We start from the raw sequence: 49,129 nt of genomic DNA, 5'->3' as shown, positions 1-49,129 counted from the left end.
GTGAAACCCCTATCTAATCCATTTTTAAATTTAAAACGTCTCTCGACCGCCTGAGCGGGTCGCCATTCTAACCAAGTTATCCACATCTGTCATGACAAAATCAGCAAAATCGCTCAAAAAAGGAATCATCAAACCTGAATTTAAATTTAAAACGCAGTGTGGATAAGTTTATCCGCAAGGTGTGGATAAAATATAGCATAAAGTTATCCACAAAGTATTAAAATTATAGAAACATAGATATCCACAATTCAAAAATTTGTTTTATAAAAGAAAAAGTGAGTTCTCAACAGAAAAATGCGTCTCTAATAATAATAAATTTAAATTTATAAATTTGAATTTATTTATAAGATGCGTTGCAACTGTGGATAATTCAATCTGAGTTTAAATTTAAATTCAAAACCGAAAATTTTAAAATTAAACAGAATAGCTTGTGGATAATTATGTGAATAATACTGTTAATAACTTATTAGTCAAGCATAAACAATCATTTATCTTGTGTATACTTTAATTTATATGATCAACCAGTCAATTGAGCGAAAACTTGTTAAAAAGAAAAAATTTAGGCTTATTTTACAAGAAACCGTGTTTTTCATTGACAGCTCAAGCAATGAACACTAAAATCGCGGACCTTTATAGAAAGATCATTTTTGGAGTTTCGATATGAAACGTACATTTCAACCATCTGAATTAAAGCGTAAGCGCGTTCATGGTTTCCGTGCTCGTATGGCTACTAAAGCTGGTCGTCAAGTATTGGCTCGCCGTCGTGCAAAAGGTCGTCACAGCTTAACTGTTTAATACAGTCACGCTGAAGCGACTCTTGGGTGTTATGACAACACTTTATGGCTTCAGCACAGAGTTGAGATTACGCTGTGCTGCCGATTATAAAGGTGTGTTTGATGGTGCGCTTTTTAAAGTGCATCAACCCCATTTCTTATTTCTTGCAAAACATTCCGAACTGCCGAATAGCCGTTTGGGTCTTGTCGTTGCAAAAAAGAAAGTGCGTCGTGCACACGAACGAAATCGAGTAAAACGACTTGCTCGCGAAAGTTTTCGCTTACACCAACAGCAATTAAATGACTTAGATATTGTGGTAATGCCCAAAGTTGGGGTAGATACAGTATCTAATGCGGAATTGCATCAGCAATTACAATTTGCTTGGCAGAAGTTACAACGTCTAGCCAAAAAGCATTCAAAAATAGCTCCCTCCCCACAAAAGTAGAGATGGCCAATGGTACGTTTACTGCATTGGTTGATACGTTTCTATCAGATCGCGATTAGTCCTTTATTTGGACCGCGCTGTCGCTATATTCCAACATGTTCTCATTATTCTTTGGAAGCAGTGCATACGCATGGTGCTGTTCGTGGTGTGTGGCTGGCTACAAAACGTATTTGTCGTTGTCATCCGTGGGGTGGTTCGGGCTATGATCCAGTCCCGCCAAAAGTCATTCGTTTTATTTCATTTCAGCAAATAGATTTTCAAACGCATCACATTACTGTACCCTTTCGTGATCGTTTATTGAACCAAAATCACTCTAACCACTTGGGGTAATAGATATGCAACAATGGGCCAGGTTTGCAATTCTCGGGGCCATGTTTGTCGTCGCATATTTGCTCATTTTGGCGTGGCAAAAAGATTATGGAAATGCTGAAACAGCACCGCAGCAAAAAACTGCCGTTGTTTCTCATGAAGTATCTGCAGATTTGCCGAATGGCCAAACGGCTACAGCAGCTTCTGATGTACCGCAAGCAAATATTCCTGCACAGCAAACAACCGATGCCACAGCACCTGTAAGTCAGCAGCTTATTTCAGTACAAACTGACCTTTATCATCTTTGGATCAATCCGAAAGGTGGTGATATTGTTCGTGTTGAATTACTCAATCATGACAAAAATAAAGACAGTGACGATCCTTTCGTCATGCTGGAAAGCGATGCTAAGCGCACCTATGTCGCGCAATCTGGGTTAATCGGGCTGAATGGTCCAGACAGTAGCCGTAATGGCCGCCCAAGCTATGAAATTGAAAAATCGACTTATAGCTTAGCCGATGCCAAAGAAAGCAAAAATAAAGCGGGTGAAACAGTTAAAACGTTAACTGTCCCAATGGTATATAAAACTGCCGATGGTGTAGAAATCATCAAAACCTTTAGTTTTACTGAAGGTGAATATCCTGTGGTGGTGAATCACAAAGTGATTAACCGCAGCAGTCAAAACTGGCAAGGTCAGATGTTTGGTCAGCTGAAACGGGATAATTCAGACGATCCTGGCAAGTCAGATCAAGGTATTTTTACCTTGGGTACTTTCCTTGGCGGCGCATGGGGGACACCTGAAGAACACTACAACAAGTTGAAATTTGACAATTTTAATGATGAAAAATTGAATGTTGAAGCAACTGGCGGTTGGGTGGCAATGGTTCAGCATTATTTCGTGAGTGCTTGGGTTCCAGGGCAGTTAAAATTGACTCAGGCCGATGGTCAACCGTATGCAGCGAAGTTGGAATCACGTAAATCTAGCGATGAAATGAACATCATTGGCTTTACCTCACCAACCATTAATGTGCCTGCAGGTACCGTGGCAGAAGTTGATGCGACTTTCTACTCGGGTCCAAAAATTCAATCTGAATTGAAAGACTTGGCGACAGGTTTGAACCAAACTGTGGATTATGGCTGGTTATGGCCAATTGCAAAATTACTGTTTATTGGTTTGCAATTCTTCCATGGCTTAGTGGGTAACTGGGGTTGGTCAATCATCTTATTAACCGTTCTTGTCAAACTGATTCTTTGGCCGTTATCGTCTAAGAGCTATCGTTCTATGGCGAAAATGCGTGTGATTGCGCCAGAAATGCAGCGCATGAAAGAAGAATTTGGCGAAGACCGTATGCGTTTCTCGCAAGAAATGATGGCACTTTACAAACGTGAACAAGTGAATCCACTGTCAGGTTGTCTGCCATTGTTACTGCAAATGCCAATTTTCCTTGCCTTGTACTGGGTATTGATGGAATCGGTTGAGTTACGCCATGCACCGTGGTTAGGTTGGATTCAAGACTTATCGGCAATGGACCCTTGGTTTATCTTGCCATTGTTGATGGGTGTGACCATGTATGTCCAACAAATGTTGAACCCACAGCCAACAGATCCAATGCAGGCTAAAATCTTCCGCATTATGCCTGTGGTATTTACCGTATTCTTATTGTTCTTCCCTGCAGGTCTAGTCCTGTACTGGATTGTCAACAACTTGATTACGATTCTGCAGCAAAGCTTGATCAACAAAAGTGTTGAAAAAGACCGCGCTAAACGAGAAGAAGCAACTCCAGCCAATTAAGTATGGCTGAGCTGCTGAATAAATCCGCTTAAGATGGTAATCTTAGGCGGATTTTTCTTTGCATATATTTTGAAAGTTTTAGGTGAATTTTATGTATAACCGCAGCACCATTGCCGCAATCGCGACTCCACCTGGCCGTGGTGGTGTGGGGGTGATTCGCCTGTCGGGACCCAAAGCCTATGCAATTGCCGCAGCCTTGACCCAAAAAGACTTGCCCAAAGCGCGTTATGCAGGTTTTCGCCAGTTTTACGATGCTGCCAATGAAGTCATGGATGAAGGGTTGGTGATTTGTTTCCCAAATCCTCATTCATTTACTGGCGAAGATGTGGTGGAATTACAAGGGCATGGCGGCCCAGTGATTCAAAATGCCTTATTGGCTCGTTTACTGGAACTCGGTGCAACGGCTGCCAAAGCAGGTGAATTTTCGATGCGCGCCTTTGAAAATGGCAAGCTAGATTTGGTACAGGCCGAAGCCATTGCCGATTTAATTGATGCCACCTCACAAGCCGCTGCGCGTTCTGCTGTACGTTCCCTGCAAGGAGCTTTTTCCACTAAAGTAAATACTGTGTTAGAGCAGTTAATTCACTTACGTTTGCATGTTGAAGCTGCCATTGATTTTCCTGAAGAAGAAATTGACTTTTTGGCCGATGGTAAAATCCTCAATTTACTGGATGAAGTGGCTGCTTCGGTGACTGCTGTGCAACAATCTGCACGTCAGGGACAATTGTTACGTGAAGGTCTACAGGTGGTGATTGCGGGCAAACCCAATGCAGGAAAATCTTCCCTACTCAATGCCTTGGCGGGCATTGAACGTGCGATTGTGACCGATATTGCAGGGACAACCCGTGACGTATTGCATGAAAAAATCACCCTAAATGGATTACCAATTACCCTGACCGATACTGCAGGTTTACGTGAAACAGGTGATATTGTGGAGCAGGAAGGGATTCGCCGCGCGATCAAAGAAATTGAACAAGCAGATTTATTGTTATTGGTCTATGACTTGAGCCAAAACGAAGATCCGTTGCAATTGGCACAGCATTATTTTGCTGAATATATTGAGCCGAAGCGCTTAATGTTGATTGGCAATAAATGTGATTTAACTGGTGTGCAAGCTGCAATTTCAGATTTTAATGGTTTTAGACATATTACGGTGTCGGCTAAACAAGAAACAGGTGTTCAATCGCTCATAGAAGCGATTACAGCGCATGCAGGCTTTCAGCCTGAAGAAGATACCTTTATTGCACGTACTCGTCATTTAGACGCAATGAAGCGCACGCAGCAGTATTTGGCTGAGGCACGTGAGCAATTGGTGGTCTATCATGCGGGGGAATTGGTGGCCGAGTCGTTACGTCTTGCGCAGAATGCTTTGGGTGAAATCACTGGCGACTTCTCTGCAGATGATTTGTTGGGCAAGATTTTTGGATCGTTTTGTATCGGGAAATGATTTTTAGCGATTACTTCCTCATTTGATATGAAAATAGCATTAAGTTTTAATAACTTAGTGCTTTTTTATTATCCTATTTTAGGTTGGTCAGCTGATAAAAATCAGCCTATTTGATAATGTTTAGTGTCTCTTTTGTTACAAACCCGATTTAACCCATGTCATGTTTAAACATTTCAATTTACCTTTATGAAAACCCATCAATAATCACTCAAGACTTTTTAAACCGCAGAATTTAAAGCTATGATGAGAAAATAATCAAAGATTGGCGCTCAATACAATCCTAAACGCATGAGATGAAATCTCTGATGGAGGTTTTTTGGATATCTGAACTGGCTTTTTTACGTGAAATACTCATTTCTTTGGTTCATTTTCTGCAATTATCACTTGAAGCCATTTCTGTGATTTGTGTGATGATTGGTCTACTTAAAACTTTATTGGTGTTGGTTCAGTTAAAATCAGAGCGTACTGCACGTTATTGTTTTGGGGATTGGCTTGCGACGGCGCTTGAATTTCATTTGGCTGCAGACATTTTAGCCACCACAGTAGATCCAGATTTAGATAGCCTAATTAAATTGGCGATCATTGCCGTGATTAGAACCTTTTTGAATTACTTCCTGACTAAAGAGTTAGAGCATCAAGCCCTTAATGAAAAATAATGGCTGTTGAGTTTGAGATCAAAACAGAAGACATAGTCTCAGTCATCTATAAGGTTTGAATAAACTCAGCTGATTCAAACCTTGTCCTGATTTTAACTTTTAGTTTAGGTAAAACCTCATCCTAAAACAGGTTTGTTCTGCAACTGTCGATACCAAATAATGATGTAGCCACACAATAAGCAGATGGCTGTACAAAAGCTAAGTACAGCAGTGGTTAAACCAAAATGATCGGCCAGATAACCCACTGCAATAATTGGCAGAATTGTGCCTAAATAGCCCACAAATAAATACGTTGACATCACTGCAGCGCGATTCTGTAGATTGGTCATGGCATGGATTAAGCCAAAAGCGCCAATCAATGCCAACCCGTGTCCTATTCCTAGCAGTAGATCACTGACAAAAAATAGAAAACTCCAGTGTAAATACATACATAAACCGAGTACCAATAAACTGAATAACAGTAAATACAGCCCAAAATTTAGACATTTTTGTGCAGGAATGGCTTTGGAAAAATACTGTACTAATGCTGAAATTAGCAAAATACAGGTTATAGCCAAACCACTGACCAAAGGCCCGTGCCATGGAATAATCATTTGCACAAAAGATGGAGAGAGTGAAGCAAATAAGCTAAATGCAGCAAAAACACAGAATGCGGTTAAACCCGTAATATAAAATTCTGCATGAAAGCGTGGTTCTGGGCGTTCTAATTTTGGGGCAAACGAGAAGGCTTGTGGCGTAAATTCAGGTGGTGCTAAACCTAACAATCCAATAAAACATAGTACTGCACCCAAAATGACTGGAATATATGGACTAAACAAAGGCGCTGCTGAAAATTGTGCCAAACCACCACCGAGCAAAGGACCTAAGCCAAATCCGATTGCGGTAATGACTGAACTGAGCTGTGGTGCATGCGCTTTATGTGATTTAGGGATACTCCACATTAAGCCAATTAACGCCGATGTGGTCATTAGACCTGAAGCAATCCCAATCACAAAACGCCCCAAAGCAAGCCAAAGCGGATTGGTGGCAAACATCGACAGAATCAGTCCGAGAGTGATGATTATTAAACCCAGTTCTAGGGTTTTTAAGAAGCCGATACTGTTGCTGGTACGCCCTAAAAAGAGCAAGGTGGCCAAACAACCGAGCATATAAGACACAAAAATAAAGGTGATATGGCTTGGTAAAAGCTGCCAGACTTCCTGATAAATTGGATACAGGGGGCTTGCAAGTGCTGTGCCCATGGTGCCAATAATCAGAGCAAGACTGATCATCACAAAAGGATGCCAAGGATGAGAATGAGTCATAAAAAACTCGATTGTGGCTAAACTGTTGAGCTTAGCTCTCAAAAAGTGAGAAATATGACTCAGTGTAAAGACAAGTCTTGAATGTGGTCAAGCCTATTTGTGGTTAAGCATAGCGTTTTAGCAGTTTCATAAACTCTTCCAGTTCATGTTCATCAATCGCGCATTGATCACCAATCACATGATGACGCAAATGCGATTCGATTAACTCATTCATCAAACCATTGACCGCACCTTTAATAGCTGCGACTTGTTGTAAAACTTCAATACAGCCATGATCAGGATTGTGAAGTGCTTGTTCCACTGCCCCAATTTGCCCTTGTAGACGTTTGATGCGATTTAAAATTTTCTTATCTGTATGTAAATGACCCAACACATCACCTCAATTTCTATATACTCTAGGAGAGTATATTTAACAATGATTTCCCATTATGCGTCAGCAACACTCTCATCGTATCCATCCACATCAATTCGATCAAGGCAATCCGCTGGCGCAGAAAAAAATATTATATGCGGCTTTGCTGACGGCTGTCATGATGTTCTTGGAAATCTTGGGTGGTTGGATTTTTCATTCCATGGCTTTGCTAGCGGATGGCTGGCACATGAGCTCACACATGCTGGCGCTAGGCTTGGCTTATTTTGCCTATCGGGCAGCACGTCATTATGCAGCAGATACACGGTTTAGTTTTGGTACATGGAAAATTGAAATTTTAGCTGGCTATAGCAGCGCCATTTTATTGTTGGTGGTGGCTGCATTTATGGCAATTCACTCTATCGAGCGTTTATTTTTTCCTGTCGATATTCAGTATAACCAAGCCATCCCAATTGCAATTTTAGGGTTATTGGTCAATTTGATTTGTGCATGGTTATTACATGAAGATGATCACCATCACCATCACCATCACCATCACCATCACCATCACCATCATGAGCATACGCATGACAGCCATGACCTGAATCAAAAAGCCGCCTTTATGCATGTGGTGGCAGATGCGGTGACTTCAATTTTTGCGATTATTGCTTTAATTGCGGGTAAATATTGGGGCTGGGATTTTCTAGATGCACTGTTAGGTATTGTTGGTTCAATTTTAGTGGCGCGTTGGGCGATAGGTTTGATGCAGGAAACAGGGAAAACATTGCTGGATGCAGAAATGGATCATCCTGTGGTGGATGAAATTCGTGAAGTGATTGCAGAGTTACCAGGCAGTGTGATGATTACAGACTTGCATGTTTGGAAAGTCGGACAGGGTAAATTTTCCTGTATTTTGGCATTGGAAACTGCAGATGATTTAGACGCAGATCGAGTCCGTACTGCTCTCGCTATTCATGAAGAAATTGTACAAATTTCAGTAAAAATTAATCCACCATCAGGCTTGAATGTTCCATGTGAAACTTAAAGCGTTGCATAGCAAAAACGAGTTGTAGCAATTGGGTAATTCTGGCTTAAAAATACTGAATTCTGTACAACTTTCAGCTTAGAATCAGGCTAAATTTACTTTATTTAGATGAAACACATGATTAAACAATTGAGTTTAGCTGCCTTAATGGGATTATGCAGCGCCGTGAGCATGGCCGATGTTGCAACGGTTAGTAAAAATGTCAAACAACAGCATCCGCAACTGAAATTAGACAATATTCAAGCCACAGAAATGAAAGGTATTTACAGTGCCTCTATGGATGGTCAAGTGGTGTATTTGAATGAAGATGCACAACATATTTTGGCGGGTTCAATGATTCGTTTAAAGGATCAGCATAACTTAACCAAAGATTTATTGATCCAACAAAACAGTGTCGATTGGAAAAAGTTACCGTTACAAGATGCAATCAAAAGTGTGCGAGGTACGGGAAAACGTCAGATTGCGATCTTTTCTGACCCAAATTGCCCATATTGTAAACAGCTTGAGGCTGAACTGAAAAAGCTGGACAACATTACAATCTATACCTTTATTTTGCCGTTAAAAGCGCAATCTGTTGCGCCATCTAAACAGGTGTATTGTGAGAAAAACCCTGCTCTTGCTTGGGAAAACCTGATCACAAAAGCACAATTGCCTACAAGTCAAAGCAGTTGTGCCAACCCTGTGGAGCGCAACATTGTTTTAGCGCATCGTTTAGGTGTAAACGGTACGCCTGCGATTATTTTCTCGAATGGCTTTAAAGTTATGGGAGCATATCCTGCGGCACAAATTGAACAGATTTTTAAAGAATTTGGTCTTTAAGAACGGCTAATTTTTTATCTGATATTGGCAACTAAAATTGTGTAGTGTGTATCGGAGCAAACCTGAAATTTGTGATTGCGAAGTAGATATAAAAAAACCGCCTCAATTTTAAGGCGGTTTTTTTATTGAGAGAGAAGATGTTTGACTGAAAAATTACAGTCGTTAATACAGGATTTAAGCACGCGATTTTTTCATGAACGTATTATAAATAAATAGAATAATCAGCGCACCAATGATGGAGGCAATAAAGCCTGCGGCAGAACCATCACCGTACAATCCCATCATACGCCCTGCATAGGTTGCCAATAAAGACCCTGCAATCCCAAGTAAGGTGGTGACAATAAACCCTGCTTTATCATCTCCAGGATGAATCGCGCGGGCGATTAGACCTGCAATAAAACCCACCACAATTGCGACAATTAATGACCACATGAGCAGCTCCTTGTTATCTTTGTTTATGTTTTACATCATGTTTCAGACTTATCTTTGCCGAAAAATCCCAAGGAAAATAGTCGAATAATGCTACAGCATGTAGTGTTTTTGTCCTGTTAGATAGATGAAATGCAAATTTCAGCCATAAAAAAAAGTGATCTGAAACGATCACTTTTTTAAAGCGAGGCGTATTTGTTTTATAAGCCAATTTCGCCAATAAACGGAATATGACGATATTTTTGGTCATAATCCAAGCCATAACCGACAATAAACTTATCTTCAATTTCAAAGCCCATAAATTTAACTTCAAGTTCAATTTCACGGCGTGATGGCTTGCTAATTAAGGTACACAGCTCAATTGAATTTGGCTCACGGGTTTGCAAAATTTCCATCACTTTATTTAGGGTGTTGCCCGAGTCGATAATATCTTCAACTACCAAGACATCTTTACCGCGAATTTCACCATCCAAATCTTTTAAAATTTTCACATCACGCGATGACACCGTGCCCCCGCCGTAGCTGGATACAGTCATAAAATCAAGTTCATGCGGCTTTTGAATGGTGCGGCATAAATCTGCCATGAACAATACAGAACCACGTAATAAGCCAATTAAAACCAACTCTTTGTCGCTATTGGCATAGTGAGCATTAATTTTTTGACCAAGTTCCTGAACTTTTGTTTGGATTTCTTCTGCAGAAATCAAAACCTGCATTTCAACTGTCATGGGTAGATACCTAAAAAGCAAAAATAAAAAAGGTGTTGACCTGCAACACCCCAAAATATGCGCTAATTTTAATATATCTTGCGCGATGTTGCACGTGCTTGCATGGTTAAAATAGCATCATTTTTGTGCTGAGTGAGAATCTGAGCGTAACAACAAAGCACAACCGAGTATCAGCATTGCCCATCCTATAGCTTTCATATACGTGGGTTGTACAGGTTTAGCCACCTGTTGCTGAGTTTTGATTGGGTTGGTAGTAGGCACGTTGTCCATAAATATAGGTCGCATGAATATTACGGTCATCTGCTAAAGTAATGAGGGCAAATAGTGCATCTTTAATATGTTTGGCACGTTGTTGTCGTAAGCGTTGTAAAGCTGTGGCATTTAAATCCATCACCACAAAATCGGCTTCTTTGCCTACTTTAAAATTACCTAGTTTATCGTCTAAGTCCAAAGCTTTGGCAGCGCCTAATGTGGCGTGATACAACGCTTCAAAAGCTGAGAGTTTTGCCCCTTGCAGTTGTTGCACTTTATAGGCTTCATTGAGGATATGCAGTACATTAAAAGTAGTGCCTGCGCCAATATCTGTACCTAAGCCGACCTTCACCTGTCGCTCCCAAGTTTTATGTAGCGGAAATAAACCGCTGCCTAAAAATAAATTGGAGCTTGGGCAAAAGGCAATTGCAGAATCGGTATGATGCAAACATTGCCACTCATGCTCTTCTAAATGCACACAATGCGCAAAAACCGAACGTGAGCCTGTTAAACCATAGTGATGATAAACATCTAAATATCCATTTTGCTCTGGATATAATTGTTTCACCCATGCAATTTCATTGTGATTTTCACTTAAATGGGTATGCACATAAACATCGGGATATTCGGCTTTAAGTTGCCCTGCCCGTGCCAGTTGTTCAGGGCTAGAAGTTGGTGCAAAACGTGGGGTAATCGCGTAGAGGTTACGTCCTTTTCCATGCCATTTTTCAATCAACGCTTTAGAGTCTGTATAGCCTGTGTCTGCGCTATCACACAATGCTTCAGGCGCATGCCGATCCATCAGCACTTTGCCTGCAATTAAGCGCATTTGATGTTGTGCTGCCGCCTCGAATAACGCATCTACAGATTCAGGATGTACCGTACAAAACACCAAGGCTGTGGTGGTGCCATTTTTAAGTAACTCCTGCACAAAAAATTGTGCAATCTGATCTGCATAGGCTTTATCTGCAAATTGCAGTTCAGTCGGAAAAGTATAAGTATTCAACCATTCCAGTAATTGTTCACCATACGCACCTATCATTTCGGTCTGTGGAAAATGAATATGGGTGTCGATAAAGCCAGGCACAATGAGATGGTCAGGATAATGATGGAACTCTGTGTTGGCGTTTAGCTGTGCCTGCCCTTCTTGCCATGAACCCAACCACTGAATTTTGCCTTGTTCACAAATTAACAAGCCATCCTCTATATAACGGACTTGTTCTGAAATTTGATCGGCTTGGCTGGTACAGTTTTTGAAATCAAGAAAGCGACCACGAATTGCGGTGCGTTGTACAGGAGATGGCATAAACAACCTACATTTTTCATTCTTTCAAGAGATTGTACCTTAAATGTAGCTTGCAGCAGTACGATAAAATTTATCGTACGGTAAATTAAAACTTGGTGAAATGAATACAAAAAGCCTTCTCGAAAGAAGGCTTGCAACGATGATGAGGAATATTAAATTTTATAATGTGGTTTCATGGTGTTTACGACTATGTCGAATTGATAACCACGCAGTGATTGTCAGTACAAGTACAATAAAGCCGAGTGAAATCCAGATAGGCATGTGGAACACATCTAACATCAGCATTTTAAAGCCAATAAATAGCAGAATTAAACCCAGTCCATACGGCAAATAATGCATTTTAGTCGCTGCTCCTGAGAGCAAGAAAAACATGGCACGTAAGCCCAAAATAGCCATAAGATTTGCGGTGAGTACAATAAACGGATCGGTAGTCACCGCAAAAATTGCAGGGATAGAATCCACGGCAAAAATAACGTCAGATGCTTCGACCAAAATTAAAACTAAAAATAATGGCGTTGCCCAAAGTACACCATTTTGGCGAACAAAAAACTGATCTTTTTCCAGTGTTGGGGTGATCCGCATGTGTTTGCGTAACCATTTCAACAACGCCATATCTTCAATATTGTTGGCTTCTTGTTCTGGGCCTTTTAAGAATTTAAAGCCTGTATAAACCAAAAATGCGCCAAAAATATACAAAATCCAAGAGAATTCTTGTACGAACCAAGCCCCAATAAAAATAAAAATGGTTCTGAGAATAATTGCGCCCAGTACGCCGTACAGTAAAATTTTACGCTGTAAGCCCGGTGGAATGGCGAATGCGGCGAAGATCATCATCCACACGAATACATTATCGATCGCCAGTGATTTTTCCAGTAAATAACCCGCAAAGTATTCCATGACTTTGGTATTGGCGACTTCTAGCCCAACGCTGTGTTTAAGATACAGCCATAAACCGCCACCAAATAAAGCTGCCACACTGACCCAGGCGATACTCCAATACGCAGCGGTTTTGACTTTGACCGATTCGCCTGCTTTTTGTTTAAAGCCTAAGAGGTCGATAGCGAGCATGACTGCAACAATTGCAAAAAAGACCAGGTATAGCCATAAATTGCCGATAGATTCCATACAATCTCCACATCCGACAATTGGCCATAAAAAAACCTTGACCCGTTGTCAGATGATTTCAAACATCTGTAACAACATGATCAAGGTCTTGCCTACATAGAGCGCACTTGAATCAACAAGTATGTCACTATGCTCAGCGTCCGACTTTTTGCAAAGTGTAATGACGAAACGCTGACACGTTAAAATTATATTTTAACGCTTGGAGGAGGCTACTCCCCTTGTTCAACATAATTTGGGATTAGGACGTTGCCTAAATCTGCGCAAAGCATTACATAATTTTAAAAGTTGTGCAATTTATTTCACGGTAAATCACTTTAATTTGTATTGTACAAATTCAGCACAATACTTCGTCAAGATTGTGGCAAATTAAAAAAATAGATTTAGTTTGATAGGTGGACTTATGCAAATTCAACATCAACAAAGCCCACGTGGTGGCGAGTTTTTTATTGAGCGAGATGGTCGGCATATCGCTGAAATTACTTATCAATATCAAGATGATCACACTATTTTAGCAGATCACACTTTGGTCGATTCGACATTACGTGGTCAAGGGGTTGCCCGTCAACTATTAGATATTTTGGTCGCCTTTGCACGTGAAAAGCAGCTAAAAATTGTGCCTGTTTGCTCTTATGTTAAGACGGCATTTGAAACGGATACACAATATGCCGATGTTGTGGCTTAAAAAAATTATTTTTTAATCGCTATGGTTGAACTGACCTGTTTTTCTACAAACACTTTTTTAAAGTAGATCAAAAGGTAAGGTATTGCATACACTCCAATCAGCATGCTGAATAAGAAGAATTTGAGCATCACCGAATCATTCAGTGCAATACATAAACCACTGATAAGCGCAATACAAAACCAGTGGAAAAAAAATGAGCTCACCCACTGCTTTAAACTTAGCCCTAATACAAAAGATGAAATGAGTATATTTGTTTCTTCATTCAGACCTAAACGGTGAAAGCCAATCAGCATGCAAAAATAAACAATTAATAAAAATGATGTGGTAAGCACGTCTTTGAGCATGACTTTCTCCAAACTAAACCTAAACCGTACTTTCAATGCAATGTATGTTAAAAGATGCTACACATACACCATAGTGGTAAACGTACGGTTGAATTGTCAGTCATAAATTACAATTGATTAAAAAATAATCAAAACCACAAAATAATGAGTGATTATTTGAGTCTATTATCTTAATTTCATGACTACTTTTACATTAACAAGAGTGTGATATGTTAATCAGGTTGTGTTACGCGAGTACCCGAGCGGAGCATCAAAATGATTTACTCCAAGAAATCAGTGATATTTTGGCAACAGCTCGTCAATTTAATGCTGCACAACACATTAATGGGGTACTTTATTATGCTGAGGGTCATTTTTTTCAATGTTTAGAAGGTGAACAACAGCAGCTCGAGCAATTATTTGAGCGTATTCAACAGGACCCGCGCCACCGTGATGTCTTTCGCTTCCCTGACCAAATACTTGAGCATGTCCATTTTTCAGAATGGTCTATGAAATATGTGCATAGACATAGTCAAATTTCGAGTTTATTTAAAAAGCTCGGCTTTGATGTTTTTCTACCACATCGTTTGGATGAAAAGACGGTACAGCAATTTTTAGCTTTACTTTTGGATTTAGAACAAACCATCTTGCCTGAAAAATCTCAACGGGGTTATAAAAATAGAGGTTATTCAAACTTTTTCTGAATTTAGTTTGTAGGGCATTAGGGTCATTTGCCTCTATCTATTGAAAACGGTTTAAATGTTAAAAAGCCAATCTACAGCATGCAGATGGCTTTTTTATCATGCATAAAGTCAAGATTATTTGTCATTAATTATCACTTTCAGGGCTTTTTCATCAGAAGTATGTTTAAACATATCATAGGCTTTTTCAAATTCAGAGAATTTAAAATGGTGCGTTGCCAGTTTTTCTAAAGGCAATTTGCCTGAACAGCAGGTTTTTAGCAGCATGGCTGTCGTATTGGCATTCACCTAACCCGTGGTGATGGTCAGGATTTTAATCCAGAGTTTGTTTAACTCAAAATTTACCGACTTGCCATGTACGCCCACATTGGCAATATGTCCGCCCTCTTTGACGACATTTTGGCAAATATTCCAAGTTGTTTCGGCACCTATAGCTTCCATGGCGCAGTCTACTCCACGACCACCTGTAATCTCTAAAATACGTTGTACAGCATCTTCTTTGGCAGAGTTAATAGTATGGGTTGCCCCCAATTCTTTTGCCATCGCCAAGCGGTTATCATCCATATCAACTGCAATAATTTGTGCAGGAGAATAGAACTGTGCGGTAAGCAGACAACCCATGCCAATTGGACCTGTACCCACAATTGCAATGGTATCACCAGGTTTAACATTGCCGTATTGCACACCAATTTCATGTGAAGTTGGCAATACATCAGACAAGAAAACCGCAACTTCTTCATTTAAACCTTCAGGCAGCAAATATAAAGAAGTGTCTGCAAATGGAGTACGGACATATTCAGCATGAGTACCATCAATCTTATATCCCATGATCTATCCGCCTTCATTTTGGCAGTGTGCATAGAGGTGTTTTAGACAGTTTTCACATGTACTACAACGGCTGACACAAGAAATAATCACCTTGTCGCCTTTTTTGAAATTTTTGACTGCCGAATCGACTTCTTCAACAATCCCGATACCTTCGTGACCTAAAATACGGCCATCAAATAGCCCTGTCTTGGCAACTGCAGTGTCTTGAATTTCTGGGTTTTTACCTTTCCAAATACCTAAGTCAGTACCGCAAATGGTAGTTTTGGTGAGACGAATCACGGCATCTGTTGGTTGTAAAATTTCTGGACGTGGGCGTTCTTCAAAACGAATATCATTGGCGCCGTGGTAGACCATGGCTTTCATTGTTTTTGACATTGTGACCATCCTTCTTAGTAATAATGATGAAAGACATCCAGCAGCCAACCTGTAGCAACCGTCATGCTCGCAGGATGTAATCTTTTTAAAGTAACAGGTCAAGATGACAAGTTCATGAGCAGTATTGTTGTTTTTAATAATTATAATATATAAGTTTATAATTAATATAGAAACCCCCTAATTTTTGCTAAAAACAGGGGATTTTTTTTGAAAGAGTTTTAAATCAGTTTAAGCGACTTTAAGCCGTGTGTTGCAAAGCCTGAATGAGTTTTTGATGTAACCCACCAAAACCACCATTTGACATAATGACCACAGCATCACCCTCACCTGCTTGGCTAACGATGTTTTGAATGATTTCGTCCAACGTATTGGCCACCACTGCATGATTACGAGCAGCTGCAACGACAGGCTGTAAATCCCAGTCTAAACCTTCGGGTTGATACCAAATTACAGCATCGGCCAAACGTGCTGAATCTGCCAAGCCCTCTTTATGACTGCCCATGCGCATGGTGTTGGAACGTGGTTCAATAATCGCCCAAAGCTTACGTTCACCCAAACGCTTACGTGCACCGTCCAGTGTAGTTTCAATTGCGGTTGGATGGTGGGCAAAGTCATCATAGACTTCAATGCCGCGTATGGTGCCTAATAACTCCATACGGCGTTTCACCCCACCAAAATTGGACAGTGCAGTACATGCAGTTTCAATTGCAACCCCAACATGCTCTGCTGCGGCGATGGTTGCTAAGGCATTGGCGACACTGTGCTGTCCGGTCATATTCCAGCGCACTTCACCTTGAAGCACACCATTTTTCAGGACTTTAAAATGTGAGCCATCTGCTGCAAGTTGTTCTGCATACAGTTCCGCTTGTGAATCTGCATTGAGTGAAGTACGTAGTACAGGTGTCCAGCAACCCATTTCTAACACTTCATCAATATGGGTTTCTGTAATTGGGGCAATGATGCGCCCTTCACTTGGGATGGTACGCACCAAATGATGGAATTGTTTTTGAATTGCGGCCAAATCATCAAAAATATCGGCATGGTCAAATTCAAGGTTATTTAAAATGGCGGTTTTAGGGTGGTAATGTACGAACTTAGAGCGTTTATCAAAAAATGCAGAGTCGTATTCATCGGCTTCGACACAGAAATACTTGCCTGCACCCAAACGTGCACTTTCACTAAAGCCTAAAGGAACGCCACCAATTAAAAAGCCTGGTTCCAAGCCTGCCTGATCCAAGACCCACGCCAACATGGTGGTGGTGGTGGTTTTGCCATGCGTACCTGCAACGCCCAGTACGTGCTTGCCTTGCAAGACATGATCGGCCAAAAATTGTGGACCAGAAATATACGGTAAACCTGCATTCAGCATATATTCAACCGCGTCTATTCCACGTTTCATGGCATTGCCCACAATCACCAAATCTGGATGCGGCTGTAAATGGCTGCGGTCATAACCCTGCATTAAGGTAATGCCTGCATTTTCCAGTTGAGTCGACATTGGTGGATAGACGTTTTGGTCTGAACCTGTGACGGTATGTCCTAAATCGCGGGCCAAAAGTGCCAAAGAGCCCATAAATGTGCCACAAATACCCAAAATATGCAGATGCATTCCGCCTTACTCCACTGCTTTTATAGACACATCACGTATTTTTGTGCTGTTGTCGTAATTAACTTGATTTGAAGCAACGATAGCAAGGGTTTTGGCGAAAAGATAGTGATTCTTGTATCTCATTTCAGAGATTTTTCAGTGCTGAATTTGCGCCAATCGATGTAAAAAATTACTGCTCTTACATTATTCATGGCAAATAGCTCGTAAAATAAAGCTGAATTTTTAAGATAGTACGACACAATGTCTTCAGCACTTTTACTTTTGGTGATTGCAAACTGTTTTATGACCTTGGCGTGGTATGGTCATCTCAAGTTTTTACCGCATGATGCGCCGCTGTGGCAGGCAATTTTATTCAGTTGGGTGATCGCCCTGTTTGAATACAGTTTGATGATTCCAGCTACCCGTTTGCTGTCGCAGCATGGCTGGGCAGTTGGTCAAATGAAAATTACCCAAGAAGTTGTGACTTTATTGGTGTTTGTACCGTTTATGATTTTTCTATTTAAGCAACCTTTTAAACTGGATTATTTATGGGCAGCTTTATGTTTATGTGGTTGCGTGTATTTTGTGTTTCGTGCACCTTAAAATGGTGCTTTTGCATGGCTTAAACAGCTCGCGTAGCTGCAATGGTGTGAGCCTGTGGTTAATTATTAGAAAATAACCTGATAAAAATAATCAAAAAAGTCGCTTGAGTCGCCGTGTTCAATTTTAACAAGTCGAAAAATCAGTCTATAATGTGGAGTTCTTATTCAAGCTTGGCTTTCTCGCCTGAATTTCTCTTTCCTTAATTTCGTTTCTGGAATATCTGTAATGAACGCGGCCGCTGCACAAGACGCTCCTCTCGTTGGAATTATCATGGGTTCTCAATCGGATTGGGCAACTCTCGAACACACTGCCAATATGCTGAAGCAGCTTGGTGTCCCATTTGAAGCGGAAGTTGTTTCTGCACACCGTACCCCAGATCGCTTATTTGAATATGCTGAACAAGCGCGTGATCGAGGCATTCAGGTGATTATTGCAGGTGCAGGTGGTGCCGCACACTTACCAGGGATGTGTGCGGCCAAAACTGATTTACCTGTTTTGGGTGTGCCAGTGAAATCTTCAATTTTAAATGGTGTCGATTCATTACTTTCGATTGTACAAATGCCTGCAGGGATTGCCGTAGGTACATTGGCCATAGGTCCTGCGGGAGCAACCAATGCGGCAATTATGGCTGCCCAAATTTTAGGTTTAACCCGTCCCGAGATTGCACAAAATGTTGCCAATTTCCGTGCCGCGCAAACTGAGAAAGTTTCAAGCAACAATATTCCAGGTCAGGCTTAAGCGGGACAATTACTATGGATAAGACCATCGGTATTTTTGGTGGCGGTCAATTGGGTCGCATGATGGCACAAGCGGCTTTACCCTTAAATATTCAATGTACCTTTTTTGAAGCCAGTCCAGATTGCCCAGCGGCAACCTTGGGTCAGGTTTTTGCCAGCAAAAGCGAAAATAGCCTACAAGATTTTATACACAGTGCCGATGTATTCAGCCTTGAGTTTGAAAATACTCCGTTGGCTGATGTTGATGTATTGATTAAGCACAAAGACTTGCATCCACCACGTCAGGCTTTGGCAATTGCCCAAAACCGCTTGCTGGAAAAAGGCTTATTTGATGAATTGGCGATTCCTGTTGCGCCGTATAAAGCGGTCAACTCGCTAGAAAGTTTACAGGCTGCTGTCGCTGAACTCGGTCTGCCAATTGTGCTCAAAACCGCAACAGGCGGCTATGATGGCAAAGGTCAGTTTGTCTTGCGCAGTGCCGATCAGATTGAACAAGCATGGGTGGAACTTGGCCCTGCAGGCAGCTTGATTGCAGAAAGTTTTGTAACTTTTTCACGTGAAGTATCTATTATTGCGGTGCGTGGTCAAAATGGTGAAGTTAAAACTTGGCCCTTGGCAGAAAACCATCATCACAACGGTATTTTATCGCACTCGATTGTACCTGCACCAAACAGCGCAGACTTACAGCCTGTGGCGCAAGACTACATCACTCGCCTACTTAATCACTTGAATTATGTTGGTGTGTTGACGCTAGAGCTATTTGTGACCGACAAGGGCTTGTATGCCAATGAAATGGCACCTCGTGTACATAACTCAGGTCATTGGTCTATTGAAGGTGCAGTGTGTTCGCAGTTTGAAAACCATATACGTGCTGTAGCGGGTTTACCGTTAGGCTCAACTGAAGTGGTACGTCCAACGGTGATGGTCAATATTATTGGTCAGCATCCAAAAACTGAAGATGTGTTGGCATTGAATGGCGCACATTTGCACTTGTACAATAAAACTGAGCGTGAAGGCCGTAAAATTGGGCATATTACTTTAATGCCGAATGATGCTGCTGAATTGACAGATTTATGCCGCCAATTGGCAAAAATTTTGCCAAATCCATTGGCGCTCAGTGCTGATATGAGCTTGTAAATTTAAAAATGATGCCAAAGCGCTCATCGTGATGAGCGCTTTTTTATGCGCTCACGTTTTTTATTCTGTCTATTTTTAAGGTGTTCTACCATTGATCTGTCTTGGATTGACGCTGCAATTTTAGGTTGATTAAGATAGATCAGGTTGAATAAGCGATTATCACCGTAGCAAAGCAATACTTAAAATAAAAATGCGCACAAGTCTGATGGGAAACAGATGATAATTATGAATTCAAAACTTTAAATTCAAATAGCGCGTTTTAAATTTAAAGCGTTGCTTCAACTTTGAATTTAAATATCAGATATGAATTTAAAGATAGATCTGCAGTTTTGAATTTAAATAAAGTAGCGGATCTTTTGATCTTTAAATTTAAAAAGCTACTTTTAAATTCAAAGTAATACATCGTAAATATGCAGTGAATGTCGTGTTTTGTGGATAACTTGGATTGGTTTAGTTTGAATTTAAACTTTTAAATTTAAAAGTCTTATTATGTGTTGTGTTTTTGAATTTAAAAATGTGAGATGTTGTGCTTATGGATAAGTATTTTAAATTTAAAACGAGAAAATGAATTTAAAACTGTGTAAATGAATTTAAAGTTACAGATTTTCATCTGATCTATATGGCTGAAGATGTTATGGTAAAGCCAAGATTTAAATTCAAAACACATCAAAGGGTATTATGCATCGTTTCGCTGTGATTTTTGCGACAGCTGCCATGGCAGCTACTCAGGTTCAAGCAGAACTGATTATCAATGGAAAATCTGTCACCGTAACACCAACGGTCAGTACATCTACAAATTTTCAACCACAAAACCATTTTCAAAGTTGTTTGGCCAATTTACGCAGCCAAGCCATTGCCAAAGGGGTGAGTGGAAGCAGTTATGATCGCTATACTCAAAATCTTAGTCCAGATTATTCAGTCATCGAGCGTTTAAATTACCAACCTGAATTTTCCACGCCAATTTGGGACTACCTTTCAGGCTTGGTGGATGATGAGCGCGTGCAGGCGGGGCAGCAGAAATTGGCACAGCACCGTGATGTGCTTAATCGTGTTGCAGCAGCCTATGGCATACCTGCAGAAACTGTAGTGGCGGTTTGGGGTGTAGAAAGTAACTTTGGTGCGATTTCAGGATCATATCCATTATTACAAGCGCTAGGAACCTTGAGCTGTGAAGGACGCCGTCAAAGTTATTTCCGTGGTGAGTTTTTTACCACCATGCGTTTATTACAACGTGGTGATGTCACTGAATCACAATTAAAAGGCTCATGGGCAGGAGCGTTTGGGCATACCCAATTTATGCCATCGACCTATGATGAATTGGCGGTCGATTTTGATGGTGATGGTCGCCGTGACTTGGTGTCTAGTATTCCAGATGCTTTGGCTTCCACCGCTAACTTTTTAAAACGTCGTGGCTGGCAAACAGGGCAGCCGTGGGGTTTTGAAGTCAAAGTACCCGCAGGCATGTCTTTGAGTGGTGAAGGGCGACGCAATAAAAAATCCCTCAGTAGTTGGGTCAATCGTGGGTTGACCCGCGCAGATGGTTCGGCATTGATTCAGGGCAATTTATCGGATAGTAGTCAGGCAGGCTTGATGGCGCCTGCGGGTGCGAATGGCCCTATATTCTTAGTGTTTAGAAACTTCGATGCCATTTATAGCTATAACGCAGCAGAAAGTTATGCCTTAGCGATTGCGCATTTATCAGATCGTTTAATGGGACAGTCTGCATTTCGTACCGCTTGGCCAACCGATGATGCAGGTACATCCCGCGCAGAACGTCGTGAAATTCAACGCTTTTTGTTAAGTCGTGGTTATGACATTGGTGAAGTGGATGGTTTAATTGGCGACAAAACCCGTCAAGCGATTCGTCAGGAACAGATGCGACTCGGTTTGGCTGCAACAGGTCGGGCAGGGCAGCAAATTTTAAGAGCGTTTCGAAATGAATCGGCCAAACAAATGATGCAATAAGTGGTTGCGATTGCATAAAAAAGGTCTGCGAATATGCAGACCTTTTTAATTTCTGTCTTAAAACAGGTGTTTAAGGTTCAATTTTCACTGCTTCAAGTAAATCAAAAATCACAGTTGTGACATCTTGGCTTAATTCTTTGTTATTAAAAATTTCATAAGCTGAAATGGTGATATCAGTATCACTTGGCAGCAAACGCTGTTCTTCTTCAATCAGGTGTTCAATTGGTAATAAGGTCTGTCTAACCTCAAGATGCAAAATATCTTTGTATTCAATATTTTCATCTTCAAGTTCAATTACTTGCTCATTCAAATACGGCAATAAAATAGAGTGGAGACAAGGTTGAAGCTCAACAATATCAAAAATTTCGATATCACGGCTTTGTTCAATCGTGCTGATGTGGTCATTTACTTCAATCAGGATATGGTAGTAACTCACATGAATCTCCACAGATCGTTCAGGGTTATACAGAGCCTTCACAATAACATGAAATGAGTAAATTTGCTGCCTTTGCGCGTGTAAGGGATATGCAACTATCGTACAGGGTGAGGGCAGTATTGTGTTTTAGTCACTTCAGTTTGTCAAATTGCTTAATGCCGTGCATGGAGTAAATCGAGATCCGCAGGGCGCAGTTGGAAATTCTGTAACTGCTGATCTTTTAGCATTGGATACATTAAGGCATAAGGGTCATTATGGTGTGCTAAACCCAAAGCATGCCCGAATTCATGCGCCAAAGTTAAGCGTAAATCATCTTTAGATTGAAACTCGTAAATCCGAATGGCCTGACCATCAAAGTTGCCTTTATCAAATAAACGTGGTTGAAAACGTGCATTAAATTGCTGGATGGATACATCAATGTCTTGATTAAGTTGATTGAGGGCATCGACTTGTTGATTGAGCTGGTTAATTTGCTGATTAAATTGCGCTATTTCGTGTTCTAAACTCCACATGTGTTGCTGGATTTCTTGTTTTTTGGCTGCAAAAACTTCCTGTTGCGAAGGATGTAGCCCACCACTTTGGTTAATTTGCTGTACTTGACGATTGTATTGTTCAAGTTGTTGTTCAAATAGCATTTTTTTGGCATCAAGCTGTTGATTTTTATCTTTAATTTCTTGTTTTAGTGCTTGAACATTTTGGTTTTGATTGTTCCAGTATTGTTGGCGTTGTTGAATGACTGTAAGTTGCTGTTGTCGTTGGTTTGATTCATCTTGACGATGATCATAAATCAAGTGAATGGCGAGCTTGGCATTTGGATCATATACAAAATAATCTTGTTCCGTCCCTTGTTTCCAAATATGGGTGGCTTCCTGACTCAGTTGTAGTAAATCGGCATGGCTTAAGCCAAAACGCGGATCGACTTCAGCAATACGATAACGTAAGCGAGTATCTAAAGGATGTTTTAAATGATCTAGTGCAGTATTGTGTCGTGTATTAGGATGTTGAATATTTTGATAAATCAGCAAGATAGAAAACAGTATGATTGCACCCAATAGAAACAAACGCATTGCCAAGCAACTTCCTTTTTTGACTTACTGTAGCCGAAAGTAGGGCAGAAACTCAATCGATTTGCGGTTGGCGCATCATTTTATCTATTGTACTCGGTTGAGCGTCCAATTGTCTGTGCTCTTTCATTTAAATCTTGAAGTCAGTGTATGGATATCGAAAAGAAAAACCGCGCTGCAATTGCTTGCAGCGCGGTTTCTGATGTGCGTTAAAGCGACAAATTATTTTTTGTCATCTTTGACTTCTGTGAATTCAGCATCTACAACGCCATCATCGGCTTTTTGTTGACCTGCGTCACCGCCAAAGGCATTCGGATCAAAACCTTGTGCACCGCCTTGACCTTGTGCAGCTTCATACGCACGTTGCGTAATTGGCATGATGATGTTTTGCAATGCTTCAGTTTTCGCTTTGATTGCATCTACATCATTTTCTTTGGTTGTCGCTTCAAGCTCAGTGACTGCAGTTTCAATCGCAGTTTTCTCATCAGCAGTCACTTGTTCACCAAGATCTTTGACTGCTTTTTGAGCAGAAGAAACTAAAGCATCCGCTTCGTTACGTGCTTTTGCAAGTTCTTCAAACTTACGATCTTCTTCAGCATTCGCTTCAGCATCTTTAATCATCGCTTCAATTTCGGCATCGCTCAAACCAGAGTTTGCTTTAATTTGAATTGATTGTTCTTTGCCTGTGCTCTTGTCTTTAGCAGACACTTTCAAGATACCGTCAGCGTTAATGTCGAACGAAACTTCAATTTGTGGCACACCGCGTGGCGCAGGTGGAATGTCACCTAATTGGAAGTTACCCAACAATTTGTTTTGTTGAGCCATTTTACGCTCACCTTGGTAAACTGAAATGTCTACCGCAGGCTGGTTGTCTGCCGCTGTTGAGAACACTTGAGATTTCTTCGCAGGAATCGTCGTGTTTTTCTCAATGATTGGCGTCAACACACCGCCCATGGTTTCAATACCAAGAGTTAATGGCGTTACGTCTAAAAGTAATACGTCAGTTTTGTCACCAGACAATACCGCACCCTGAATTGCTGCACCAATCGCAACAGCTTCATCTGGGTTTACGTCTTTACGTGGCTCTTTACCAAAGAATTCTTGTACTTTTTGTTGTACAAGTGGCATACGTGATTGACCACCCACCAAAATTACGTCAGAGATGTCAGAAGTTGAAAGTCCTGCATCTTGTAGCGCAATTTTACATGGCTCAATGGTACGAGCGACTAAATCAGCAACCAAACCTTCAAGTTTGGCACGAGTCACGTTCATTACCAAGTGCTTCGGACCTGTTGCATCTGCAGTGATGTACGGTAAGTTAATTTCAGTCGCGTTAGAAGAAGAAAGCTCGATTTTTGCTTTCTCAGCTGCTTCTTTTAGACGTTGTAGTGCCAATGGATCTTGTTTTAAGTTGAAGTTTTGCTCTTTTTTGAACTCTTCAACCAAGTATTCGATCAAGGCATTGTCAAAGTCTTCACCACCAAGGAAGGTATCACCGTTGGTGGATAGCACTTCAATTTGTTGGTCGCCATCAAGGTCTGCAATTTCAATGATCGATACGTCAAAAGTACCACCACCCAAGTCATATACAGCAACTTTACGGTCGCCTTCTTTCTTGTCCATACCAAATGCAAGTGCAGCAGCAGTTGGCTCGTTGATGATACGTTTAACTTCTAAGCCTGCAATTTTACCCGCATCTTTGGTTGCTTGACGCTGCGCATCGTTAAAGTACGCAGGTACAGTAATAACAGCTTCAGTAACTGTTTCGCCCAAATAATCTTCGGCAGTCTTTTTCATCTTTTTCAAAATTTCAGCAGAAATTTGCTGTGGCGCAAGTTTCTTGTCATTCACTTCAACCCAAGCATCACCATTGTCTGCTTTGATGATTTTGTAAGGTACAAGACCAATGTCTTTTTGTACCGCTTGGTCTTCATAACGACGACCAATCAAACGCTTAATTGCGAATAATGTGTTTTTCGGGTTAGTTACAGCCTGACGTTTTGCAGATTGACCTACAAGAATTTCGCCATCTTTGTAAGCAATAATAGATGGAGTTGTACGTGCACCTTCTGCGTTTTCAATTACTTTAACTTTGTCGCCTTCAAGTACCGCTACACATGAGTTAGTTGTACCTAAGTCAATTCCAATAATTTTAGCCATTTGGATGTTTCCTCAAAAATTCTTTTTCAATGTTTTCACTTGTTATTCGATATGAGAGCCAATCAAAATTTTTCAAGTTGTTTGGATGAAAATTTTTTATCAACTCTCGATTTTATAAGGCTTAAGCGCCAACCATCACCATTGCAGGGCGTAGTAAGCGACCATGTAAGGTGTAGCCTTTTTGTAATACGTTGCCAATTTCATTGGCTTTTGCATTTGGATCAATCCCCACAGCTTGATGCAGGTCTGCATTGAAACCATTGGCTGTATCAATCACCACTACACCAAACTTTTCTAAAGTGGTCAGTAGGGATTTTAGGGTCAGCTCCACACCTTCAGACAAAGCCGTTTTTTCATCACCATTGGCGGCAATAGCACGCTCAAGGTTGTCTACAGAATCCAACAATTCTTTAGCAAACTTTTCTAAAGCAAACTTTTTAGCGGTATCTGCTTCACGTTCTAAACGCTCTTTGGTTTTTTCTGCTTCGTAAACTGCATTGGCAGTACGTGCTTTTTCCAATTTTAGGTTTTCTTCAAGTTCGCTCAGTTGTTCTTGTAAAGACTCAACGGAAACTTCTGCTTGCTCAGTATCTTGCGCTGTTTGTTGTTCCGTTTGCGCTTGCTCAAGGTCTTGAGTTTGCTCGTTCTGCTCAGTTGCCATTGATTTACTCCGTTTAAATGGGTTTTTAAACATGTACAGTCCTTTGGCGTCAGTGCTAATGCAAACTGCGTTATTGCTGAACTGCCATGGTTTGAGAAGTTCGTAATTAGCTAAGAAATCGGGGCAGGGCAGGCAAAATTCAAGCGTGCCAGTAGATTAATTTTCATTGCCATGAAATTTGGTCAAAACAATACATTTTGAATCAAGATGTCGGCGGATGAATGAAGCAAATTAAACTTTGAAACTTATAATATTTTTTTGTTTAAAAAAGTATGGTAATAGGGAGCTGATTATTCAGCTAAACCAGTGCTTTTATTACGGAGATAGCTAAAAACACTGTTTTATCAACAGGATTCGACTGGGTGTTTGTTCACTATATTGTGCATGCGTATGATTAGAGTTTTTAAGTTTTGGTTGATTAATCGCTAAAACAACTTAATCGAGAGTAATTATATATTTTACACAAAACCTAACACTGCTTATTCTTTGTGCATAGATGCTTTATCGCTGTAGATTCTAGTGTATTGTTAAATGTGTTTTCGGGGCTTATCTAACTTCTGGATAAGCCCTTTTTTTACCTCATTTGTTTAGCTTTACTGCAAGACTCAATCACGATCACGTCTTTGTTCACGGTCTCTGCGGTTTTCCTGCCAGCGCTTTTGTTGAGCATCGCGTTGTTTTTGCCAGCGTTTACGTGCTTCCTCACGCTTTTTTTGTTCAGCTTCAAGTTGATGCTTACGCTTTTGCTCTAGTTGTTTGCGCTGCTGTTCCGATAAGCGTTTACGCTGCTGTTCCGCTAAGCGTTTACGTTGTTCCGCTAAGCGTTTTCGCTCTTGTTCATAGCGTTGTTGCTGTAATTGCTGTTGTCGTTTTTGTTCCCATTCACGACGCTCTATTTCACGCTTACGACGTTCTAATTCCACCCGATTTTTACCTTGTTGATATTCCCAACGCTGACGATCATTGTCATAACGTCGATCATCATAATCATGGCGACGTTCATAACGAGGATCATAACGGCCATCGTAGTAACCTTCGTCAGGCACGACCACGCAACCTACGGCTAAAATGGCAGTTGCGCACGAAAGTAAGATTAATTTTTTAGTCATGCTCTGCCTCCTGAGCTAATTAGGTGAATTTGTCTGAAACATCAAACATAGACAGCAAGAGTGTCAATGACAATGTCATAAAAGCAGGGTAGCGTATAGCTAATGTGTATGTGTATAACGATTGAAGCACTTGTATAACAAAATGGTCACTGTGCTGTTGATCATGAAGAAATTATGAAGCGTTTAGGTAAATTATGCAGATATATAAAAAGGAATAGGCATGCAAATTTTGAATACTTCTCTCAAAAATAAATTGCACAAAGGACAAGGTGCTGCTGCACGTGCATTAAATAAGTTACCAAGTCGAGTACATCATACTTTGGCTCAAGCCTTGGGTTATCCGTATCATTACCCAGACCTTGATCCATTTATTAAATGCATGATGGCAGCACAATTAAAACAAGGGAAAATAGGTTTTATTGGTGCTGACCCTGTGCAGTCTAGACAGGCATTTGATCGACAAATGCAATCTATTCTGAGCACTCCAACTGCGGTCAAACGAGTTGAAGAAATCCGTTTAAACTTGGCCAGTGGCAATATCGCAGCACGGTATTATCATCCTGCACCCCATAAAAAACTACCCTTAATCGTGTTTTATCATGGTGGTGGGTTTGTAGTGGGTGGTTTAGACAGCCATGACGAATTTTGTCGCTTAATGGCGGTACATGCCCATGCACAAGTGTTGAGTGTTGAATATCCACTCGCGCCTGAAGCCAGCCCACAGCAGATTATTCAAGTCTGTGAAGATGCTTTGGCATGGGCATATCAACATCGTCGCGAAATGAAAATTTTAAAAAATCGCATAGCGGTGGCAGGCGATAGCGCAGGTGGCAATATTGCTGCGGTAGTTGCACAGCGTAGTGCTCAATCAGCTTATGCACCTAACGCCCAATTTTTAATTTATCCAGCCTTGGATTTTAAGAGCCGCCATCCTTCATTCTTTGCTTATAAAGATGGTTTAGTATTGACGGGACAAGATATTGATTTTGTCACCCAGCACTATGCCACACAGCATCAGGTCGCTTTGGATGATCCAATCATTTCGCCAACTTTTGGCAAATTGAAAAAACTGGCACCTGCTTTTGTGGTCACAGCAGGACATGATGTTTTGCATGATGAAGCAGAAATTTATGCGCATAAATTGCGTCAAAATGCTGTCACGGTTAAATATTTAGAATATTTAGATCAAACACATGGTTTTATTAGTATGACCTTTGTTTCGCGTCGTGCCAAAAAAATCAGCATTGAATTGTGTAAAAATTTTAGAAAATTTTGGGATCGACCACGTAGTTAAAACTTGGGTTGGTTTTGTTAATCTGTTTCACGTGGAACAATTAAACGAGAGTAGAGATTTCGGCTTCAGGAAAAGTTAGTTCGAACTCGGGCACCTAAAAACCGTTGATGAAGCGTGCCTGATTAAAATCAGGAAACAAATTTGGATTCGATTGCCAAGATGTGTATTTGAGTGGAATTAATCTGCCGCGAAAAGAAGGATTAAATTGATAAGATTTCCCTTGCCATATTTGCTAAATTTTTAAAAGTGCAGCAGGGATGTAACGACTATCAATATCAAAGCCGTGTAACTTATTACATTTTTTAAGTTGAATGGCGAGTTGTAAATCTACGTGTTGTATTTTGCAACTCATCTGTCGATTTTGAATATCCCAATCAAAGCTTACCAGTTGTTTAGGAATGTCCTAAAGTTGTTGTCCGTGTTGCACAGAAGACTCGGTTGAAACGAAAATTTTAGGAATAGTAGATAAACGACGCTGCGTAAATAAAGGATGATTCTAAAATCAGCAGCTCACCATAAGCACCAATAGGGCGAGCGTGATAACGCACCCACATGACTTAAACAAAACGTCCTAAAAAAGAAGGTGTCAAGCCAAAAGGTAGAGCTTGTTTTAAAAATTGTGGGCTGAGCCAATAATTTAAAATATAGGCTTCACCTTGAGGTTGCCAAGGTGCTGAACATAGTCGGATCTGATCAGAATTATTTTTTACATAAGTTTTCCAGCATGATAGAAAATAACCACTGATTTATTCGCATAATCTTATTAATATAGATGCAATGCAAATACAACACAGATGGATTGGTCAGCAAATGTTAAAACAAAGTGTGTTTACCATGGCAGCAATGCTTATCAGTTTCAATGCGATGGCAGCCAACACTGTGGTAGAAATGACAACCAGCATGGGCAATATTGAAATCGAACTGTTTAATGATAAAGCCCCAATTTCTGCAAAGAATTTTGAAAACTATGCTAAGTCAAACTTCTATAACGGTACAATCTTCCATCGTGTCATCCCGGGCTTTATGGTGCAAGGCGGTGGTATGGATGCCAATATGCAAGAAAAGCCAACCAAAGCAACCATTCGTAATGAATCAAGCAATGGTTTGAAAAATACCCGTGGTACCTTGGCGATGGCACGTATGAATCATCCTGACTCTGCCAGCAGCCAATTCTTTATTAATGTGGTAGATAACGATTTCTTAAATCGAAGTCCACGTAACGCAGGTTATGCGGTATTTGGTCAAGTCACTAAAGGGATGGATGTTGTCGATAAAATTGTGAAAGTACCCACTGGAAACTATGGCATGCACCAGAATGTACCTAAACAAGCGGTAAAAATACTCAGTGTGAAAGTAAAAGAGACTGCCCCAACAAAATAAGCGGATTTAGATTACAAAAATATGAAAAACATATTTTTAATTTAAAATTATAGGGTTAGTGCGATTTTTGAGTATTTTTGAACCAAAATGGTGCGTAAAAATCCAACACTCGTGAAAACAAGCAGTTAAAAGCGCTTGCACGTGTAGGAAATTGCCCTATAATGCACTCATCCCGACGCGAAACAGCCTACGAACTTAGCTTACAGGGTTAAGTTGTTAGAAGTGTTTTGCGTTAAAATTTCTGCTGACGAGGCAGAAATTAAGATCATTAAGAGATTATGAAGAACAACTTGTGTGGATTTTTACTGATTGATTAATCGAACATATTTCATTGATTGATTGGTTTAAATTACTCGAAGTTTATTTGAGCGAATTTAAGTCAGAAAATTGATGAGCCAGATTTGGAAGTTTAGATTAAAACTTCAAAATGATTTTAACTGAAGAGTTTGATCATGGCTCAGATTGAACGCTGGCGGCAGGCTTAACACATGCAAGTCGAGCGGGCGAGGTTGCTTCGGTAACTGAGCTAGCGGCGGACGGGTGAGTAATGCTTAGGAATCTGCCTATTAGTGGGGGACAACATTCCGAAAGGGATGCTAATACCGCATACGTCCTACGGGAGAAAGCAGGGGATCTTTATGACCTTGCGCTAATAGATGAGCCTAAGTCGGATTAGCTAGTTGGTGGGGTAAAGGCCTACCAAGGCGACGATCTGTAGCGGGTCTGAGAGGATGATCCGCCACACTGGGACTGAGACACGGCCCAGACTCCTACGGGAGGCAGCAGTGGGGAATATTGGACAATGGGGGGAACCCTGATCCAGCCATGCCGCGTGTGTGAAGAAGGCCTTTTGGTTGTAAAGCACTTTAAGTGGGGAGGAGGCTTACCTGGTTAATACCTGGGCTAAGTGGACGTTACCCACAGAATAAGCACCGGCTAACTCTGTGCCAGCAGCCGCGGTAATACAGAGGGTGCGAGCGTTAATCGGATTTACTGGGCGTAAAGCGCGCGTAGGTGGTTAATTAAGTCAAATGTGAAATCCCCGAGCTTAACTTGGGAATTGCATTCGATACTGGTTAGCTAGAGTATGGGAGAGGATGGTAGAATTCCAGGTGTAGCGGTGAAATGCGTAGAGATCTGGAGGAATACCGATGGCGAAGGCAGCCATCTGGCCTAATACTGACACTGAGGTGCGAAAGCATGGGGAGCAAACAGGATTAGATACCCTGGTAGTCCATGCCGTAAACGATGTCTACTAGCCGTTGGAGGATTTGATCCTTTAGTGGCGCAGCTAACGCGATAAGTAGACCGCCTGGGGAGTACGGTCGCAAGACTAAAACTCAAATGAATTGACGGGGGCCCGCACAAGCGGTGGAGCATGTGGTTTAATTCGATGCAACGCGAAGAACCTTACCTGGCCTTGACATAGTAGAGACTTTCCAGAGATGGATTGGTGCCTTCGGGAATCTACATACAGGTGCTGCATGGCTGTCGTCAGCTCGTGTCGTGAGATGTTGGGTTAAGTCCCGCAACGAGCGCAACCCTTTTCCTTACTTGCCAGCATTTCGGATGGGAACTTTAAGGATACTGCCAGTGACAAACTGGAGGAAGGCGGGGACGACGTCAAGTCATCATGGCCCTTACGGCCAGGGCTACACACGTGCTACAATGGTCGGTACAAAGGGTTGCTACACAGCGATGTGATGCTAATCTCAAAAAGCCGATCGTAGTCCGGATCGCAGTCTGCAACTCGACTGCGTGAAGTCGGAATCGCTAGTAATCGCGGATCAGAATGCCGCGGTGAATACGTTCCCGGGCCTTGTACACACCGCCCGTCACACCATGGGAGTTTGTTGCACCAGAAGTAGGTAGTCTAACCGTAAGGAGGACGCTTACCACGGTGTGGCCGATGACTGGGGTGAAGTCGTAACAAGGTAGCCGTAGGGGAACCTGCGGCTGGATCACCTCCTTAACGAAAGATTGACGATTGGTAAGAATCCACAACAAGTTGTTCTTCATTGATGTATCTGAGGGTCTGTAGCTCAGTTGGTTAGAGCACACGCTTGATAAGCGTGGGGTCACAAGTTCAAGTCTTGTCAGACCCACCACTACTGACGAAGCAATTATGCAGAAGAAGATACATCGAATCACAGATGATAAGCTGGGGACTTAGCTTAGTTGGTAGAGCGCCTGCTTTGCACGCAGGAGGTCAGGAGTTCGACTCTCCTAGTCTCCACCAAATTTCAAGATTAGAAAACTTAAAGCACTGCTTTAAGGCTTTTCCTTGAAATTTAAGCAAACAGCTATGCTGTGCGCAGGCACACATATACTGGAGCTTTAAGCTAAAGATTGCAGAACTTAATAAAAGATCGAAAGAATCGAGTGATTAGATTTGATGGTTTATTAAGTTCTGTGATTTAAATATCACAGTATTTACTGCAGTCCGACGAGGATGCATTAATTCATTAACAGATTGGCAAAATTGAGTCTGAAATAAATTGTTCAACTCATTTAATTCAAGATTGACAGTAATGCTTCGGTGTTACGGTTTAATTACGAATTGAAATGAGAACTAGCAAATTAACTGAATCAAGCGTTTTGGTATATGAATTTAGATTGAAGCTGTACAGTGCTTAAGTGCACAAAGCAACAAACTGTGGGCGCAAGCCTGTTGTTACACTCACTTGTAAGTGTTAACGACTGTTTGGGGTTGTATAGTCAAGTAATTAAGTGCATGTGGTGGATGCCTTGGCAGTCAGAGGCGAAGAAAGACGTGATAGCCTGCGAAAAGCTCCGGGGAGGCGGCAAATATCCTTTGATCCGGAGATTTCTGAATGGGGAAACCCACCTACCTTAAGGTAGGTATCGTATGATGAATACATAGTCATACGAAGCGAACGCGGGGAAGTGAAACATCTCAGTACCCGTAGGAAAAGAAATCAATTGAGATTCCCTCAGTAGCGGCGAGCGAAAGGGGAAAAGCCCATTAAGTTATGTGTGTTTTAGTGGAATGCTCTGGGAAGTGCAACCATAGTGGGTGATAGTCCTGTACACGAAAGGGCACACATAATGATGACGAGTAGGGCGAGGCACGTGAAACCTTGTCTGAATATGGGGGGACCATCCTCCAAGGCTAAATACTCCTGACTGACCGATAGTGAACCAGTACCGTGAGGGAAAGGCGAAAAGAACCCCTGTGAGGGGAGTGAAATAGATCCTGAAACCGCATGCATACAAGCAGTGGGAGCCAACTTGTTTGGTGACTGCGTACCTTTTGTATAATGGGTCAGCGACTTATATTCAGTAGCGAGGTTAACCGAATAGGGGAGCCGTAGAGAAATCGAGTCTTAATAGGGCGTCTAGTTGCTGGGTATAGACCCGAAACCGGGTGATCTATCCATGAGCAGGTTGAAGGTTGGGTAACACTAACTGGAGGACCGAACCCACTGTCGTTGAAAAGCCAGGGGATGACTTGTGGATAGGGGTGAAAGGCTAATCAAACTCGGTGATAGCTGGTTCTCCCCGAAAGCTATTTAGGTAGCGCCTCGGACGAATACCATTGGGGGTAGAGCACTGTTTCGGCTAGGGGGTCATCCCGACTTACCAAACCGATGCAAACTCCGAATACCAATGAGTACTATCCGGGAGACAGACTGCGGGTGCTAACGTCCGTAGTCAAGAGGAAAACAATCCAGACCGCCAGCTAAGGCCCCAAAATCATAGTTAAGTGGGAAACGATGTGGGAAGGCATAGACAGCTAGGAGGTTGGCTTAGAAGCAGCCACCCTTTAAAGAAAGCGTAATAGCTCACTAGTCGAGTCGGCCTGCGCGGAAGATGTAACGGGGCTAAAACTATGTGCCGAAGCTGCGGATGCATAATTTATTATGCGTGGTAGGGGAGCGTTCTGTAAGCCGAAGAAGGTGGATTGAGAAGTCTGCTGGAGGTATCAGAAGTGCGAATGCTGACGTGAGTAACGACAAAACGGGTGAAAAACCCGTTCGCTGAAAGACCAAGGGTTCCAGTCCAACGTTAATCGGGGCTGGGTGAGTCGACCCCTAAGGCGAGGCCGAGAGGCGTAGTCGATGGGAAATTGGTTAATATTCCAATACTTCAGTGTAATGCGATGAGAGGACGGAGAAGGTTAAGTCAGCCTGGCGTTGGTTGTCCAGGTGAAAGGAAGTAGGCATGCATCTTAGGCAAATCCGGGGTGCTCTATGCTGAGATCTGATAGCAAGCTGTACTTGTACAGTGAAGTGGCTGATACCCTGCTTCCAGGAAAAGTCTCTAAGCTTCAGTTACACTGGAATCGTACCCGAAACCGACACAGGTGGTCAGGTCGAGTAGACCAAAGCGCTTGAGAGAACTCTGCTGAAGGAACTAGGCAAAATGGTACCGTAACTTCGGGAGAAGGTACGCTGTTGATGGTGATAGGACTCGCTCCTTGAGCTGTCGACAGCCTCAGAAACCAGGCCGCTGCAACTGTTTATTAAAAACATAGCACTCTGCAAACACGAAAGTGGACGTATAGGGTGTGATGCCTGCCCGGTGCTGGAAGGTTAATTGATGGGGTTAGCGTAAGCGAAGCTCTTGATCGAAGCCCCAGTAAACGGCGGCCGTAACTATAACGGTCCTAAGGTAGCGAAATTCCTTGTCGGGTAAGTTCCGACCTGCACGAATGGCATAATGATGGCGGCGCTGTCTCCAGCAGAGGCTCAGTGAAATCGAATTCGCCGTGAAGATGCGGTGTACCCGCGGCTAGACGGAAAGACCCCGTGAACCTTTACTGCAGCTTGACATTGAACTTTGACCTTACTTGTGTAGGATAGGTGGGAGGCTTTGAAACTTGGACGCTAGTCCGAGTGGAGCCGTCCTTGAAATACCACCCTGGTAATGTTGAGGTTCTAACTCTGTCCCGTTATCCGGGACGAGGACCATGTCTGGTGGGTAGTTTGACTGGGGCGGTCTCCTCCTAAAGAGTAACGGAGGAGTACGAAGGTGCGCTCAGCGTGGTCGGAAATCACGCGTAGAGTATAAAGGCAAAAGCGCGCTTAACTGCGAGACCCACAAGTCGAGCAGGTACGAAAGTAGGTCTTAGTGATCCGGTGGTTCTGTATGGAAGGGCCATCGCTCAACGGATAAAAGGTACTCTGGGGATAACAGGCTGATACCGCCCAAGAGTTCATATCGACGGCGGTGTTTGGCACCTCGATGTCGGCTCATCTCATCCTGGGGCTGAAGCAGGTCCCAAGGGTATGGCTGTTCGCCATTTAAAGAGGTACGCGAGCTGGGTTTAGAACGTCGTGAGACAGTTCGGTCCCTATCTACCGTGGGCGCTGGAAATTTGAGAGGATCTGCTCCTAGTACGAGAGGACCAGAGTGGACGAACCTCTGGTGTACCGGTTGTGACGCCAGTCGCATCGCCGGGTAGCTATGTTCGGAAGGGATAACCGCTGAAAGCATCTAAGCGGGAAGCCTACCTCAAGATAAGATTTCCCCGAGGCTTTATGCCTCCTAAAGAGCCGTTGAAGACTACGACGTTGATAGGTTGGATGTGGAAGCATAGCGATATGTGAAGCTGACCAATACTAATTGCTCGTGAGGCTTGACTATACAACACCCAAACAGTTGGCGTTGTATGCTCAATCGATTCAAATCCAATCAGTCAATTCAGACTGATCTTGATTTAGTTAACGCTAAACAATAAAATTCAGACCCAATACAGCCCAATCTGTTACAGATTCGGAAAACGCAGTGCATCACAGTCGTGAGTAAGACCAATGCAAGTCTCCGTAAACAGTTGTGCTGGCGACCATAGCAAGAGTGAACCACCTGATCCCTTCCCGAACTCAGAAGTGAAACCTCTTCGCGCTGATGGTAGTGTGGGGTTACCCATGTGAGAGTAAGTCATCGCCAGCTCATTATTCAAAGCCCCCTTGACATAAACGTCAAGGGGGCTTTTTTATACGGAAAGGAAAATATTAAGAAGAAAAGTAGAAGAAAGAAGTTTAAAACAATATATTTACAATAATAAATTATGTGAAAAATATAGCATATATCAAAATATCATAAATTACTGCAAGTCTATTTGGTCGAATTTATCTACAACTTTAGTCTAGGTTTTTAAGAAAATTAACCAGAGTTAAGTTTTTGCTGTAGACAAAAAGTGAATATTGATTCATTTTATATACAAAAGTGAATAACCATTCATTTTTTTATAAAATAAAAAGCTCACAATTGGAGGTGAGGGAAAAATGACAGCAACAACAATGAATGTGAATGCTGTAGTGGATCAAGCTAAGTTTAAACCTTTTCATTTAAAAATTGTACTTTGGTGCGTATTTGTCGTTATTTTTGACGGTTATGATTTGGCGATTAACGGTGTGGCTTTACCACTACTGATGCAAGAATGGAATATGACGGCTGTACAGGCAGGTATGCTTGCGAGTACGGCACTGGCAGGCATGATGTTTGGCGCCATGCTGTTTGGCATGTTGGCAGACAAAATTGGCCGTAAAAATGTCATATTAATTTGTGTGACGTTATTTAGTGGCTTTACTTTTTGGGGCGGCTTTGCATCCAACCCAACAGAGTTTGGTATTTTACGTTTTATTGCAGGTTTAGGGATTGGCGGGGTATTGCCTAACCTCGTGGCTTTAACCTCTGAATATGCACCACAAAAAATGCGTAGTACCTTAGTTACCACCATGTTCAGCGGCTATGCCGTGGGCGGCATTATGGCAGCCTTACTTGGTGCATGGTTGACGCCTAGCTTTGGCTGGGAAGTGATGTTCTATATTGCGGGATTACCGTTACTTATTTTGCCTTTATTGTGGTTTTTCTTACCAGAATCTTTAACTTTTTTGGTGAAAAAACAGCAACATGAAAAAGCGCGTCACATCGTCCAGCAAATTAGCCCACAAGAAAATATCAGCCCACAAACACAATTTGTATTAAATGAAGTACAAACCGCAGATGCCTCAATTGCAGCCTTATTTCAAAATAACCGTGGCATGAGTACTTTGCTGTTTTGGTGCTGCTTCTTTATGTGTTTGTTGATGGTTTATGCTTTGGGCAGTTGGTTGCCAAAACTGATGATGGCAGCAGGTTATTCGCTGGGTAACAGTTTAATGTTCTTAATGGCGATGAACATTGGTGCTGTGATCGGAACCATCAGTGGCGGGATTTTAGCAGACCGTTTCCACTTAAAACCTGTGATTATTGGCATGTTTTTATTGGGCGCATTCTCTCTAGTGGGTCTAGGCTTTAATTCACCACAGCCTGTGATTTATTTATTGGTGGGCTTAGCAGGTGCTTCTGCCATTGGCAGCAGTATTTTATTGTATAGCTTTGTTGCTCAGTATTATCCACTTACGATTCGTTCTACAGGTATCGGCTGTGCTTCTGCAGTGGGGCGTGTCGGTGCGATTGTAGGCCCTATTATTATTGGCGTACTTTTGGGCATGGATTTACCACATAAAATGAACTTTTTGGCGGTGGCGATTCCTGCAGTGATTGGTGCAATTGCAGTAGCACTGATTCGTTTACAAAGTACATCACAGGTGGTGAGTGAGCCAAGCGTGGTTAAAAAAGCCAGCCGATCTTATATTTAATTGATCGTTAGTGTTTTGGGACTTTGAAATTAAGGAGCATTGCTCCTTAATTTTTTGCCTATTCATTTTGTAGAAGATTTAAGTAAGAAAGTGTGTATCGCTACATTTCTACTGTGCACGAGGTACATTTCATTGATTATGATGTCTTGATTAGCACAAGCAAAGATTGAATGAATAGAGGAGCAATTAGGATGCTCAAGATAAATCGGCAATACTATGGATTTATATGTCTAGTTGTATTGGGTTTAACTACAGGGTGTAATGCGCAAGTTGAGCCGAAACAGAACACGGCTGCTTTAGAGTCAAAATCAACTTCTGCACAAAATTTACAACGCTATCAAATACAGCCAATTGCAGATTTTAATGAGCCGTGGGCATTGGCAGAATTACCCGATGGACGCCTATTAATTACAGAAAAAGCGGGGAAATTAAAACTTTTTGATCCAAAAACAGGTCAAAGCTTAGATGTTCAAGCTATCCCTGAAGTCGCCTATGGCGGACAAGGTGGTTTGGGTGACGTCATTTTAGATCCTGACTTTAAACAGAATCAGCAGATTTATTTAAGTTATGCCGAAGCGGGTGCGGGTGGTTACGGTGCAGTCGTGATTCGGGGCAAGCTTGTATTAGATGCCAAACCCACGCCAAAACTCACCCAAATTCAAAGAATCTGGCAGCAAGTGCCGAAAGTATCGGGACAGGGGCATTATGCGCATCGTATAAAGTTTGGTGCAGATGGCAAATTGTGGATAAGTTCTGGTGAGCGACAAAAGTTTGAACCTGCTCAGGATTTAAAATCTAATTTAGGCAAAATTTTGTGTCTAAATGCAGATGGCACAACCCCTTTAGACAATCCATTTCAAACACATGGAGAGATTGCCAAGCAAGTCTGGAGTTTGGGGCATCGCAACCCTTTAGGCATGGCATTCGATCCCGCAGGGCAGCTTTGGGTTGCAGAAATGGGACCTAAAGGTGGCGATGAGTTGAATCTGATTGTCAAGGGCGAAAACTATGGCTATCCACTGGTGTCGAATGGTGATCATTATAATGGGTTGCCCATTCCAGACCATGCAACTCGTCCTGAATTTACAGCCCCTGTTCTGGATTGGACGCCAGTCATCTCTCCCTCAAGTTTGATGTTTTATACGGGAGATGTATTCCCACATTGGAAGCATAAAGCGATTCTTGGTGGTTTATCTTCAAAAGCAATTATTGTGGTGGATACGCAAGCACAGCCTGTTCGGGAGTTACAGCGTATCGAGATGGGTCAGCGGATTCGTGGCGTACTTCAAGCACAGGATGGCAATATTTGGGTGATTGAAGATGGTCAATCTGCCAGATTGCTTAAATTGGTGGCTCCATAAAATAAATTTCTTCAGGTCTAAACTTATTTCAAAGTAGGACAAAAAACAAATAGAAAAAAGCCCCAACATCATGTCGGGGCTTTTTCAGATTTATGTTTAGGTATTACTCCTGTTATACCTTTCAGCGTCCTGCCGTTATATTATTTATTATTGTTATTCTTGCTTTTAGAAACATCCTGTTCCTGTATGTGTTAAATATAAAATGAAAGCTTAACTTTGCCTAGCGTCAATTTTCTGCAGTGCATGTAAGCTAAAGCGTACAACGATATATCGGTAAAATATAGATCAACAAACTGGATTTATTTAATTTTAAGTGGTTGATTATATTTAATAATTATATTTTTCAATAAAAAATCCCCCGAGTTCATTTTCTTGTACTTGGGGGATTTGGACAGCAGCAAGATTCAGCAAGTATACAAATTGTTTACATCAATTTAATGCCTTGTTGTCCTGCTGGGGTGACTCTAAAGATTTCCACTTCAAAGGTAATATTTTTACCCGCTAAAGGGTGGTTAAAGTCTACTTCGGTCACATCATCATTGACAGATTTCACCACGCCATACAGGCTTTGTTTGGCTTTATCTTCAAACTCAATCATGTGTCCTTCAACTGGACGTTGCTCAAATTTAACCGTATCAAAAGTTTGTATGTTTTCAGGGTTCCATGGACCAAATGCATCTTCAGGTGGAAGACTCACGGTGCGGCGGTCACCTGCACGCAAACCAAATAATGACTTTTCAAAACCAGGTAACAGGCTGCCATCACCCATAACCAAACTTACAGGTTCATCGCGGCTACGGGTGTTGTCAATTTCTACACCATTTTCAATGGCGACAGAAAAGTGCAACTCGACTTTTGAGCCATCTTCAATACGAGTTTCATCATTTGGATTAATAATTTCAGTCATGTTGCGCCTGCGCTCGTTCAATTCGGTGTTTTTCTAGGAAAAACGTATCAATTAACAGCAGAATGGTGCCAAGCGTGATGGCACTGTCTGCAATATTAAAGGCAGGGAAGTGGCTGTTGTTATAGTACACGTGAATAAAATCGACCACGTAGCCAAGACTGACCCGATCAATTAAATTCCCAATCGCACCACCTAAAATCAAGGCAATTGCCAAAGGCAGTACAATAACATTTTTTGGCATACGCATTAGCCAAAATACAAAAATTACAGACACTAAACCTGCCAGTGAGGTAAAGAAATAACGTTGCCATCCACCTGCATCGGACAAGAAACTAAAGGCAGCGCCATAGTTATGAAGTAAAGTCCAATTCAAAAAGGGCAATACAGGCACAGGATCTGCGTAATTCAGATGAGATACTGCAATCCATTTGGTCCATTGATCGAGAATAATCGCAACAATAGACAAGCCCATCCACCATAAATTATGTAGATAGAACTGGAATAAGCCCTTTTTGTGTTGTGGATTAGGCATATTTTCTCTCTTCGCCTTGACCTGTTGGTAGATTGATAATACAACGTGAGCACAAACCTGGATGTGCAGAATGTGTATTCACATCAGGAAGTACATGCCAGCAACGTACGCATTTTTCACCATCGGCTGCAGAAACTTTCACGTTCAAACCATCTAAATCTGAAGCTTCACCTTGTGCAGCATCAAAGTCATTTACAATCACTTGTGAAGTAATCAGGACAAAACGTAGCTCATCGCCTAGTTTATCCAATACGGCTTTGAGTTCGTCATTGGCCCAAAGTTCAACTTTGGCAGACAGGTTGGAACCGACAGTTTTGGCGGTACGCGCAGCTTCAATGAATTTATTGACAGCAGATTTAACAGCAATCAGGGTTTGCCATTCCGCTTCTGCTAGGATATTGGCTTCAGAAGCCACTGGAATCTCATACCACTCTGCAGTGAACACGTATTTTTCTGATTGCTCAGGGATGAGCGGCCATGCTTCTTGTGCCGTAAAGCTTAAGATTGGTGCCATCCAACGAACGAAAGCTTGAACCAAGTGATACAAAGCGGTTTGTGCAGAATGACGTGCTTGAGAGTCGGCTTTGGTGGTGTACTGACGGTCTTTGATGATGTCGAGGTAGAAGCCACCCAAATCATTAATACAGAAGTTGGTCAGCGCACTAGTCACGATATGAAAGTTCATATCTTTATAGGCTTGCTGAATGGTTTTCTGTACTTCTGCGGCACGTTGCAGGATGTATTGATCTAGTGCAATCAACTGATCTACAGGCAGTGCGTCTGTAGAGGGTTTGAAGCCATTTAGGTTGGCCAACAAGAAACGCAAGGTGTTACGGATACGACGATACCCGTCAGAGGCACGGCTAAAGATTTCCTTACCTGCGGTCATTTCATAGCGGTAATCCGCCGATGCAATCCAGAAGCGTAAACCGTCTGCACCCATGTCTTTAATAATGTCTTGTGGGGTAATGATGTTACCCAACGATTTCGACATTTTGCGACCTTTTTCGTCGACCACAAAGCCGTGTGTTAACAAGCCTTTATATGGTGCCCGTTCATTGATTGCAATCGAGGTGAGTAATGAAGATTGGAACCAACCACGGTGTTGGTCTGAACCTTCAAGATACAAATCGGCTGGGTCTTGCAGCTCTTCACGTTCACGTAGAACCGCGTAGTGCGTCGTACCTGAGTCGAACCAAACGTCTAAGGTATCGCGTACTGCATTGTAGTGCTCGGCATCATCGCCAATGAAGTCTTTAGCTTCACGGTTATACCAACCATCAATCCCTTCTTGTTCGATTAGTTTTGCAACTTCTTCAATCAATTCAGGTGTACGTGGGTGCAATTCATTGCTGTCTTTATGCACGAAGAATGGAATTGGTACACCCCAAGTGCGTTGACGAGAAATACACCAATCTGGGCGTCCTTCAATCATCGCTTGGATACGGTTTTTACCCCAATCAGGTACAAAGCTGATCTCATTTTCAATCGCATTGAGTGCACCTTGACGTAAACCTTGGTTATCCATGCTGATAAACCATTGTGGTGTCGCACGGAAAATAATTGGAGTTTTATGGCGCCAGCAGTGTGGATAGCTGTGTTTGATTGGGTGATGTGCCCAAAGCTTATTGTTTTCTGCCAAAGTCGCAATAATTTGTGGATTGGCTTTGTAGATGTGTTCGCCTGCAAAGATTGGTGCAGTCGGTAAATAAACGCCATTGCCACCGACAGGATTGTCAACTTTTAGGTTGTACTGTAAGCCAACTTTATAGTCGTCCACACCGTGTCCAGGTGCAGTATGTACAGCACCTGTACCACTCGTTGCGGTCACGTGTTCACCTAAAATTACAGGCACTTGGCGTGCTTGAATCAGTGGATGTTGTAAGATCAGGTTTTCGAGTTTGTCACCTGTAAAATCAGCTAGCACTTCATAGCTGCTAAAACTATAGCGTTCAGTCGCTGACTGTACCAACTCTTTGGCCAAAATAAAGTTTTGTGGTGCTTTGTCATCAGCACGTGCTTTCACCAATTGGTATTCAATTTCGGCATGCAATGCAACGGCTTGGTTAGCAGGCAAAGTCCACGGTGTGGTCGTCCAAATCACAATGTCAGTAGCATCATTCATTTGCACACCCAAACGTGCAGATAAATCGGCTAAATCGACCACAGCAAAACCGACATCAATCGCATCGGATTTTTTATCTTCATATTCAACTTCGGCTTCTGCCAATGCAGAACCACAGTCCAAACACCAGTTGACTGGTTTAAGACCTGGTTCAATATGACCTGCTTTGGCAATTGCACCCAATGAACGCACGATATCGGCTTCTTGCTTGAAGTTCATGGTGAGGTAAGGGTTGTCCCAATCACCAAATACGCCCATCCGTACGAAGTCTTTTTTCTGTAATTCGACTTGGGTGTAAGCATATTCGCGGCAGGCTTTACGAAAAGCCGAAGCATCGACTTTAACTCCCACCTTACCCACTTTTTCTTCTACTTTAAGTTCAATTGGTAAACCGTGACAATCCCAACCTGGAACATAGGGTGCATCATAGCCATCCATGACACGGCTTTTAATGATGATGTCTTTTAGGACTTTATTGACCGCGTGACCCAAGTGAATTTGACCATTCGCATACGGAGGGCCATCGTGAAGCACATATTTTTTCTTGCCAATACGCGATGCACGAATCTGCTGATAAATGTTGTCGGCATACCACTCTTCTAACCATTTCGCTTCACGTACTGCGAGATTTGCTTTCATTGCAAATTCAGTACCTGGGAGGTTTAGCGTGGCTTTATAATCCACTGCATTTTCAGGAGTTTGCTTATCGCTCATGCAAGTTGTCTTCCAGTTGAATCAGCCCATGGACTGACGCGTTTTACATTAAATATTTAGGGTAAATTAAAAAGGGAAATTTGGATGATCTTGTCGAAACTCAAGAAGTTTTTCAACATCATCATCAATTCCTGCCTTAAGTGCTTCAAGCGAAGGGTAGTTTTTTTCGCCATGTAAATAGTTTAAAAACGTGACCCGCATTAACAAGCCATACAGATTAGCAGAAACATTGGGGAAATGTACTTCTAATCGCCATTCGGGCTGTAATTGTTGGATGGCTGGGCGCGTACCTACATGCCCTGCACCAAATAAACTGTTTGGGCTGTAGCCTACAACACCTGTTTTATCGGGATGATCATGTTTGACTTTTTCACTTAAAGCGGTGGTTTCACAGACCACTTCAACACCATAAATACCGTTCAAACAAGGTTTATGACGGTTTAAGCGTACGTTAATGGTGGGAAAATCTAGGGTACGACCAATTTGATCGCCATATTGTACGCGCCCCGTAATACTATAAGGACGTCCGAGCAATTGGGCAGCGAGTGCCAAGTCACCTGCTTGTAAAGTTTGGCGAATACGGGTTGAGCTAACACGCTCACCATTTAGTTCAATGGTGTTTAAATTGGTGACCTGAAAGCCATAGTTGCGCAAAAACTCGCTATTGCCTTGGCGGTTTTTGCCAAAATGAAAATCATCACCCAAAACTAAATGTGTGGCATTCAGGGTATTTTTTAAAAGTTTTGCAAAGGCTTCAGCACTTAAACTACGGAAATGATTGTCAAACTTGGCCACGGCAATATAGTCGATGCCCAATTCGGTCAGATATTCAACTTTTTCCCGCAAAGAACTGATACGTGGCGGGGCATCATAACCTTTAAAAAATTCCAGTGGTTGTGGTTCAAATAGCATCACCACGGTTTTTAGTTGTTGTGCCGCAGCCACTGCTTTGAGTTGTTGAATCATCGCCTGATGACCGACATGCACACCATCAAAATTACCAATGGTCACGGCAGTTTGAGCTAAGTCGGTGGTAGAAGATAAAGCATTCAGGCGGAGCAGCTGCATGGTCGAATGAAGGTTGAAAATTTGTAAGAGCTATATATTGCCATATTCTCGCGCTTTCGTCTTGTTGTTGTGTTTTTAACCTGAAAAATTATCGAAAAATCAGGCAAAATCCGACAATTTAATCTGTAAATCGCAATGGGGTTTGCACCGCCTTCAAATTTCTTTTCTAATGGGGCAGTTTTAATGAACTGCACGAGTAGATGGCTATGAATTCTGATTTTGCTTTAATTATGGCATTGCCCAGTGAGTCTAAAGGCTTGTTTGAGCAAGCAGGGATTCAGGTGCATTACAGCGGCATTGGTAAAGTGAATGCTGCATTTAAAGCCTTTGAAGTGATTCAAAAGACAGGCTGTAAAACTTTATTGAATTTAGGCACTGCGGGCAGCTCCCATTTTGATGCACATGCTTTGGTGGAGGTGAGTCAGTTTGTGCAGCGGGATATGGATGTTTCACCGTTGGGTTTTCAGGTGGGGGTGACGCCTATGGATCAGGAGCATCCTGCAGAAATTCATCTGGAACGCTATTTTGAGCATTTACCAAGTGGAATTTGCGGTACAGGCGATAGTTTTGAAACGGGTACACCTAAAGTACCGTGTCAGTTGGTCGATATGGAAGGCTATGCGATTGCCAAAGTCTGTAAAAAACTAGGCGTGCGCATGTTGTCGGTCAAATATATTACCGATGGTGCCAATGATACAGCGCATTTAGATTGGGAAGAAAACTTGTTGCTAGGCGCACAAAAACTATTATCTTTGTATCAAAGTGTTAAGTAATACAGTTGCCCAAAACGCCACGACCCGAGTAAAAACTAGGGTCGTGAGCTAAATTCGGATATTTGTTCAGGTTGGCGCGATTATTCTTGCGCTTCCTGTGCTGGTTCAGCCGTGACAACAGTTGCTTCTGTAGCATTGATTTCGTCCTGACGCGGCATAATACCGTAGAGCATCATGTGAACCGTATGTTGCAAGACACGTTGCAACATGCTGCGGTTGCGCAGGGTTTTACCTGTCACCATTTCCATTTGCGTTGCAAAGTCGGCATAGTTTTGAGTAATCGCCCAAATATTCAAAATAAGCAATTCAGGATCAATCTGCTTAGAGAGTTTGCCTTGCTCTTGCCACATGGTAATGACTTTGGCTTTGCGTTTGACCAGTTTTTTCAGAGGACCTTTTAAAATTTCGTGAATATGTGGTGCACCTTGAATCACTTCTAATGCAAATAGACGTGATGCTTTGGGTTGAGTACGTGAAACCTCAATTTTTTGCAGCAGATAATTGGTGATTGCTTCATCAGGCTCGAGTTCAGCTTCGAGCATTTGCAAAGGTGCTAGCCATTTTTGCAGTACTGTGGTCAGCACTTCAACATAGAGCGCTTCTTTGTTTTCATAATAATAGAAAATATTCGACTTATGCATCTCTGCAATTTGTGCGATTTCGTCCAAACTCGCGCCACTAAATCCGTATAAAGAAAATACGTCGAGCGCGGCATTGAGAAGCTGATGGCGTTTTTGTGTACTCTTTTTTTGTTCCATTCGTAATTTTAAAACAATGAAAAAAGGGAATTATTTATTGTACGGCAAATCATCAGGCTTGTGCATCTTTTAAAGATGTATTTGTAAAATATTTTTAGTTTATTCTGTAGTTTAGCTATTCAATCCGTTAAAAGCATAGTTACAGAGGGGGAGTATCTTGCTTTTGTATTTCCTGACTGAATGAATAAGTTTTTTGAATTTTTTATATAAATGATAAAAGTAAAGTTTCTTCCTGCCTTGCATCAATTTTATTTAAAAAAACTAAACAGTGGTGTGGATGTTGCCAATTTTGATCATCCCTACACCGTCGTGCTGACAGGTATAGGTGTGATGACCTGATTTAATCGGCAGCATGTTCCACGTGAAACATCTTTGGGTTTTGGTTGTGCTGTATTATTTAACCTGTCAAAAAACCTCACTTAGAGCCGTTTTTTACACACAATTGAGTTGCGTTGATAGTTATATAAAGCCTGACGTGCATCGGGTAAATCATCGACACTGGCAGGTGCAAAACCCTGTTCTAAAAACCAGTGTGCGGTGCGGGTGGTTAAAATAAATAATTGCTGAAAGCCCATGGCTTTGGCTTTATCTTCTAAATAATCCAAAATTTGGCGACCACGGTTCGATTTACGATAAGCAGGATGTACCGCAACACAGGCAATTTCAGCCGACTTGAGTTCATGACCTGTGGTTGGAATAGGATACAGAGCGGCACAGGCGAGAATCATGCCGTCACGTTCAATCACTGCAAATTGGCCAATTTCATTTTCCAGACGTTCACGTGAGCGATATACCAATACACCTTCTTCTTCTAAAGGACGTAATAAACGAATCAAACCACCCACATCCTGAATATTGGCCATGCGCACCTCTTCATAGTGTGCATCACTCACCATTGTCCCTGAACCATCGCGGGTAAACAGTTCTTCGAGTAAAGCCCCATCGTAAGCATAAGAAATCAAATGCACACGATGAACGCCGTTGAGTGAAGCTTCTTGTGCTGCATTTAAATGCAAAGCCAATTCAGGCTGATGTCGCTGAGCATCTTCAATATAGGGATTTAAATGTTGAGGATGAACTTCACGTTGCAATTGACCTTCGGCATTTTGTAAGCCGTGCTGCGCGCCTAAGAAAATCAGTTTGTCGGCTTTTAATTGAATGGCAGTTTTAGTCGCCACTTCTTCGGCTAACAAGTTAAATACTTCACCTGTGCTGGAATAACCTGTCGGACCGAGCAGCACAATATTATGATTTTCTAAATGGCGTTGAATAGCATCGGCATCTACCGTGCGGACTTCGCCAGTCAGTTGATAATCGACCCCATCACGAATGCCATACGGTTTGGCGGTAATAAAATTGCCCGAAACCACATCAATCCGTGCGCCGTACATCGGGGAGTTCGCTAACCCCATCGACAATAAAGCTTCAATTTGCAGGCGAATTGAACCAACAGCATTCATGACACAAGATAAAGATTCACGGGTGGTGACACGACGTTGCAAATGAAACGGTGTATCGATTTGGCTGGATTCTAAGTTTTGATTAATTTGTGGACGAGCACCATGTACCAAAATTAAACGAATACCAAGCGAGTGCAGCAGGGCAATATCGTGAATAATGTGCTGAAAGTTTTCATGCAAAACTGCTTCGCCATCGAACATAATGACAAAGGTTTTATTGCGGTGGGCATTGATATAAGGCGCAGAATGTCTAAACCAATGCACATATTGTAAGGTTGTGCTGTGCGGGTTTTCAGTCGGAGTCATTCGTTGGCCTGCTGTAATGGTCGATGGTGCTGTCTTTGATTCTAATCAAAAAATTCTATAGCGGAAGTCTAAATATAAAAAAACACCTGAATGGTGCTTCAGGTGTTGTGGAGAAATGCTATTTTTCAGCTCAGGCTGAACGGTTTTAGCCAATGATACGAATAATACGCTGGGTACGTTCATTAATCAGCACATAGTCACCGTTGATTTTATACCACTGCTGATAACGTCCTGTGTTCGGTAAACGACGTGCTTCACGATCACTGACTTTGTAGCGGTTCGCGTCATATGCACGTGGGAGGTTTTGACCTACACGCCAGTCACGACTTGGATTTACCCGTTTTTGATCATAACGCTTTTGTTCCCACTGTGTAGGATGACGTGGATTGTCCCAATGCTTGTCCTGATGTTTGTATGCTGCACTTGCTTGATGACGACGATCATCATAACGATGATCGGGTGCTGCCATAGCCGATGTTGCCATGATTGCGCTTAAAGACAGTGCTAAGATGCTGAGTAATTTGTTCATGTGATTTACCTTCAGTTTTAAATATGGGGTTGATGTGTCCAAATTAATCAAATACTCAAGATAAACGATGGTGGAAATAGAGGTGAATTGTGAATTTTATGGAGAAAACTAGGAGAGCCTGAGCGGGATATTTCACAGCAATGTGATGAGTGTGGGACATCACTCTATAAAAAAAGCCCAAAGAGGTCTTTGGGCTATGTATTTAGAGCTTGTGTACGCGTAACAGTAGATCTATAAACCTGCGATACGTAAAATATGGTGATTTTCGACATCGACCAAAATGTAGTCTTGGTTAATTTTGTACCATTGCTGTTTGCGTTCAGGGCGGGGCAAGTTATGTTCCTGATAATCGACTTTATAACCATTGCCACGATAATGCTGCGGCATGACATAACCCGTTTGCCATTTATGTTGCTGTAAGCGTTTCACACCACGTTCTTCACGCATGCGGCGTTTGTCTTGCATGCGCTCTTCTGCATCGGCACGAAATTCACGTTTATTGTGTGCTTGGTTACGAGGATGGTCAGCAGAGTCTCGATCAAATTGAGGAGCGGCAGTTGCAAAATTGCTGCTTAGTAAAGCACTGAAAGACATTGCCAGAACTGTCAAAATCTTTTTCATGTAAACCCCTCATCTTTTATCTCTATTTCACAGTTCATACTTTAGCTATTAAATGCAGAGAAACTGTGAAGAAAGCACATGAATTTTTTAAATACGCATCTGCAGGATGCAGCGTGGCATTGATTCTATTATGCGACAAAATACGAAATTTAGCAGCTATTGCTTAGAAAATAGGGGCAGGATGATTTTTCTTGTGCTAAGGAAAGGATGAGGCATCACCATAGCAGCGTACTGCTATGGTCTGCTCTAGTTCCAATGTTCAGTTAAGCCTTGTAATGATTGCACAGCGATGGCAATACTTTCGGCTGTTTCACGATCATCCAAAGCCACAATTAAATGCTGACCTAATTGTAAGCTTTCAATACTTTGAATCACGGCAGTTTTACGTTGAATATCAGTCATCACAATTTACCTAATGCTTGTTGGGGAGATGCATCAAGCATAGGTGATCTATGTTAATTTGTGAAACCGTTTAATTGTATAAAATCAATCCAATAAAACGATTCATTCCACCGTTGCCGTGATTTTTGCTTAATAGGCGTAG

General features: G+C 41.9%; 44 protein-coding genes, 2 tRNA genes and 3 rRNA genes (1 of these 49 cut by a window edge). 24 read left to right on the top strand and 25 right to left on the bottom strand.

Annotated elements, in window-relative coordinates:
- Positions 1 to 660 precede the first annotated feature (660 nt).
- The 6 genes from rpmH to LZP46_RS14860 all read left to right on the top strand — a co-directional run bounded on the left by rpmH (position 661) and on the right by LZP46_RS14860 (position 5,421).
- Positions 661 to 795, top strand: coding sequence for a 50S ribosomal protein L34 (gene rpmH / locus LZP46_RS14885; RefSeq protein WP_000831329.1), 135 nt, complete (start codon positions 661 to 663; stop codon positions 793 to 795).
- 31 nt (positions 796 to 826) lie between these two features.
- Complete coding sequence (rnpA, locus tag LZP46_RS14880; RefSeq protein ID WP_004969764.1) at positions 827 to 1,219, top strand: ribonuclease P protein component; 393 nt, start codon at positions 827 to 829, stop codon at positions 1,217 to 1,219.
- A gap of 9 nt (positions 1,220 to 1,228) precedes the next feature.
- The gene (yidD, locus tag LZP46_RS14875; RefSeq protein WP_236094287.1) at positions 1,229 to 1,549 is read left to right on the top strand and encodes a membrane protein insertion efficiency factor YidD; all 321 of its coding nucleotides are present in this window, start codon (positions 1,229 to 1,231) and stop codon (positions 1,547 to 1,549) included.
- A 5-nt stretch (positions 1,550 to 1,554) separates the two neighbouring features.
- Positions 1,555 to 3,318 carry a membrane protein insertase YidC gene (gene yidC / locus LZP46_RS14870; protein ID WP_236094286.1) on the top strand — a complete coding sequence of 588 codons (1,764 nt, stop codon included), beginning with the start codon at positions 1,555 to 1,557 and terminating at the stop codon, positions 3,316 to 3,318.
- 91 nt (positions 3,319 to 3,409) lie between these two features.
- Positions 3,410 to 4,765 (top strand): tRNA uridine-5-carboxymethylaminomethyl(34) synthesis GTPase MnmE, encoded by a 1,356-nt coding sequence (gene mnmE, locus LZP46_RS14865; protein ID WP_236094285.1) that lies wholly within the window; start codon positions 3,410 to 3,412, stop codon positions 4,763 to 4,765.
- Positions 4,766 to 5,070: 305 nt separating this feature from the next.
- Complete coding sequence (locus tag LZP46_RS14860; RefSeq protein ID WP_236094284.1) at positions 5,071 to 5,421, top strand: DUF1622 domain-containing protein; 351 nt, start codon at positions 5,071 to 5,073, stop codon at positions 5,419 to 5,421.
- Between the two features lie 116 nt (positions 5,422 to 5,537).
- Here LZP46_RS14860 and LZP46_RS14855 read toward each other — a convergent pair whose 3' ends face one another.
- Positions 5,538 to 6,725 (bottom strand): MFS transporter, encoded by a 1,188-nt coding sequence (locus LZP46_RS14855; protein WP_236094283.1) that lies wholly within the window; start codon positions 6,723 to 6,725, stop codon positions 5,538 to 5,540.
- A 103-nt stretch (positions 6,726 to 6,828) separates the two neighbouring features.
- Complete coding sequence (locus LZP46_RS14850; RefSeq protein WP_178319445.1) at positions 6,829 to 7,095, bottom strand: metal/formaldehyde-sensitive transcriptional repressor; 267 nt, start codon at positions 7,093 to 7,095, stop codon at positions 6,829 to 6,831.
- Positions 7,096 to 7,153: 58 nt separating this feature from the next.
- Here LZP46_RS14850 and dmeF point away from each other — a divergent pair, with 58 nt between their 5' ends.
- Positions 7,154 to 8,119 (top strand): CDF family Co(II)/Ni(II) efflux transporter DmeF, encoded by a 966-nt coding sequence (gene dmeF / locus LZP46_RS14845; protein ID WP_236094282.1) that lies wholly within the window; start codon positions 7,154 to 7,156, stop codon positions 8,117 to 8,119.
- Between the two features lie 171 nt (positions 8,120 to 8,290).
- Positions 8,291 to 8,938, top strand: coding sequence for a DsbC family protein (locus LZP46_RS14840; protein ID WP_372238852.1), 648 nt, complete (start codon positions 8,291 to 8,293; stop codon positions 8,936 to 8,938).
- Positions 8,939 to 9,112: 174 nt separating this feature from the next.
- On the opposite strand, the gene LZP46_RS14835 is transcribed toward LZP46_RS14840, so the two are convergent.
- The 4 genes from LZP46_RS14835 to LZP46_RS14820 all read right to left on the bottom strand — a co-directional run bounded on the left by LZP46_RS14835 (position 9,113) and on the right by LZP46_RS14820 (position 12,778).
- Positions 9,113 to 9,370, bottom strand: coding sequence for a GlsB/YeaQ/YmgE family stress response membrane protein (locus LZP46_RS14835; RefSeq protein ID WP_004969785.1), 258 nt, complete (start codon positions 9,368 to 9,370; stop codon positions 9,113 to 9,115).
- Between the two features lie 197 nt (positions 9,371 to 9,567).
- Complete coding sequence (gene hpt, locus LZP46_RS14830) at positions 9,568 to 10,095, bottom strand: hypoxanthine phosphoribosyltransferase (protein ID WP_004969787.1); 528 nt, start codon at positions 10,093 to 10,095, stop codon at positions 9,568 to 9,570.
- Between the two features lie 217 nt (positions 10,096 to 10,312).
- On the bottom strand, positions 10,313 to 11,653 hold the full coding sequence (gene guaD, locus LZP46_RS14825; protein ID WP_236094281.1) for a guanine deaminase: 1,341 nt from the start codon (positions 11,651 to 11,653) through the stop codon (positions 10,313 to 10,315).
- A 159-nt stretch (positions 11,654 to 11,812) separates the two neighbouring features.
- Complete coding sequence (locus LZP46_RS14820) at positions 11,813 to 12,778, bottom strand: TerC family protein (RefSeq protein ID WP_236094280.1); 966 nt, start codon at positions 12,776 to 12,778, stop codon at positions 11,813 to 11,815.
- A 400-nt stretch (positions 12,779 to 13,178) separates the two neighbouring features.
- Between LZP46_RS14820 and LZP46_RS14815 the strand changes: the two genes are divergently transcribed.
- The gene (locus tag LZP46_RS14815) at positions 13,179 to 13,460 is read left to right on the top strand and encodes a GNAT family N-acetyltransferase (protein ID WP_236094279.1); all 282 of its coding nucleotides are present in this window, start codon (positions 13,179 to 13,181) and stop codon (positions 13,458 to 13,460) included.
- 5 nt (positions 13,461 to 13,465) lie between these two features.
- Here the strand turns inward: LZP46_RS14815 and LZP46_RS14810 are convergent, their stop codons facing one another.
- Positions 13,466 to 13,804 carry a hypothetical protein gene (locus LZP46_RS14810; protein ID WP_236094278.1) on the bottom strand — a complete coding sequence of 113 codons (339 nt, stop codon included), beginning with the start codon at positions 13,802 to 13,804 and terminating at the stop codon, positions 13,466 to 13,468.
- Between the two features lie 209 nt (positions 13,805 to 14,013).
- Here LZP46_RS14810 and LZP46_RS14805 point away from each other — a divergent pair, with 209 nt between their 5' ends.
- The gene (locus tag LZP46_RS14805) at positions 14,014 to 14,487 is read left to right on the top strand and encodes a BLUF domain-containing protein (RefSeq protein WP_104852788.1); all 474 of its coding nucleotides are present in this window, start codon (positions 14,014 to 14,016) and stop codon (positions 14,485 to 14,487) included.
- A 285-nt stretch (positions 14,488 to 14,772) separates the two neighbouring features.
- Here LZP46_RS14805 and LZP46_RS16375 read toward each other — a convergent pair whose 3' ends face one another.
- From LZP46_RS16375 to mpl, 3 genes are all read right to left on the bottom strand, one after another.
- On the bottom strand, positions 14,773 to 15,312 hold the full coding sequence (locus tag LZP46_RS16375; RefSeq protein WP_329608985.1) for a zinc-binding dehydrogenase: 540 nt from the start codon (positions 15,310 to 15,312) through the stop codon (positions 14,773 to 14,775).
- A gap of 3 nt (positions 15,313 to 15,315) precedes the next feature.
- Complete coding sequence (locus LZP46_RS16370; protein ID WP_329608984.1) at positions 15,316 to 15,687, bottom strand: alcohol dehydrogenase catalytic domain-containing protein; 372 nt, start codon at positions 15,685 to 15,687, stop codon at positions 15,316 to 15,318.
- Between the two features lie 238 nt (positions 15,688 to 15,925).
- Complete coding sequence (mpl, locus tag LZP46_RS14795) at positions 15,926 to 17,296, bottom strand: UDP-N-acetylmuramate:L-alanyl-gamma-D-glutamyl-meso-diaminopimelate ligase (RefSeq protein WP_236094277.1); 1,371 nt, start codon at positions 17,294 to 17,296, stop codon at positions 15,926 to 15,928.
- Positions 17,297 to 17,536: 240 nt separating this feature from the next.
- Between mpl and LZP46_RS14790 the strand changes: the two genes are divergently transcribed.
- The 4 genes from LZP46_RS14790 to LZP46_RS14775 all read left to right on the top strand — a co-directional run bounded on the left by LZP46_RS14790 (position 17,537) and on the right by LZP46_RS14775 (position 21,717).
- The gene (locus LZP46_RS14790; RefSeq protein WP_236094276.1) at positions 17,537 to 17,878 is read left to right on the top strand and encodes a DMT family protein; all 342 of its coding nucleotides are present in this window, start codon (positions 17,537 to 17,539) and stop codon (positions 17,876 to 17,878) included.
- 225 nt (positions 17,879 to 18,103) lie between these two features.
- Positions 18,104 to 18,616 (top strand): 5-(carboxyamino)imidazole ribonucleotide mutase, encoded by a 513-nt coding sequence (gene purE, locus LZP46_RS14785; protein WP_019836195.1) that lies wholly within the window; start codon positions 18,104 to 18,106, stop codon positions 18,614 to 18,616.
- A 14-nt stretch (positions 18,617 to 18,630) separates the two neighbouring features.
- Positions 18,631 to 19,752 carry a 5-(carboxyamino)imidazole ribonucleotide synthase gene (locus tag LZP46_RS14780; protein WP_236094275.1) on the top strand — a complete coding sequence of 374 codons (1,122 nt, stop codon included), beginning with the start codon at positions 18,631 to 18,633 and terminating at the stop codon, positions 19,750 to 19,752.
- 678 nt (positions 19,753 to 20,430) lie between these two features.
- On the top strand, positions 20,431 to 21,717 hold the full coding sequence (locus tag LZP46_RS14775; protein WP_236094274.1) for a lytic murein transglycosylase: 1,287 nt from the start codon (positions 20,431 to 20,433) through the stop codon (positions 21,715 to 21,717).
- Positions 21,718 to 21,787: 70 nt separating this feature from the next.
- Here the strand turns inward: LZP46_RS14775 and LZP46_RS14770 are convergent, their stop codons facing one another.
- From LZP46_RS14770 to LZP46_RS14750, 5 genes are all read right to left on the bottom strand, one after another.
- Positions 21,788 to 22,165: a hypothetical protein gene (locus LZP46_RS14770; protein WP_178319451.1), complete on the bottom strand. Its 378-nt coding sequence runs from the start codon at positions 22,163 to 22,165 to the stop codon at positions 21,788 to 21,790.
- Between the two features lie 140 nt (positions 22,166 to 22,305).
- Positions 22,306 to 23,220: a matrixin family metalloprotease gene (locus LZP46_RS14765; RefSeq protein WP_236094273.1), complete on the bottom strand. Its 915-nt coding sequence runs from the start codon at positions 23,218 to 23,220 to the stop codon at positions 22,306 to 22,308.
- Positions 23,221 to 23,439: 219 nt separating this feature from the next.
- Positions 23,440 to 25,377, bottom strand: a complete 1,938-nt coding sequence (dnaK, locus tag LZP46_RS14760; protein ID WP_019836805.1) for a molecular chaperone DnaK — start codon at positions 25,375 to 25,377, stop codon at positions 23,440 to 23,442.
- A 121-nt stretch (positions 25,378 to 25,498) separates the two neighbouring features.
- Positions 25,499 to 26,038 carry a nucleotide exchange factor GrpE gene (grpE, locus tag LZP46_RS14755; protein WP_034606942.1) on the bottom strand — a complete coding sequence of 180 codons (540 nt, stop codon included), beginning with the start codon at positions 26,036 to 26,038 and terminating at the stop codon, positions 25,499 to 25,501.
- A gap of 605 nt (positions 26,039 to 26,643) precedes the next feature.
- Positions 26,644 to 27,147 carry a hypothetical protein gene (locus LZP46_RS14750; RefSeq protein ID WP_236094272.1) on the bottom strand — a complete coding sequence of 168 codons (504 nt, stop codon included), beginning with the start codon at positions 27,145 to 27,147 and terminating at the stop codon, positions 26,644 to 26,646.
- 220 nt (positions 27,148 to 27,367) lie between these two features.
- Here LZP46_RS14750 and LZP46_RS14745 point away from each other — a divergent pair, with 220 nt between their 5' ends.
- From LZP46_RS14745 to LZP46_RS14700, 9 genes are all read left to right on the top strand, one after another.
- Positions 27,368 to 28,441, top strand: a complete 1,074-nt coding sequence (locus LZP46_RS14745; RefSeq protein WP_236094271.1) for an alpha/beta hydrolase — start codon at positions 27,368 to 27,370, stop codon at positions 28,439 to 28,441.
- Between the two features lie 810 nt (positions 28,442 to 29,251).
- Positions 29,252 to 29,821, top strand: coding sequence for a peptidylprolyl isomerase (locus LZP46_RS14735; RefSeq protein WP_329608983.1), 570 nt, complete (start codon positions 29,252 to 29,254; stop codon positions 29,819 to 29,821).
- Positions 29,822 to 30,255: 434 nt separating this feature from the next.
- Positions 30,256 to 31,793, top strand: a 16S ribosomal RNA gene (locus LZP46_RS14730).
- 59 nt (positions 31,794 to 31,852) lie between these two features.
- Positions 31,853 to 31,929, top strand: a tRNA-Ile gene (locus tag LZP46_RS14725).
- Positions 31,930 to 31,984: 55 nt separating this feature from the next.
- Positions 31,985 to 32,060 (top strand) — tRNA-Ala (locus tag LZP46_RS14720).
- Positions 32,061 to 32,537: 477 nt separating this feature from the next.
- Positions 32,538 to 35,431: ribosomal RNA gene (locus LZP46_RS14715) — 23S ribosomal RNA — on the top strand.
- Positions 35,432 to 35,622: 191 nt separating this feature from the next.
- Positions 35,623 to 35,737 (top strand): 5S ribosomal RNA (gene rrf, locus LZP46_RS14710).
- The 16S, 23S and 5S rRNA genes sit together here with 2 tRNA genes alongside, the layout of an rRNA operon.
- 335 nt (positions 35,738 to 36,072) lie before the next feature.
- Positions 36,073 to 37,431 carry an MFS transporter gene (locus tag LZP46_RS14705; protein ID WP_178319202.1) on the top strand — a complete coding sequence of 453 codons (1,359 nt, stop codon included), beginning with the start codon at positions 36,073 to 36,075 and terminating at the stop codon, positions 37,429 to 37,431.
- Between the two features lie 191 nt (positions 37,432 to 37,622).
- Complete coding sequence (locus LZP46_RS14700) at positions 37,623 to 38,792, top strand: PQQ-dependent sugar dehydrogenase (protein WP_179991239.1); 1,170 nt, start codon at positions 37,623 to 37,625, stop codon at positions 38,790 to 38,792.
- A 424-nt stretch (positions 38,793 to 39,216) separates the two neighbouring features.
- Here LZP46_RS14700 and LZP46_RS14695 read toward each other — a convergent pair whose 3' ends face one another.
- The 4 genes from LZP46_RS14695 to ribF all read right to left on the bottom strand — a co-directional run bounded on the left by LZP46_RS14695 (position 39,217) and on the right by ribF (position 44,138).
- On the bottom strand, positions 39,217 to 39,699 hold the full coding sequence (locus LZP46_RS14695) for an FKBP-type peptidyl-prolyl cis-trans isomerase (protein ID WP_236094270.1): 483 nt from the start codon (positions 39,697 to 39,699) through the stop codon (positions 39,217 to 39,219).
- Entirely contained in the window at positions 39,692 to 40,231 is a 540-nt protein-coding gene (gene lspA / locus LZP46_RS14690) for a signal peptidase II (RefSeq protein ID WP_236094269.1), read from the bottom strand. The genes LZP46_RS14695 and lspA overlap by 8 nt, the downstream gene beginning before the upstream one ends.
- Positions 40,224 to 43,070: an isoleucine--tRNA ligase gene (gene ileS, locus LZP46_RS14685; protein ID WP_236094268.1), complete on the bottom strand. Its 2,847-nt coding sequence runs from the start codon at positions 43,068 to 43,070 to the stop codon at positions 40,224 to 40,226. Before ileS ends, lspA begins: the two co-directional genes overlap by 8 nt.
- Positions 43,071 to 43,136: 66 nt before the next feature.
- Entirely contained in the window at positions 43,137 to 44,138 is a 1,002-nt protein-coding gene (gene ribF / locus LZP46_RS14680; RefSeq protein WP_236094267.1) for a riboflavin biosynthesis protein RibF, read from the bottom strand.
- Positions 44,139 to 44,344: 206 nt separating this feature from the next.
- On the opposite strand from ribF, the gene LZP46_RS14675 reads away from it, so the two are divergent.
- Positions 44,345 to 44,911 carry a phosphorylase family protein gene (locus LZP46_RS14675; protein ID WP_236095230.1) on the top strand — a complete coding sequence of 189 codons (567 nt, stop codon included), beginning with the start codon at positions 44,345 to 44,347 and terminating at the stop codon, positions 44,909 to 44,911.
- 80 nt (positions 44,912 to 44,991) lie between these two features.
- Here LZP46_RS14675 and LZP46_RS14670 read toward each other — a convergent pair whose 3' ends face one another.
- The 6 genes from LZP46_RS14670 to LZP46_RS14645 form a co-directional block, all read right to left on the bottom strand.
- Complete coding sequence (locus LZP46_RS14670) at positions 44,992 to 45,669, bottom strand: TetR family transcriptional regulator C-terminal domain-containing protein (protein WP_236094266.1); 678 nt, start codon at positions 45,667 to 45,669, stop codon at positions 44,992 to 44,994.
- Positions 45,670 to 46,088: 419 nt separating this feature from the next.
- On the bottom strand, positions 46,089 to 47,435 hold the full coding sequence (gene argA, locus LZP46_RS14665) for an amino-acid N-acetyltransferase (RefSeq protein WP_236094265.1): 1,347 nt from the start codon (positions 47,433 to 47,435) through the stop codon (positions 46,089 to 46,091).
- A gap of 145 nt (positions 47,436 to 47,580) precedes the next feature.
- Positions 47,581 to 47,964 carry an RcnB family protein gene (locus LZP46_RS14660; protein WP_236094264.1) on the bottom strand — a complete coding sequence of 128 codons (384 nt, stop codon included), beginning with the start codon at positions 47,962 to 47,964 and terminating at the stop codon, positions 47,581 to 47,583.
- Positions 47,965 to 48,195: 231 nt separating this feature from the next.
- Positions 48,196 to 48,585, bottom strand: a complete 390-nt coding sequence (locus LZP46_RS14655; RefSeq protein ID WP_180005848.1) for an RcnB family protein — start codon at positions 48,583 to 48,585, stop codon at positions 48,196 to 48,198.
- Positions 48,586 to 48,831: 246 nt separating this feature from the next.
- Complete coding sequence (locus tag LZP46_RS14650; protein WP_167562410.1) at positions 48,832 to 48,987, bottom strand: hypothetical protein; 156 nt, start codon at positions 48,985 to 48,987, stop codon at positions 48,832 to 48,834.
- Between the two features lie 129 nt (positions 48,988 to 49,116).
- A protein-coding gene (locus LZP46_RS14645; RefSeq protein WP_026438096.1) for a hypothetical protein crosses the window boundary here: on the bottom strand, positions 49,117 to 49,129 show its end. The gene runs 407 nt beyond the window's last position; the window shows 13 of its 420 coding nt (coding positions 408–420); its start codon lies off the right edge, out of view; the stop codon is at positions 49,117 to 49,119.

Origin of the sequence: Acinetobacter sp. SCLZS86, assembly GCF_021560715.1 — a bacterium.
In the GTDB taxonomy this organism is placed as follows: Bacteria; Pseudomonadota; Gammaproteobacteria; order Pseudomonadales; family Moraxellaceae; genus Acinetobacter; species Acinetobacter towneri_A.
This window is presented reverse-complemented; position numbering and strand designations above follow the sequence as displayed.

Coding starts and splice junctions, on each gene's coding strand:
- LZP46_RS14815 (WP_236094279.1), top strand. CDS start 13,179: ATGCAAATTCAACATCAACAAAGCCCACGTGGTGGCGAGTTTTTTATT.
- yidD (WP_236094287.1), top strand. CDS start 1,229: ATGGTACGTTTACTGCATTGGTTGATACGTTTCTATCAGATCGCGATT.
- LZP46_RS14790 (WP_236094276.1), top strand. CDS start 17,537: ATGTCTTCAGCACTTTTACTTTTGGTGATTGCAAACTGTTTTATGACC.
- LZP46_RS14820 (WP_236094280.1), bottom strand. CDS start 12,778: ATGGAATCTATCGGCAATTTATGGCTATACCTGGTCTTTTTTGCAATT.
- LZP46_RS14675 (WP_236095230.1), top strand. CDS start 44,345: ATGAATTCTGATTTTGCTTTAATTATGGCATTGCCCAGTGAGTCTAAA.
- LZP46_RS14695 (WP_236094270.1), bottom strand. CDS start 39,699: ATGACTGAAATTATTAATCCAAATGATGAAACTCGTATTGAAGATGGC.
- lspA (WP_236094269.1), bottom strand. CDS start 40,231: ATGCCTAATCCACAACACAAAAAGGGCTTATTCCAGTTCTATCTACAT.
- LZP46_RS14650 (WP_167562410.1), bottom strand. CDS start 48,987: ATGACTGATATTCAACGTAAAACTGCCGTGATTCAAAGTATTGAAAGC.
- LZP46_RS14655 (WP_180005848.1), bottom strand. CDS start 48,585: ATGAAAAAGATTTTGACAGTTCTGGCAATGTCTTTCAGTGCTTTACTA.
- LZP46_RS14840 (WP_372238852.1), top strand. CDS start 8,291: ATGGCCGATGTTGCAACGGTTAGTAAAAATGTCAAACAACAGCATCCG.
- LZP46_RS14700 (WP_179991239.1), top strand. CDS start 37,623: ATGCTCAAGATAAATCGGCAATACTATGGATTTATATGTCTAGTTGTA.
- LZP46_RS14835 (WP_004969785.1), bottom strand. CDS start 9,370: ATGTGGTCATTAATTGTCGCAATTGTGGTGGGTTTTATTGCAGGTCTA.
- LZP46_RS14810 (WP_236094278.1), bottom strand. CDS start 13,804: ATGCTCAAAGACGTGCTTACCACATCATTTTTATTAATTGTTTATTTT.
- rnpA (WP_004969764.1), top strand. CDS start 827: ATGACAACACTTTATGGCTTCAGCACAGAGTTGAGATTACGCTGTGCT.
- LZP46_RS14775 (WP_236094274.1), top strand. CDS start 20,431: ATGCATCGTTTCGCTGTGATTTTTGCGACAGCTGCCATGGCAGCTACT.
- dmeF (WP_236094282.1), top strand. CDS start 7,154: ATGCGTCAGCAACACTCTCATCGTATCCATCCACATCAATTCGATCAA.
- LZP46_RS14735 (WP_329608983.1), top strand. CDS start 29,252: ATGTTAAAACAAAGTGTGTTTACCATGGCAGCAATGCTTATCAGTTTC.
- ribF (WP_236094267.1), bottom strand. CDS start 44,138: ATGCAGCTGCTCCGCCTGAATGCTTTATCTTCTACCACCGACTTAGCT.
- LZP46_RS14670 (WP_236094266.1), bottom strand. CDS start 45,669: ATGGAACAAAAAAAGAGTACACAAAAACGCCATCAGCTTCTCAATGCC.
- LZP46_RS14705 (WP_178319202.1), top strand. CDS start 36,073: ATGACAGCAACAACAATGAATGTGAATGCTGTAGTGGATCAAGCTAAG.
- LZP46_RS16375 (WP_329608985.1), bottom strand. CDS start 15,312: ATGGGATATAAGATTGATGGTACTCATGCTGAATATGTCCGTACTCCA.
- LZP46_RS14860 (WP_236094284.1), top strand. CDS start 5,071: ATGGAGGTTTTTTGGATATCTGAACTGGCTTTTTTACGTGAAATACTC.
- LZP46_RS14745 (WP_236094271.1), top strand. CDS start 27,368: ATGCAAATTTTGAATACTTCTCTCAAAAATAAATTGCACAAAGGACAA.
- mpl (WP_236094277.1), bottom strand. CDS start 17,296: ATGCATCTGCATATTTTGGGTATTTGTGGCACATTTATGGGCTCTTTG.
- ileS (WP_236094268.1), bottom strand. CDS start 43,070: ATGAGCGATAAGCAAACTCCTGAAAATGCAGTGGATTATAAAGCCACG.
- LZP46_RS16370 (WP_329608984.1), bottom strand. CDS start 15,687: ATGTCAAAAACAATGAAAGCCATGGTCTACCACGGCGCCAATGATATT.
- rpmH (WP_000831329.1), top strand. CDS start 661: ATGAAACGTACATTTCAACCATCTGAATTAAAGCGTAAGCGCGTTCAT.
- dnaK (WP_019836805.1), bottom strand. CDS start 25,377: ATGGCTAAAATTATTGGAATTGACTTAGGTACAACTAACTCATGTGTA.
- LZP46_RS14805 (WP_104852788.1), top strand. CDS start 14,014: ATGTTAATCAGGTTGTGTTACGCGAGTACCCGAGCGGAGCATCAAAAT.
- yidC (WP_236094286.1), top strand. CDS start 1,555: ATGCAACAATGGGCCAGGTTTGCAATTCTCGGGGCCATGTTTGTCGTC.
- mnmE (WP_236094285.1), top strand. CDS start 3,410: ATGTATAACCGCAGCACCATTGCCGCAATCGCGACTCCACCTGGCCGT.
- LZP46_RS14750 (WP_236094272.1), bottom strand. CDS start 27,147: ATGACTAAAAAATTAATCTTACTTTCGTGCGCAACTGCCATTTTAGCC.
- hpt (WP_004969787.1), bottom strand. CDS start 10,095: ATGACAGTTGAAATGCAGGTTTTGATTTCTGCAGAAGAAATCCAAACA.
- purE (WP_019836195.1), top strand. CDS start 18,104: ATGAACGCGGCCGCTGCACAAGACGCTCCTCTCGTTGGAATTATCATG.
- LZP46_RS14765 (WP_236094273.1), bottom strand. CDS start 23,220: ATGCGTTTGTTTCTATTGGGTGCAATCATACTGTTTTCTATCTTGCTG.
- grpE (WP_034606942.1), bottom strand. CDS start 26,038: ATGGCAACTGAGCAGAACGAGCAAACTCAAGACCTTGAGCAAGCGCAA.
- guaD (WP_236094281.1), bottom strand. CDS start 11,653: ATGCCATCTCCTGTACAACGCACCGCAATTCGTGGTCGCTTTCTTGAT.
- LZP46_RS14660 (WP_236094264.1), bottom strand. CDS start 47,964: ATGAACAAATTACTCAGCATCTTAGCACTGTCTTTAAGCGCAATCATG.
- LZP46_RS14780 (WP_236094275.1), top strand. CDS start 18,631: ATGGATAAGACCATCGGTATTTTTGGTGGCGGTCAATTGGGTCGCATG.
- LZP46_RS14855 (WP_236094283.1), bottom strand. CDS start 6,725: ATGACTCATTCTCATCCTTGGCATCCTTTTGTGATGATCAGTCTTGCT.
- argA (WP_236094265.1), bottom strand. CDS start 47,435: ATGACTCCGACTGAAAACCCGCACAGCACAACCTTACAATATGTGCAT.